61 protein-coding genes are annotated in these 56,115 nt (G+C 57.3%); 30 read left to right on the plus strand and 31 right to left on the minus strand.

The annotated features are described in order from the left end of the window. Positions 1-240 precede the first annotated feature (240 nt). On the plus strand, positions 241-396 hold the full coding sequence (locus ACWGKN_RS13800; protein ID WP_452095474.1) for a hypothetical protein: 156 nt from the start codon (positions 241-243) through the stop codon (positions 394-396). 246 nt (positions 397-642) lie between these two features. On the opposite strand, the gene leuA is transcribed toward ACWGKN_RS13800, so the two are convergent. Beyond that, positions 643-2,328 (minus strand): 2-isopropylmalate synthase, encoded by a 1,686-nt coding sequence (gene leuA, locus ACWGKN_RS13805; protein ID WP_424252761.1) that lies wholly within the window; start codon positions 2,326-2,328, stop codon positions 643-645. A gap of 556 nt (positions 2,329-2,884) precedes the next feature. Here leuA and ilvB point away from each other — a divergent pair. The 8 genes from ilvB (at position 2,885) to ACWGKN_RS13845 (ending at position 9,724) form a co-directional block, all read left to right on the plus strand. Further along, a complete protein-coding gene (ilvB, locus tag ACWGKN_RS13810) occupies positions 2,885-4,585 on the plus strand; it encodes a biosynthetic-type acetolactate synthase large subunit (RefSeq protein WP_035229760.1) in 1,701 nt (566 codons plus the stop codon). A gap of 60 nt (positions 4,586-4,645) precedes the next feature. Further along, complete coding sequence (gene ilvN / locus ACWGKN_RS13815) at positions 4,646-5,131, plus strand: acetolactate synthase small subunit (protein ID WP_035229758.1); 486 nt, start codon at positions 4,646-4,648, stop codon at positions 5,129-5,131. A gap of 165 nt (positions 5,132-5,296) precedes the next feature. Then, positions 5,297-5,941, plus strand: coding sequence for a phosphatidylserine decarboxylase family protein (locus tag ACWGKN_RS13820; RefSeq protein WP_424252760.1), 645 nt, complete (start codon positions 5,297-5,299; stop codon positions 5,939-5,941). A gap of 222 nt (positions 5,942-6,163) precedes the next feature. Beyond that, positions 6,164-7,183: an aspartate-semialdehyde dehydrogenase gene (locus tag ACWGKN_RS13825; RefSeq protein WP_452095475.1), complete on the plus strand. Its 1,020-nt coding sequence runs from the start codon at positions 6,164-6,166 to the stop codon at positions 7,181-7,183. Between the two features lie 97 nt (positions 7,184-7,280). After that, complete coding sequence (rsmD, locus tag ACWGKN_RS13830; RefSeq protein WP_424252758.1) at positions 7,281-7,901, plus strand: 16S rRNA (guanine(966)-N(2))-methyltransferase RsmD; 621 nt, start codon at positions 7,281-7,283, stop codon at positions 7,899-7,901. A gap of 43 nt (positions 7,902-7,944) precedes the next feature. Beyond that, a complete protein-coding gene (gene coaD / locus ACWGKN_RS13835; RefSeq protein ID WP_035229751.1) occupies positions 7,945-8,448 on the plus strand; it encodes a pantetheine-phosphate adenylyltransferase in 504 nt (167 codons plus the stop codon). A 146-nt stretch (positions 8,449-8,594) separates the two neighbouring features. After that, positions 8,595-8,867: a QcrA and Rieske domain-containing protein gene (locus tag ACWGKN_RS13840; RefSeq protein WP_052159963.1), complete on the plus strand. Its 273-nt coding sequence runs from the start codon at positions 8,595-8,597 to the stop codon at positions 8,865-8,867. A gap of 14 nt (positions 8,868-8,881) precedes the next feature. Then, entirely contained in the window at positions 8,882-9,724 is an 843-nt protein-coding gene (locus tag ACWGKN_RS13845; protein WP_035229748.1) for a cytochrome b N-terminal domain-containing protein, read from the plus strand. A 121-nt stretch (positions 9,725-9,845) separates the two neighbouring features. Here the strand turns inward: ACWGKN_RS13845 and ACWGKN_RS13850 are convergent, their stop codons facing one another. The 3 genes from ACWGKN_RS13850 to ACWGKN_RS13860 form a co-directional block, all read right to left on the minus strand. Next, the gene (locus tag ACWGKN_RS13850) at positions 9,846-11,894 is read right to left on the minus strand and encodes a hypothetical protein (protein WP_452095476.1); all 2,049 of its coding nucleotides are present in this window, start codon (positions 11,892-11,894) and stop codon (positions 9,846-9,848) included. 1,041 nt (positions 11,895-12,935) lie between these two features. Continuing rightward, a complete protein-coding gene (locus tag ACWGKN_RS13855) occupies positions 12,936-13,541 on the minus strand; it encodes a GTP-binding protein (RefSeq protein ID WP_035229743.1) in 606 nt (201 codons plus the stop codon). A 73-nt stretch (positions 13,542-13,614) separates the two neighbouring features. After that, complete coding sequence (locus tag ACWGKN_RS13860; RefSeq protein ID WP_035229742.1) at positions 13,615-14,013, minus strand: roadblock/LC7 domain-containing protein; 399 nt, start codon at positions 14,011-14,013, stop codon at positions 13,615-13,617. 544 nt (positions 14,014-14,557) lie between these two features. Here ACWGKN_RS13860 and ACWGKN_RS13865 point away from each other — a divergent pair. From ACWGKN_RS13865 to ACWGKN_RS13875, 3 genes are read left to right on the plus strand one after another with little or no spacing between them, the layout of a single operon-like run. Beyond that, positions 14,558-15,382: a TatD family hydrolase gene (locus ACWGKN_RS13865; protein WP_424252755.1), complete on the plus strand. Its 825-nt coding sequence runs from the start codon at positions 14,558-14,560 to the stop codon at positions 15,380-15,382. A 20-nt stretch (positions 15,383-15,402) separates the two neighbouring features. Beyond that, positions 15,403-16,098, plus strand: a complete 696-nt coding sequence (locus ACWGKN_RS13870) for a YggS family pyridoxal phosphate-dependent enzyme (RefSeq protein WP_424252754.1) — start codon at positions 15,403-15,405, stop codon at positions 16,096-16,098. Positions 16,099-16,146: 48 nt separating this feature from the next. Next, positions 16,147-17,457, plus strand: a complete 1,311-nt coding sequence (locus ACWGKN_RS13875; protein WP_035229738.1) for a UDP-glucose dehydrogenase family protein — start codon at positions 16,147-16,149, stop codon at positions 17,455-17,457. Positions 17,458-17,539: 82 nt separating this feature from the next. Here the strand turns inward: ACWGKN_RS13875 and ACWGKN_RS13880 are convergent, their stop codons facing one another. Then, a complete protein-coding gene (locus ACWGKN_RS13880; RefSeq protein WP_452095477.1) occupies positions 17,540-17,974 on the minus strand; it encodes a PxxKW family cysteine-rich protein in 435 nt (144 codons plus the stop codon). 202 nt (positions 17,975-18,176) lie between these two features. Here ACWGKN_RS13880 and ACWGKN_RS13885 point away from each other — a divergent pair, with 202 nt between their 5' ends. The 3 genes from ACWGKN_RS13885 (at position 18,177) to ACWGKN_RS13895 (ending at position 21,101) form a co-directional block, all read left to right on the plus strand. Then, a complete protein-coding gene (locus ACWGKN_RS13885) occupies positions 18,177-19,382 on the plus strand; it encodes a type II secretion system F family protein (RefSeq protein ID WP_424252752.1) in 1,206 nt (401 codons plus the stop codon). Between the two features lie 169 nt (positions 19,383-19,551). Continuing rightward, on the plus strand, positions 19,552-19,839 hold the full coding sequence (locus tag ACWGKN_RS13890) for an integration host factor subunit alpha (protein WP_035229734.1): 288 nt from the start codon (positions 19,552-19,554) through the stop codon (positions 19,837-19,839). Between the two features lie 299 nt (positions 19,840-20,138). Further along, positions 20,139-21,101 carry a ParB/RepB/Spo0J family partition protein gene (locus ACWGKN_RS13895; protein ID WP_035229730.1) on the plus strand — a complete coding sequence of 321 codons (963 nt, stop codon included), beginning with the start codon at positions 20,139-20,141 and terminating at the stop codon, positions 21,099-21,101. Here the strand turns inward: ACWGKN_RS13895 and ribD are convergent. The 21 genes from ribD to ACWGKN_RS14000 all read right to left on the minus strand — a co-directional run bounded on the left by ribD (position 21,088) and on the right by ACWGKN_RS14000 (position 38,376). After that, the gene (ribD, locus tag ACWGKN_RS13900; RefSeq protein ID WP_035229729.1) at positions 21,088-22,200 is read right to left on the minus strand and encodes a bifunctional diaminohydroxyphosphoribosylaminopyrimidine deaminase/5-amino-6-(5-phosphoribosylamino)uracil reductase RibD; all 1,113 of its coding nucleotides are present in this window, start codon (positions 22,198-22,200) and stop codon (positions 21,088-21,090) included. The two genes, ACWGKN_RS13895 and ribD, sit on opposite strands and share 14 nt — an antisense overlap. Further along, positions 22,190-22,660, minus strand: a complete 471-nt coding sequence (gene nrdR, locus ACWGKN_RS13905) for a transcriptional regulator NrdR (RefSeq protein WP_035229726.1) — start codon at positions 22,658-22,660, stop codon at positions 22,190-22,192. The genes ribD and nrdR overlap by 11 nt, the downstream gene beginning before the upstream one ends. A 415-nt stretch (positions 22,661-23,075) precedes the next feature. Then, positions 23,076-23,507 carry a ribose 5-phosphate isomerase B gene (gene rpiB / locus ACWGKN_RS13910; RefSeq protein ID WP_035229723.1) on the minus strand — a complete coding sequence of 144 codons (432 nt, stop codon included), beginning with the start codon at positions 23,505-23,507 and terminating at the stop codon, positions 23,076-23,078. 21 nt (positions 23,508-23,528) lie between these two features. Continuing rightward, entirely contained in the window at positions 23,529-24,767 is a 1,239-nt protein-coding gene (fabF, locus tag ACWGKN_RS13915) for a beta-ketoacyl-ACP synthase II (protein WP_035229721.1), read from the minus strand. Between the two features lie 62 nt (positions 24,768-24,829). Continuing rightward, positions 24,830-25,060 (minus strand): acyl carrier protein, encoded by a 231-nt coding sequence (acpP, locus tag ACWGKN_RS13920; protein WP_035229717.1) that lies wholly within the window; start codon positions 25,058-25,060, stop codon positions 24,830-24,832. 118 nt (positions 25,061-25,178) lie between these two features. Beyond that, on the minus strand, positions 25,179-25,925 hold the full coding sequence (gene fabG / locus ACWGKN_RS13925; RefSeq protein ID WP_452095478.1) for a 3-oxoacyl-[acyl-carrier-protein] reductase: 747 nt from the start codon (positions 25,923-25,925) through the stop codon (positions 25,179-25,181). After that, positions 25,922-27,115 (minus strand): electron transfer flavoprotein subunit alpha, encoded by a 1,194-nt coding sequence (locus tag ACWGKN_RS13930; protein ID WP_035229710.1) that lies wholly within the window; start codon positions 27,113-27,115, stop codon positions 25,922-25,924. Before ACWGKN_RS13930 ends, fabG begins: the two co-directional genes overlap by 4 nt. Positions 27,116-27,137: 22 nt before the next feature. Beyond that, positions 27,138-27,917: an electron transfer flavoprotein subunit beta/FixA family protein gene (locus ACWGKN_RS13935; RefSeq protein WP_035229801.1), complete on the minus strand. Its 780-nt coding sequence runs from the start codon at positions 27,915-27,917 to the stop codon at positions 27,138-27,140. A 69-nt stretch (positions 27,918-27,986) separates the two neighbouring features. Beyond that, positions 27,987-29,138, minus strand: coding sequence for an acyl-CoA dehydrogenase family protein (locus ACWGKN_RS13940; RefSeq protein WP_424252749.1), 1,152 nt, complete (start codon positions 29,136-29,138; stop codon positions 27,987-27,989). A gap of 13 nt (positions 29,139-29,151) precedes the next feature. After that, a complete protein-coding gene (locus ACWGKN_RS13945) occupies positions 29,152-30,126 on the minus strand; it encodes a beta-ketoacyl-ACP synthase III (protein ID WP_424252748.1) in 975 nt (324 codons plus the stop codon). Beyond that, on the minus strand, positions 30,126-31,145 hold the full coding sequence (gene plsX / locus ACWGKN_RS13950; protein ID WP_424252747.1) for a phosphate acyltransferase PlsX: 1,020 nt from the start codon (positions 31,143-31,145) through the stop codon (positions 30,126-30,128). Before plsX ends, ACWGKN_RS13945 begins: the two co-directional genes overlap by 1 nt. Before the next feature lie 9 nt (positions 31,146-31,154). After that, on the minus strand, positions 31,155-31,343 hold the full coding sequence (rpmF, locus tag ACWGKN_RS13955; protein WP_424252746.1) for a 50S ribosomal protein L32: 189 nt from the start codon (positions 31,341-31,343) through the stop codon (positions 31,155-31,157). 45 nt (positions 31,344-31,388) lie between these two features. Continuing rightward, positions 31,389-31,904: a YceD family protein gene (locus ACWGKN_RS13960; protein ID WP_052159960.1), complete on the minus strand. Its 516-nt coding sequence runs from the start codon at positions 31,902-31,904 to the stop codon at positions 31,389-31,391. A gap of 174 nt (positions 31,905-32,078) precedes the next feature. Beyond that, positions 32,079-32,531: a Crp/Fnr family transcriptional regulator gene (locus ACWGKN_RS13965; protein WP_052159959.1), complete on the minus strand. Its 453-nt coding sequence runs from the start codon at positions 32,529-32,531 to the stop codon at positions 32,079-32,081. Continuing rightward, positions 32,531-33,145 (minus strand): MlaC/ttg2D family ABC transporter substrate-binding protein, encoded by a 615-nt coding sequence (locus ACWGKN_RS13970; RefSeq protein ID WP_452095479.1) that lies wholly within the window; start codon positions 33,143-33,145, stop codon positions 32,531-32,533. Before ACWGKN_RS13970 ends, ACWGKN_RS13965 begins: the two co-directional genes overlap by 1 nt. A 56-nt stretch (positions 33,146-33,201) precedes the next feature. Next, the gene (locus ACWGKN_RS13975) at positions 33,202-33,993 is read right to left on the minus strand and encodes an MlaA family lipoprotein (protein WP_452095480.1); all 792 of its coding nucleotides are present in this window, start codon (positions 33,991-33,993) and stop codon (positions 33,202-33,204) included. 9 nt (positions 33,994-34,002) lie between these two features. Further along, positions 34,003-34,452, minus strand: coding sequence for an outer membrane lipid asymmetry maintenance protein MlaD (gene mlaD, locus ACWGKN_RS13980; protein WP_035229698.1), 450 nt, complete (start codon positions 34,450-34,452; stop codon positions 34,003-34,005). Further along, positions 34,449-35,234, minus strand: coding sequence for an ABC transporter ATP-binding protein (locus ACWGKN_RS13985; protein WP_035229696.1), 786 nt, complete (start codon positions 35,232-35,234; stop codon positions 34,449-34,451). Before ACWGKN_RS13985 ends, mlaD begins: the two co-directional genes overlap by 4 nt. Then, the gene (locus ACWGKN_RS13990) at positions 35,231-36,022 is read right to left on the minus strand and encodes an MlaE family ABC transporter permease (RefSeq protein WP_035229791.1); all 792 of its coding nucleotides are present in this window, start codon (positions 36,020-36,022) and stop codon (positions 35,231-35,233) included. The genes ACWGKN_RS13985 and ACWGKN_RS13990 overlap by 4 nt, the downstream gene beginning before the upstream one ends. Before the next feature lie 247 nt (positions 36,023-36,269). Next, entirely contained in the window at positions 36,270-37,334 is a 1,065-nt protein-coding gene (locus tag ACWGKN_RS13995; protein ID WP_052159956.1) for an ABC transporter permease, read from the minus strand. Further along, positions 37,321-38,376: a microcin C ABC transporter permease YejB gene (locus ACWGKN_RS14000; RefSeq protein ID WP_035229693.1), complete on the minus strand. Its 1,056-nt coding sequence runs from the start codon at positions 38,374-38,376 to the stop codon at positions 37,321-37,323. The genes ACWGKN_RS13995 and ACWGKN_RS14000 overlap by 14 nt, the downstream gene beginning before the upstream one ends. A gap of 238 nt (positions 38,377-38,614) precedes the next feature. Here ACWGKN_RS14000 and ACWGKN_RS14005 point away from each other — a divergent pair, with 238 nt between their 5' ends. After that, positions 38,615-39,733 carry a ribonuclease D gene (locus tag ACWGKN_RS14005; protein WP_424252743.1) on the plus strand — a complete coding sequence of 373 codons (1,119 nt, stop codon included), beginning with the start codon at positions 38,615-38,617 and terminating at the stop codon, positions 39,731-39,733. A 111-nt stretch (positions 39,734-39,844) separates the two neighbouring features. On the opposite strand, the gene ACWGKN_RS14010 is transcribed toward ACWGKN_RS14005, so the two are convergent. The 4 genes from ACWGKN_RS14010 to ACWGKN_RS14025 form a co-directional block, all read right to left on the minus strand. Further along, positions 39,845-40,012, minus strand: coding sequence for a hypothetical protein (locus ACWGKN_RS14010; protein WP_424252742.1), 168 nt, complete (start codon positions 40,010-40,012; stop codon positions 39,845-39,847). 145 nt (positions 40,013-40,157) lie between these two features. Continuing rightward, positions 40,158-40,622: a thioredoxin family protein gene (locus ACWGKN_RS14015; protein WP_035229691.1), complete on the minus strand. Its 465-nt coding sequence runs from the start codon at positions 40,620-40,622 to the stop codon at positions 40,158-40,160. A gap of 54 nt (positions 40,623-40,676) precedes the next feature. Then, positions 40,677-42,935: a nitric oxide reductase activation protein NorD gene (locus ACWGKN_RS14020; protein ID WP_424252741.1), complete on the minus strand. Its 2,259-nt coding sequence runs from the start codon at positions 42,933-42,935 to the stop codon at positions 40,677-40,679. Positions 42,936-42,944: 9 nt separating this feature from the next. After that, complete coding sequence (locus tag ACWGKN_RS14025) at positions 42,945-43,760, minus strand: CbbQ/NirQ/NorQ/GpvN family protein (RefSeq protein WP_035229689.1); 816 nt, start codon at positions 43,758-43,760, stop codon at positions 42,945-42,947. A gap of 364 nt (positions 43,761-44,124) precedes the next feature. On the opposite strand from ACWGKN_RS14025, the gene ACWGKN_RS14030 reads away from it, so the two are divergent. The 14 genes from ACWGKN_RS14030 (at position 44,125) to ACWGKN_RS14095 (ending at position 54,303) form a co-directional block, all read left to right on the plus strand. After that, positions 44,125-44,409, plus strand: a complete 285-nt coding sequence (locus ACWGKN_RS14030) for a hypothetical protein (RefSeq protein WP_452095481.1) — start codon at positions 44,125-44,127, stop codon at positions 44,407-44,409. Between the two features lie 273 nt (positions 44,410-44,682). Continuing rightward, the gene (gene ffh / locus ACWGKN_RS14035) at positions 44,683-46,035 is read left to right on the plus strand and encodes a signal recognition particle protein (RefSeq protein WP_424252739.1); all 1,353 of its coding nucleotides are present in this window, start codon (positions 44,683-44,685) and stop codon (positions 46,033-46,035) included. 77 nt (positions 46,036-46,112) lie between these two features. Continuing rightward, positions 46,113-46,358, plus strand: a complete 246-nt coding sequence (rpsP, locus tag ACWGKN_RS14040) for a 30S ribosomal protein S16 (protein ID WP_035229683.1) — start codon at positions 46,113-46,115, stop codon at positions 46,356-46,358. A 5-nt stretch (positions 46,359-46,363) separates the two neighbouring features. Continuing rightward, a complete protein-coding gene (locus ACWGKN_RS14045) occupies positions 46,364-46,594 on the plus strand; it encodes a KH domain-containing protein (RefSeq protein WP_035229680.1) in 231 nt (76 codons plus the stop codon). A gap of 15 nt (positions 46,595-46,609) precedes the next feature. Beyond that, the gene (gene rimM, locus ACWGKN_RS14050; protein WP_452095482.1) at positions 46,610-47,161 is read left to right on the plus strand and encodes a ribosome maturation factor RimM; all 552 of its coding nucleotides are present in this window, start codon (positions 46,610-46,612) and stop codon (positions 47,159-47,161) included. Positions 47,162-47,176: 15 nt separating this feature from the next. Continuing rightward, positions 47,177-47,947, plus strand: coding sequence for a tRNA (guanosine(37)-N1)-methyltransferase TrmD (gene trmD / locus ACWGKN_RS14055; RefSeq protein WP_424252738.1), 771 nt, complete (start codon positions 47,177-47,179; stop codon positions 47,945-47,947). Beyond that, positions 47,937-48,506, plus strand: a complete 570-nt coding sequence (locus ACWGKN_RS14060; protein WP_424252737.1) for an RNA methyltransferase — start codon at positions 47,937-47,939, stop codon at positions 48,504-48,506. Before trmD ends, ACWGKN_RS14060 begins: the two co-directional genes overlap by 11 nt. 64 nt (positions 48,507-48,570) lie before the next feature. Beyond that, positions 48,571-48,924 carry a 50S ribosomal protein L19 gene (rplS, locus tag ACWGKN_RS14065; RefSeq protein WP_035229675.1) on the plus strand — a complete coding sequence of 118 codons (354 nt, stop codon included), beginning with the start codon at positions 48,571-48,573 and terminating at the stop codon, positions 48,922-48,924. Positions 48,925-48,996: 72 nt separating this feature from the next. After that, positions 48,997-49,668, plus strand: coding sequence for a ribonuclease HII (locus ACWGKN_RS14070; RefSeq protein ID WP_052159953.1), 672 nt, complete (start codon positions 48,997-48,999; stop codon positions 49,666-49,668). Beyond that, complete coding sequence (locus tag ACWGKN_RS14075; RefSeq protein WP_035229673.1) at positions 49,658-50,038, plus strand: YraN family protein; 381 nt, start codon at positions 49,658-49,660, stop codon at positions 50,036-50,038. The genes ACWGKN_RS14070 and ACWGKN_RS14075 overlap by 11 nt, the downstream gene beginning before the upstream one ends. A 70-nt stretch (positions 50,039-50,108) precedes the next feature. Continuing rightward, a complete protein-coding gene (pdxA, locus tag ACWGKN_RS14080; RefSeq protein ID WP_452095483.1) occupies positions 50,109-51,119 on the plus strand; it encodes a 4-hydroxythreonine-4-phosphate dehydrogenase PdxA in 1,011 nt (336 codons plus the stop codon). Next, entirely contained in the window at positions 51,116-51,751 is a 636-nt protein-coding gene (gene tmk, locus ACWGKN_RS14085) for a dTMP kinase (protein ID WP_035229669.1), read from the plus strand. The genes pdxA and tmk overlap by 4 nt, the downstream gene beginning before the upstream one ends. A gap of 4 nt (positions 51,752-51,755) precedes the next feature. After that, positions 51,756-53,495 carry a tetratricopeptide repeat protein gene (locus ACWGKN_RS14090; RefSeq protein ID WP_452095484.1) on the plus strand — a complete coding sequence of 580 codons (1,740 nt, stop codon included), beginning with the start codon at positions 51,756-51,758 and terminating at the stop codon, positions 53,493-53,495. Continuing rightward, positions 53,473-54,303 (plus strand): hypothetical protein, encoded by an 831-nt coding sequence (locus ACWGKN_RS14095; RefSeq protein WP_424252733.1) that lies wholly within the window; start codon positions 53,473-53,475, stop codon positions 54,301-54,303. The genes ACWGKN_RS14090 and ACWGKN_RS14095 overlap by 23 nt, the downstream gene beginning before the upstream one ends. 331 nt (positions 54,304-54,634) lie before the next feature. Here the strand turns inward: ACWGKN_RS14095 and ACWGKN_RS14100 are convergent, their stop codons facing one another. Continuing rightward, positions 54,635-55,981, minus strand: coding sequence for an AMIN domain-containing protein (locus ACWGKN_RS14100; RefSeq protein ID WP_452095485.1), 1,347 nt, complete (start codon positions 55,979-55,981; stop codon positions 54,635-54,637). Positions 55,982-56,115: the final 134 nt, after the last annotated feature.

Genomic DNA, 56,115 nt, shown 5'->3' on the forward strand with positions numbered 1-56,115 from the left:
GCAGGATCGAATACCTGCATTATCCTCCAACTCACCACAACGACCCAGCCACACCTTTTCTATACACGTGTCGCAACAGCCAACGCCACTTCAATCTGAGCGGGATAAGCTTTTTACTCCCATCCCGGCCCACTTCAATCCACTGCCGACCGGGAAATTCGATTCTTAAAAATTACCTATGCCGTAAGCAGGAGGGCATGTAAGCCATTCGCGGATCCTGGAAGAGGAACGCTGACGGGATTGAGCGACATCAATCCGCCTCGAGCCGGAGATAATCGAGAGGTGCCGCAGGTTCGAACGGCCATGGGACGGCGGGCGGCGGCCATCAAGCGGACAATGGGGGCGATGAGGTTGTCGCCAGAGCAGAAGGAACGGGTCTGCGCCCCGTCGCCGTAGTACGTGAGCGGCAGATCCTGCGAGGCCTGGACAATGCAGCTGGATCTGCCCGGCACGGTTATACCTCGCACCACCGCAATATGGCCGCCGCTCCGACCGGTTCGACGCAGTGCCTGGACAGGGGCAGGCATGGAGGCTGATCCCCTGTCGAGGCGGATTTCAGATCGAAGCTGCAGCAGAATTGTCCAGCAAAGCGAACTATTCTATCTCAGATCCGCTCCACCGGAAGTCCCCTTTTTTCAACGATCATTTCTGGCACGACCGGTTCAATGCACTCATCACCGCCTTGATCGAGGCAACGATGATATCGGTATCGATCCCGACCCCCCAGAAGCGGTTGCCGCCGACGTCCTCGATCTCGATATAGGCCGCCGCCGTGGCGCTCTGACCGCCTCCCAATGCATGTTCATGGTAGCTGCAGAGGGTGAACTCGCCGGTCACCGATGCCTTCATCGCCGCGCAGAAGGCATCGAGCGGACCGTTACCCGAGGCCTGGAGCGTCCGCTCGATGCCATCGACCAGCAGGTTGATCTCGACATCGGCAAACGAGGCCTTGTCGACGCTGTCGAAATGCCGCTTGACCGTGTTGAATCCCTTCAGGGCGAAAGGCTGCGACACCGACAGGTAGGCCCTCTCGAAGGATTCGTAGATCTCCTGCGGCTGCAGTTCCCGTCCTACCCGTTCGGTGAGATCCTGGATGATCGCCCCGAATTCCGGATGCATCTCCTTCGGCAGCTTGAAGCCGAATTCCTTGTCCATGACATAGGCGACTCCGCCCTTGCCGGACTGGCTGTTGATCCGGATGATCGACTCGTAGGTCCGGCCGACATCGGTGGGATCGATCGTCAGATAGGGAACTTCCCACAAGCCGGTTTCCGCCTCTTCGTACATCGTCATGCCTTTGTTGATGGCATCCTGGTGCGATCCGGAGAAGGCGGTGTAGACCAGTTCGCCGGCATAGGGATGGCGCGGGTGGACCGGCAGATGGGTGACTCGCTCGTAGACCTCCACCAGCTGGTTGATGTCGTGCAGATCGAGGCCGGGATCGACCCCCTGGGTGAACATGTTGAGGGCCAGGGTGATGATATCGACGTTGCCGGTCCGCTCGCCGTTGCCGAACAGGGTGCCCTCGACGCGCTGACCGCCGGCCAGCAGCCCGAGTTCGGTGGCGGCGACAGCGCAGCCGCGATCGTTGTGGGCATGGAGGCTGAGGATGATCGCATCGCGCCGCGATATCCTGCGGCTGAACCACTCGATCTGATCGGCATAGACATTGGGACTGGCCAGTTCGACCGTAGCCGGCAGATTGATGATCACCGGTTCGTCCGGCGTCGGCCGCCAGACATCCATCACCGCCTCGCAGATCTCAAGGGCGAATTCCAGTTCGGTGCCGGTAAAGCTCTCCGGCGAATACTCGTAACGGAAACGGGTCTCCGGGTATTTCGCCTCCTCCTCCTTGATGAGCTTCGCCCCCTCGACCGCCAGGGCGATGATCTCCTTCCGGTTCATCTTGAAGACCGTCCGCCGCTGCAGGGCCGAAGTGGAATTATACAGATGGACGACGGCCTCCTTCACCCCTTTGACAGAGGCAAAGGTCTTTTCGATCAGGTGCGCCCGGGCCTGGGTCAGCACCTGGATCAGGACTCCCTCCGGTATCAGCCCCTTGTCGATCAGGATGCGGGTGAAGTCGTATTCAACCTGTGAAGCGGAGGGAAAACCGACCTCGATCTCCTTGAACCCGATATCGACCAGCAGCTTGAACATCTCCAGCTTCCTGGTCAGACTCATCGGCTGGATAAGGGCCTGGTTGCCGTCGCGCAGGTCGACGCTGCACCAGACCGGAGCCTTGGTTATGACCTGCGACGGCCAGATGCGGTCAGGCATATCGAATCGAGGAAAAGGACGGTATTTCTTCACTGCTTCCGGTTTCATTGTTTTCTCCTTGAAAAATCCCAGTACGTGGAAATAAAAAAGGCCGCGGTTGGATCAACCGCGGCCTTGAAAGTCATCGTATTGTGTTATGAGTGAACTACAATCCCTCCGACCCTGCCGCGGCGGCAACATATAGACCTTGAAGTAGAGCGAGGAGGAGGATAGGCATTTTCTTCGTGTCCCTTAACGGCTTGGAATATGGTCACAGCAACTGCTGCATCTGCAATATTCGATATATACGTGATCCAGTGATGATGTCAAGGAAGTTTTCCCGGGAAGATGGCGCTGTACTATCGAGACAAGGCGCCCTTCGGAATCGGCTGCCCAACCACCCCGATGGATTTCTGTCGATGCGTCCGGCTGCCAATTAAAAGCTGAAGGGAATCAGGTATTGAAAAATCTCCGTAAACAGACAATATTTGAAATAACAATCATTTTGATCCATATTGACATATCATTTTTTCAAATATATATTTTCTGTTTTATATATGATTCTCCTGTTTCCCAGGCCCTGCACCTCCGCCTGGCGCTCACATTCATGTAAGAGGAAGAGCTGATGGTAAAAATGACCGGTTCACAGGCAATAGTCAAATGCCTCCAGGAAGAAGGCGTCAAGACAATCTTCGGTTACCCGGGCGGGGCGGTCATAGATCTGTTCGATGCCCTGATGGACTCCGACATCACCAACGTCCTGGTCCGTCACGAGCAGGGGGCGGTGCATGCCGCCGACTCGTTCAGCCGGGTAACGGGCGAGGTCGGCGTGGCGCTCTTGACCTCCGGCCCGGGGGCGACCAACGGCGTGACCGGCATCGCCACCGCCTACTGCGATTCGATCCCGATGGTCATCCTGACCGGGCAGGTCCCCCGCTCGCTGATCGGCAACGACGCCTTTCAGGAGGTGGATATCGTCGGCATCACCCGACCCTGCACCAAACACAACTACCTCGTCAGCAACAGGGACGAGCTGGTGCCGATTCTGCGCGAGGCCTTCTACATCGCCCGGACCGGCCGTCCCGGGCCGGTACTGGTCGACCTGCCGAAGGATCTGATGGCCGGCCAGGTCACCTATCCGGAACAGAAGCCGATCCGCATGCAGAACTACCAGCCGACCTATGAGCCCCATATCGGCCAGATCGCCAAGGCCTGCAAGCAGATCCTCAAGTCGAGGAAGCCGGTGCTCTATGTCGGCGGCGGGGTCATCCTCTCCGATGGCCACAAGGCCCTTGAGGAACTCGCCGTCAATCTCAATATCCCGGTGACGATGACCCTGATGGGGCTGGGAGCCTTTCCCGGGTCACATCCGCTGTCGATGGGCATGCTCGGCATGCACGGCAGTTACACCGCCAATATGGCCGTCGCCCAGAGCGACCTGCTGATCGCCGTCGGCGCCCGGTTTGATGACCGGGTGACCGGCAAACTCGAGGAGTTCGCCTGCAACGCCAAGATCATCCACATCGATATCGACCCGACCTCGATCAGCAAGAACGTCAAGGTCGACATCCCGATCGTCGCCGACTGCCAGTACGCCTTGACCGCCATCAACAGCTGGTTCGCCAAGGAGCCCGGCATCAACATCAAGGAGGAGGCCGCCCAGCACGAGGCCTGGCTGGAGACGATCAGGGAGTGGACCGCCAAGTATCCCATGACGTACAAGGAAGAAGGCGAGCTGATCAAGCCGCAGTATGTGGTCCAGATGCTCGACAAACTGACCGGCGGCAATGCCATCATCACCACCGAAGTCGGCCAGAACCAGATGTGGACGGCCCAGTTCTTCAAGTTCAACAAGCCCCGCCATTTCGTCACTTCGGGCGGTCTCGGCACGATGGGTTTCGGCCTGCCGGCCGCCATCGGCGCCCAGATGGCCTTCCCCGACCGGCTGGTGATCGATATCGCCGGCGATGGCTCGATCCAGATGAACATCCAGGAACTGGCCACCGCCAGACAGTACAACTGCCCGGTCAAGATCGCCATCCTGAACAACAGCTATCTCGGCATGGTGCGGCAATGGCAGGAACTGTTCTATGACAAGCGCTATGCCTCGACCGTGATGGAAATCACCCCTGATTTCGTCAAGCTGGCCGAGGCCTATGGCGCGGTCGGCCTGCGTGCCACGAAGAAGAGCGAGGTCGTCCCCGTCATCGAGAAGGCCCTGGCCACCAAAAACGTCGTCATCATGGATTTCTCCATCGCCCGCGAGGAGAATGTCTACCCGATGGTGCCGGCAGGCAAGGCCACGACCGAGATGCTGCTCGTCTGATCCGGCGAATCTACGATAACCGGCAGGATTTCCATAACCCGTCACGCCTACAGGACAACAATGAAACACACCTTATCCGTTCTTCTTCAAAATAAGCCGGGAGTGCTCTCACGGGTAACCGGCCTGTTCAGCGGCAGGGGATTCAATATCGAAAGCCTCTGCGTCGCCGAAACCCTCGACCCGGGTATCTCCTGCCTGACCCTTGTCACCCGGGGCGACAACTCCATCATCGAACAGATCACCAAACAGCTGCACAAGCTGATCGATGTCATCAAGGTCACCGACATCAGCGAGAAGGAGTACGTCGAGCGGGAGATGGTGCTGATCAGGATCAAGGCCGAGGCCCAGACCCGCGCCGAGGTCCTGCGGGTGATCGATATCTTCCGGGGCAAGGTCGTCGATGTCAGTTCCAGAAGCTATGCCGTCGAAGTCACGGGTTCTGCCTCCAAGATCCAGGCGCTCATCGATCTGCTGAAGCCGATCGGCATCAAGGAGATCGTCCGCACCGGGACCATCGCCATGGCCAGGGCCTCGAAAAACAAATGATCCCTGAATCGGTTCCTTCGCCTTCATCGGCGGTGGAACCGGTTGCAGGAACGTCAATGACCCCTCACTCCGGATCTTCCGCCAGTCTTCGCAAACCGCAATCATTCAGCCGGCAATGCCGCTGACGCCAACCGGGAATTCCACCTCCCAGGAGAAACCTGTATCATGCTTGCACCCAAAGTGCCCGTTGCCCAGGAAGGCTATCCGTTTATCGGATTTTCCGCCTTCCTGACGCTGCTCTTCGCCATCCTCGGTCTGACCGGGCCGGCCCTGCTGACCCTGCTCGCCACCGCCTTCATCCTCTATTTCTTCAGGGATCCGGAACGCTTCATCCCGGAACGGGCCGATGCCCTGATGTCCCCGGCGGACGGCAAGGTCATCCTGGTCGAAGAGGTGATGGATCAGACCTTCACCGGTAGTCATGTGTACAAGATCTCGATATTCATGAACATTTTCAACGTCCATGTCAACCGGGCGCCATGCGATGGCGACGTTGACAGGATCATCTATGTGCCCGGCATGTTCTACTCCGCCGATTCCGCCCAGGGAGCGCTCCGCAATGAATACTGTGCAACGCTGCTCACCACAGGCGCCGGCAGGAAGATCGCCGTTGTCCAGGTGGCCGGTCTCATCGCCAGAAGGATCGTCTGCTGGCTTGAGCCCAAAGATCGCGTGCGGCGTGGCCAACGTATCGGCCTGATCCGTTTCGGCTCGCGTGTCGACCTCTACCTGCCGAAAGAGACCAGCATCCAGGTGGCGGTGGGACAGAAGGTCATCGCCGGCGAGACTGTCATCGGTCTGCTCCCCTGATGCCTGCCGATACATTTTTGCCTTGTATCACCGTATACTGTGTGGTTCAGTGATTTTTCAGTGATCCCGGTTTGTAAATGAAAGACCGAGACAACAGCAGCATATTGGCCGTATCGTCTGCCACTACGCATCCTGGACTTCCGGGCTTATCCACCTGGAATGCCGGTTTTTCTTCCCGTTAAACAGGTTGTTTTACCTTTCGAGGACATGGAAATGAGTGCGATGAAAAAAGAATATGCGGTCGCGGTCGCCGGGGCCACTGGAGCGGTTGGCGGCGCCATGCTGGACGTGCTGGAGAGAAAGAATTTTCCGGTCAAAGAGCTGCGGCTGCTCGCCTCCGAACGCTCCGTCGGCAAAACGCTCACCTTCCGGGGAGAGCAGCTGCCGGTTCAATTGCTGACCAAAGATGCCTTCAAGGGGATCGATATTGCCCTGTTCTCGGCCGGCGGAGACCGTTCCCTGGAATTTGCCCCGGCAGCCGCGGCTGCCGGGGCCATCGTCGTCGACAACTCCAGTGCCTTCCGGATGGACCCCGAGATCCCGCTCGTGGTACCGGAAGTGAACCCGCATGCCATCGCCCGGTATACCAAACGGGGGATCATCGCCAATCCGAACTGCTCCACCATCCAGATGCTGGTGGCCCTCAAACCGATCTACGACAAGGTCGGCATCAAGCGCATCGTCGTCTCGACCTACCAGGCGGTATCCGGCACCGGGACCAAGGCGATTCTCGAGTTGAAGAACCAGATCATGGCCTACGCGGCCGGCAATCCCCTGGAAGTGAAGGTCTATCCGCACCAGATCGCCTTCAACTGCCTGCCCCAGATCGACTCCTTCCTCGACAACGGCTACACCAAGGAAGAGATGAAGATGGTCAACGAAACCCGCAAGATCTTCGAGGATCCGTCCATCGGCGTGACCGCGACCACGGTCCGGGTCCCTGTTTTTTATGGCCATTCGGAGTCGGTCAATATCGAGACCGGATCGAAGATCACCGCCGAGGAGGTGAAACAACTCCTGGCGACCGCTCCCGGCATTAGGCTGGTCGATGAACCGCAGAAGGGCCTCTACCCCCTGGCAACCGACTGTGCCGGCAATTTCGAGACCCTCGTCGGACGCATCCGTGAAGATGAGTCCATCGCCAACGGCATCAATCTCTGGGTCGTGGCCGACAATATCCTGAAAGGAGCCGCCCTCAACGCCGTACAGATCGCGGAAAAACTGATAGCCGAATACATCTGAGCTGCCGGCGGAATCGACGATCCGGACCGGCATGCGGCGATCCGGATCGTCACGCTGACGGCGTCAGAGACTCAACCCCATCCCCATTCCAGAATCCTTGAGAATCATCAGCGGATCTGCCCGAGGCCGGAAGCTCTGTTCACCACCAGGGCGGAGCCTCGTCATCCGACCCACTTCCGATCGAGCCCGCGAGGCGCTGTTCAATATTCTCGGTCGACGCACCGAAGAGGCAGCAGTCCTCGATCTGTACGCCGGTACGGGTGCACTTGGGCTCGAGGCGTTCAGCCGCGGCGCCAAAAGGGTGCTGTTCGTCGACAACAACCGTCTCGCGCTCGACCTGATCGCCAGGAATATTCGGGCCTGCGCCGGAACGGATGAATCGACATCCAGCGCATCCCCCGCGGCCGCTCAACCGCGTTTGTCCCTGATCAATCATGATTTGCGAAGGGGTTTGCCGTTACGCCAGTATCAGCAGAAGGGGTTTTCTCTCTTTGACCTGATATTCCTCGATCCACCTTATTCACAAGGTCTCTGTCAGCGCACGCTGCAGGACCTGGATCACAGCCATGTACTGGCCGATGCTGGTCTGCTGATCGCGGAAGAACGGGAGAACGAAATGCTGGATGACAGCTTTGCAACCTTCAAACTGAGCGACAGGCGCGTTTATGGTGATACCGCCTTCTGGATATTTGAATCAAAAGAGCCCGACAATGAATAATTCCGACAACCAGACGCCCATATCCACCACACAAGGAACAGCCATGCAGAATTGCCCTAAAAGTCTCTCGCTCGCCGTCTATCCCGGCACCTTCGACCCGATCACCAACGGCCATGTGGATCTGATCAACCGCGTCCTTGATCTCTTCGATACCGTTATTGTCGCCGTTGCCATCAATCCTGCCAAGAGCCCGCTGTTCACGCTTGAACAACGGATCGGCATGATAAAAGAAGTGTTACAGGGGCATGGATCCCGGGTCAGGGTCGAATCCGTTTCCGGTCTCTTGGTGGAATACGCAGCGCAGCAGAAGGCAAGGGCCGTCATCCGCGGTCTACGCGCGGTCTCCGATTTCGACTACGAATTTCAGTTGGCCCTGATGAACAGAAAACTGGAGCGCGAAGTTGACACCGTCTTCCTGATGCCGGGCTTGCGCTGGATCTTCATCAGTTCGTCAATCATCAAGGACGCCGCCCGCCATGGCGGGGACGTCAGCGACATGGTGCCGCCCTGTGTCAACGAGATGCTGAAGACAAAGTTCGTCCGCTGACCTGATTCATGCACCGGCCACCGAGAAAATCGCGGAAGATTCTGATTACAAGGAGAATTTTTCTTGGAACTGGCATCCTCTCACTCCTGTATCCACTGTATCGGTTCATCGGTTTTCGTCTGCCTCGAAAGCCTCAACGGATCGAAGTGGCCAAGCAGATTCTGCCGGGGCAATTCCGACTTTTCCCGAATTTCATCCTCTTCGCCCGGGAAGACAGTGTCTGGGCGGTATCCCGCAAGTGCACCCACCTCGGCTGCACCCTCCATTACGTGGAAAAAGACGATCTGCTCGAATGTCCATGCCACCAGAGCCGGTTCTCCAGCGGCGGCCGGTTACTGAACGGTCCGGCCAAGGCCCCGTTGAAGACCTATCCGGTTGAAAAACGGGATGATCCCCCCTACTATATCGTTACCTTGTGAAGGGGGCGGCAGGTATGACATTGAAAGCGCTGCCGGGGCATCTCATCACTGTCAAGTGGGGTGCGTGGAGTCTGGTCTGCCTCTATATTTCCCTTGTTTCCGGGGTCCTTGTCGCCCTCCAATATGATCCCGTTGCCGCCTACTACTCGACGGCAGCGATGGATCTGCTCGTTCCCTTCGGTCAGTATTTCCGCTCTCTCCACTTTTATTCGAGCCAGTTCTTCTTCCTCCTGGCCATCATCCATCTCATTGTCGTCTACCACAGCACCGACAGCTATACGACAGCCCAGTGGAGCAGGTTGATCGCAACCCTGCCGGTCGTCCTGCTTCTGCTGTTTACAGGCTACATACTGCGCGCCGACAGCACAGGCGCCTCAGCAGGAGCGATTGCCGAGGCGATTCTTATGGATATCCCCCTCTTCGGCCCGGCAATCAACAGCGCCTTCTTCTCCATCACAGATCACGGGATGCAGCGTGTCTACGTCACCCATATCATAACCTTTGATCTTCTCTGGCTCGCCCTGGCCTGGGAACACCTGCGCCGCTACCGCATACGCATCACCGATTATCTCCCTGCGGCTGGTCTTGTCCTCCTGTTCAGTGTCTTCATTGCCGCGCCGATCGATCCGGAAAAACTCGGCGTCAGCTATATTTCAGGGCCATGGTTCTTTCTCGGCCTGCAGGAACTCCTTCGCTACCTTCCCCCGCTCATCGCCGGATTCATCTTTCCGGCCTCCTTTGTCTTCGCTCTTTTCCTGGCAAGAAAGCACCATCGTTTTTTCACATCCACGCTCGTCTTTCTCTTGATCTGGCTTCTGCTCTACCTGGTATTGAGTTTCCTCGCCCTGATGCACTAGACGACGATCTGGCACCATCTGCTTCCACAATTGACCGCCGCTCATCAAAACAAAAAGGGCTGCCCCTTTTGACAGGGCAGCCCTCGTTGAACTCCGGGAATCGTCGGCTCGACGATTATTTTCAGTTTTCCTTATCCAGCAACTCTTTCCGTAAGCTTTCCATACCACTTTGCATTTCTTGGCGGATCAATTCAACCTCACTCCTGATGAGCTCTCTGATCTGCCTCGCCAAACGCTCGTCGGAGCCTTCCGCACCGGTCACTGCAAGACGTTCGCCGGCCAGGTCATCAGCCAGGGCAGTATATGAATCGTCATCCATGCTGGCGATATTGCGTTGATCTTGCACTTCCGCCACTTCAGCTACCAGATCTTCAGCCGCGAAGATATCTTCCGAATCTAAAGCGACGGTCTCTGCAGCTGTAAAGAGATCTCTACCTGTCTCTCCCCCGCCGACAGGCTCTTCCTCAACTGCGGGTTCGATCGCAGCAGAGTCCCGCTCCTCGATTTCTTCCTCTTCAAAGGATATCTCCTCTTCCTCGAGAATCTCCCCGGCCGTGGTTCGTACCGGAACCGCAAAGGTCAATCGGCCCCCCTTGGCCACTGCCTGCCGGTCCAGCATATCCTTCTGCCATAGCAAAACCGTCGTCATCTCACTTAAAAGCCTTTCCTGGGCAGAAAACCCTTTCGGATCTTCGAGCGCCTCCCCAAGGGCATCAGTGAGCGATTGCAGTATGCTGAAGGCCTCGGCACTGGCTTCATACCGATACGTTTCAATGTGTTGTGTTGCAGTGGATATCAGTTGGAGAAACATCCTGGCTAACGGTACTGCCGCATACTCATTGCGAAGACTGTCGATATCGGCATGCATGCCTTCAAAAATTGAGTCTTCCAACTCAAGGCCCAGGGAACCGACACAGGCCCGAAGATTTGACAGAGGATCCTCCATCGCGGCAATCGGCAATTCTTCCTCAACCGTCAACTGTTCTTCTGAAAGTGCTTCGATATCGGGGACTGCAGCCATGAGCCGGCCGGAATCCAGGCTCTCCGGAACCGATTCAAACTGAAATCCCCCTTCCATGCTGCTATCCTCGAAAACATCAGCAGCGACAGGTTCCTCCAGGCCATCGAATACGGCCTCATCATCGATATCCAGGGAAGCCTCCCCGATGGCGCCACCCTTTTCTTCCTCCACCGGTTCAAAGGCGAGTTCTTCTTCGATCTCGCCCTCTTCAAGCACTTCCATCACAAACATCGAGGAAGACGGCTGTTCTATCTTGTCAACATCCTCATATTTTTCCTCTTTCCGGTCACTGGGCGACTCCTCAATAGATTCTTCCGTCAACGCAGATTCTTCGTTGCCGTTCATCGTTTGGCCTTCCCGGGCTGGTTCTTCTTCTTTCCCGAAGAAAGAGTCCGGACGATCCTCGATGTCTACTGCTGAATCGATCTCCCCTGCGATACGCTCCTCTTCGACTGAAACCCGATCTGCAGGCTCGAAAACGGCAAAACGGTCTTCACCGGTTGCCACCAACTCTGGCTCAGGTTCACCGGAGAGAGCGGGAGCCAGGTCGGCGCCGGCAAACGCCAGAGGCTCTTCCCCCGAATCATCATCATCCTCAGACTCAACGTCCACTCCAGGAAGTGTGATTCCGCTCGAAGAACCAGTGTCTGTTTCAACAGCAGAAAACGCTACTGATTCCTGCATCTCGGTCTCAACAGTTTCTTCCGGTTCTGTCTCGAAAACAGCTGCTTGTGGTATCTCCTCGTTGACGTCCAGTGCGCCGAAGAAATCATCCAACCGGCTTTCCACATCGGCGGCAAATTCGATATTCTCTTCAGGCACAACCTCGCTTCGCTCAATTCTCACCGACTCATCCAGATCAGACAAGGCCGGAGCCAGGTCGTCATCCTGGTACGGGAGCCTGTCCTGATCGGATTCACCATCCGCATCCGACTCGACGTCCACCCCCCGCATGGACTCTTCCCGGTCTAGTCCGGGACCGGCAGGTGTACCATCGGCCTGAAACATGGCGTCAAGACGGGATTCTACGACCTCCCCGCCCTCATCCGGCACATCCCTGCCTGCCTGAACCTCGAATTGATCAGCCTTTTCCTCAAATTGCGGTTCATCACTGTCGGTAAAAAACCTGTCGACCTGCCCCTCGACCATCGAAGTGGAAGAGCGGTCCAGGGCAGCGGCCTCTTCTTCTTCCTGAAACCCTCTTTCCCCCCTTCCGGCAAACCGGACAAGGCGGGTGCAATTGAGCCCCCCTCCTCTTCATCTTCGGAGAATTCTTCTTCCTCAACCTTACTCGGCTTGATTTTCGCTCCAACGATTGCCTTGAATTCATTGAATTTCTCAACTTCAGGAAGAAGAATTCTCTTTTCTTCCTCAAGGCTCATGGGCACAGTTACAATCTTTTCAAGACCGGCAACGAAGGAATGGAGGAGTTTGAATGCATCTGCGTGAGCATCGCTCTTCTTGAACCGAATATAGGCCGCCAGCGTGCCCAACCCCTGGAGAAATATCTGCTTCGGCCGGCTCCCGGCAAAGATATTCTCGAGACGATGAACCTCGTCTCGAAGTCTTTCAAGCTCAATCTCAGTGATCTCCCAATCGATACCGAGAACTAATGCCTTCAGATCGAAGAGGATGGAACCGGCATCCGGCGCAGTCACGGGAGACGGCTGCATCTCATCTGCGTACACCTCCCCCTGGGCTGTTGATGTGGCCTTTTTGTCCCCTTTACTGATCTGCTTCTTTAAAATCTCGAATTTTCGAACATCCTCAAGAAGCAATTGGCGTTTTTCTCCTTCCGTCATCAATTCGGAAGATACCATTTTCTCGAGGTTATAGTAGAACGAGAGCAGCAGTTTTATGGCATTCGGGTTGGCGTCGGCCTTCTCTTTGTAAATATATTTGCTAATTTTTTCAAGGGCTTGGATATAGACAAGATATATTTTCTCATCGGCCCAGACATCTTTCAGATCGACAAGTTCGTCATTGAATTGGTGCAGAACATCATCCGTAATCTCCCAGTCAATGGATAGAACAAGTGATTTCAATCTGACGAGGGGCGACTCATCATAGGTGGGAAACTCGAACAAATCGACGTTGTCCGTATGGAAGGAATCGTCATACTCATCAGCAACGATAGTGAGGTCATCGTCATACTGCTTTTCTGTATAGTGTTCCACCGTACCTTCTCTCTCAGAGTAGTTTTTTCTGTATTGAAACAACTGTCGAAGAAATGATTTTTTTCAAAGTTGCCGCAACATTATATCCGGTTAATGCGCTTGCCTCAAAATAAGGTACCTGTAATCTACTGTTCAAATCCTTCTGCAGTACCTCTATCGGCAGGATAGGAATGCCATGCTCCTTGAGATCGACCTTGTTGTATTGCATGACCAGTGGGATTTTGAATATGCTCTCTTTGTACGATTGAAGATTTTCGTGAAGCTGGTTCAATGAACGTATGTTCTTTTCCCGTTGTTTCTCCATCGCATCAGCCACGAAAACCAATCCGTCCACTCCGCGCAGAACGAGTTTTCTGGTGGCGTTGTATTTCACCTGACCGGGGACTGTATACAGTTGAATCTTGATGTCATATCCCTTGATCTGTCCCATATCGAACGGCAGGAAATCAAAGAACAACGTCCTGTCTCCATGCGTTTTCAGGCTGACCATCTCGGAGAGTATCTGCTTGCGATACGTGCGATTGATGTATTCGAGATTGGTCGTCTTGCCGCCTCGTCCAGGTCCGTAATAGACGATTTTGACCTGCACAACCTTATCTTTCAGATTGATAAAGCTCAAAGGACCCTCCCTCCCCAGTTGTTGCTCTGCTCATTGACCCTTGATCGTCGTACTGCGGCAAATCCGTTCACGCTTATTTCTTGTTCCAGATTTTCCTGATTTTCTCGATCACATCCACAACGTTGAGACGAAGAAATCCTAACGATATATCCTTGCCGAACATCGAAATAAGCAGCAATTCATCGTCTATCTTACTGAAATGAATATTCGAATCCTGCCCTTTATGAAAAAGTAAAGAAAATTCCTGTTCGCCAACGAGTTTGGCCATCGCATCAACCGTGGCAAAATTCCCGGCGGCCAGTGCAGCGAAGGAGTACACATCGTATTTGCTTTCACCATTATCCCTGGCAGTGATAATATTCCCTGCCATATCTATGATTATGACGCAGTCGACACCGAGTTTGATCAGCTTTTCCGTCAAGATCACATCTATCTGCTCAAGTTGCTCCTGACTGACAATCCCATAATTCATGCGGTTTTCCTCTAGGTGGTTGTTTGTCACTGGACACGATTAAATTTTAAACGATCAAGAGATATCTTGACTCAATTGATAACCTTGTATCAACTCAAAATAAAGCCCGAATATATAAATTTTAGAATCAACAACAGAGAACAGACAACAGACGCAGAATATTGTATTGCGCCTATCAGCCGGCTGCGAAAATCCTTCGCGTGTTCATCGAGAATGCCCCTTCCGGAAGTATTTCACTATACGATAGTTTGTTGATTATATGAAGAAAATTTTTTCTTTTTCTGAAAAATCAGTTTCATACCAGGTAATTATCAAATATTTCCTTTGATTTCAGGCAGAAATAGACCAATCCCCCTGAACAGCATGCCTGCCCTATCCCTGGAGACCTGCAAGGGAGAGGTCATTCCCTGATCCCCCGCATCCATCCTTTCAATCCGCAGACTCCACCGGTTGTTGGGACCGGACGATCGAGGGCAACCCTTGAGATTCTTCCTCATTGCGGGCAATTCCAATATTTGCTATGTAAGGGCTGGAGGATTTTTCAGTGAATGACCCAAGACATCTTTTCCCCGACCTGCCTGAAGATACATGCATTATCGATACACACTGCCATCTCGACATGAACGATTATGCCGGTGATCTTGACGCTGTTATCGAACGGGCACGGCAAAAGAAAGTCGAAAAAATTATCACGATCGGTATCTCTCTCGAGAGCTCAAAAAAGGCGGTGGCCCTGGCGAGAAGATATCCAGGTGTCAAGGCAGCAGTAGGGATCCATCCCCACGACCTGCCTACCTCTGTTGAAAGCACCTATGCTGATATTGTCAAACTTGTCGAGGAAAACCGGAACCATATTGTTGGTTACGGAGAAATCGGGCTTGATTACGCAAAAAAGTACTGCCCCGCGGAACAGCAACAACTGCATTTCCGTATCCAGTTGGAACTGGCCAAGACCCTCAATCTGCCGGTGATTATCCATGACCGGGACGCTCACGAGGACGTGCTGGGCATACTCGAGCGGTGCGGCCCCTTCCCCGCGGGCGGTGTCATGCATTGTTTTTCCGGTGATTACAGCATTGCACGCAGGTCGATCGAACTTGGATTTTTCCTCTCTATTCCAGGCATAATAACCTTCAAGAATGCCGGCACCCTGCGGGAAGTCGCAAGGAAAATACCTCTCACCTCCATGTTGCTTGAAACCGACGGTCCATACCTCGCGCCGCAACCCTGGAGAGGGAAACGTAACGAACCCGCATACATACTTGCCACGGCGGCCTGTATTGCCGATCTCCGCAACATTCCGCTTGAACATCTTGCCCGGGCGACTACGGCGAACGCTCTAGTCCTGTTCAATCCCGGTCTCCATTAAATGGTGAGTGCTACCTGATCATGATTGCAGACAATCTCCAGCGGATCAAGGAAACGATCAATCGCTGCGCCCTTCGTTGCCAGAGAAATCCTGAAGATATTCAACTGATCGCCGTTTCAAAAACGATTCCGGTTTCCTCAATGCGCGAAGCCCTGCAGCATGGGCAACGGACGTTCGGGGAAAATTACATTCAGGAAGCTGAACAGAAGTGGAATGAACTGGAGGGTGCCATCGAACTTCATTTCATCGGCCATCTCCAGACCAACAAGGCAAAAATTGCCGCCCGCATCTCTTCCGTCATCGAGACCGTCGACAGCCTCAGGCTCGCCGAGGCCCTCAACAAACACCTGAATGTATTGGACAGGAACCTGAAAATCCTGATTCAGGTCAATATCGGCAACGATCCGAACAAGTCGGGGACCGTGCCTGAACATGTGGAGGAGTTGTTACGACAGATTCAGCTCCTCCCAAGGATTGAAGTCATCGGCTTGATGACCATCCCCCCTCTCTCACCGGACCCGGAGGCAACCCGCCCCTGGTTCAAGGCCCTCCGCCATCTTGCCGAAAAAATGGCCGCTAAAGGATTATTCCACGATAACCGGCATGTTGCACTGTCCATGGGGATGTCGGACGACTTCAAGATTGCAATCGAGGAAGGCGCCACCATGGTTCGCATCGGCACGGCTCTATTCGGACATCGCCCCGTCAGGGCATAAATTCGACCGCAACAAATATCAGCACAAATCAGCACAACGGGAATATTTATGAAAATCACAATAATAGGAACAGGATACGTCGGACTTGTGACAGGAACATGCTTCGCCGAGTTTGGCCACCATGTCACCTGCGTCGACAAGGACGAGGATAAGATCCAAACCCTGCTTGAAGGACAGATTCCCATTTACGAGCCGGGGCTCGACACGCTGGTGCAAAAAAACACCAGGGAAAGGCGCCTGACCTTTACGACTGATATCGCCGGCGCCGTCGCCATGGCCGACGCGGTCTTCATGGCTGTCGGAACCCCAAGCAGCAGGCGAGGAGACGGGTATGCCGATCTAACCTATATATTTGAAGCTACGAAAGAAATTGCTCCTCACCTGAAAGGTTACACGGTAATCGTTGACAAGAGCACCGTTCCGGTAGGAACCGCCCGCCAGGTTGCCCGCATCATTCGTGAAGTGAATCCCGAGGCCGACTTCGATGTCGCCTCCAACCCGGAGTTTTTGCGCGAGGGAGCCGCAATTGCTGATTTCATGCATCCGGACAGGGTTGTCATCGGGATCGAATCCCTGAAGGCCGAAAACATTCTCAGAGAGATCTACAAGCCCCTGTACCTTCAGGAAACGCCGATTGTAAAAACTGACATCGAGACGGCAGAACTGACCAAGTACGCCGCCAATGCCTTTCTGGCGATCAAGATCAGTTTTATCAATGAAATCGCTCTTCTCTGCGACAGCCTGGGGGCCGATGTCGTGTCCCTCGCCAAGGGTATCGGCATGGACGGCCGGATCGGCAAGAAATTCCTGCATCCGGGACCAGGTTACGGCGGATCGTGTTTCCCCAAAGACACCCTGGCGATGATGCGCATCGCCCAGGAACATGGACAGAACCTCAGAATCGTCGAGGCCGCGGTAGAGGTCAATGCCGCCCAGAAGGCCAAGATGGTCAAAAAGATCAGGGATATGCTTGCTGGATCGGAAGCCGGCAAGACCATCGCCTTTCTCGGCCTCACCTTCAAGCCTGAAACCGATGATATGCGCGATGCGCCGGCCATCACCATCATCCCCGCACTGCTGGAAAAAGGCGCCCGCATCAAGGCACATGACCCGCAGGGAATGGTCGAGGCGCAAAAGTACCTGCCGCAAGGCATCGAATACACCCAGGATGCGTATGAGGCCTGTAAAGACGCCGACGCCGTGGTCCTCATGACCGAATGGAACCAGTACCGGGCGCTTGATCTCGACCGCCTCATGCAGGAGATGCAGGGGAGGATATTCATCGACCTCCGCAATGTGTATGAACCGCAAAAAATGAAGGACAAAGGATTTATCTACGCCGGGGTAGGACGATCATAGCCCGGGACATGCATGATAAATACAAAAGGCACCATCGGATGAACACCGGGGGTGCCTTTTGTGAAGTGGTATTATTTTAAGGCTATTTCTTCGATTTCGAAGCTCGCTTGGCAGCCTTCAGCGGGTTGACCCTGATCTTGGCAACCTTTATCTCGGGCTTGGCGTGGGTGGCAAAGTTGCAGAATCCCAGCTTCCATTTTGCCAGGGGATTGAGATAGCTCTGACAATATCGTGCACCGGCTTCTTCAACAATCCGCTCGCATCCCTCGCATTTCTCGATAATAGTTTTATGTCTGCCATCACCATAATTCACTGCAGCCAGTTTCTGCATGGTATCCTCCAGATTTTTCCGATATTTCTCATCCTGCCAGCACCACAGTCGGCAAGAACAAGCTATCAATGACGCATTGCCAAAATATAAATCTCGAACAGAGGATTTTAATGTATCCCCCTTTCGTTGGCAAGGAAAAAGATTTATTCCACAGGCTTCCTCACCGCTTAAATTTACCGTTTTCACCGAGTCACACTCTCGGCGCCGATTATCCAGATCGTATCCGATATTTTTGCTGCAGGCTCAACTTTCTGAAAAAAAAAGGATTGTTTTCAAAGTGATTGCCTTGTATTTTACAACCATGTGATATATTATGGGTTTTATTTTACGAGTCCTCTTAAACGTTTTTTCCCCTCAACTTCAGGCCCTTACACCATAGGAGGCAAAAATGCCTGTATATATTTGGAAAGGAAAGAATTCCCAGGGTGAAAAACGTAAAGGAGAGATCGAAGCGCCCGATCAGTCTGCTGTTTTGGCCCAGCTCAAACGTCTGCGGATTGTCAATCCCGTCATCAAGGAAAAACCAAAGGATCTCTTCGCTAACGTCCCGTTTTTCCAGCCTAAAGTAACAGGAAAAGATGTTGTTATCTTCACCCGTCAACTCTCAACGATGATCGATGCCGGCCTGCCTCTCGTCCAAGGCCTGGAAATCCTGGAAAAACAACAAGATAATTCAACCTTCAAGAAAATTCTCGGTACGATCCGTTCCGATGTCGAGGCAGGATCCACCCTTGCCGACTCGATGCGGAAACATCCCAAAGTCTTTGACAACCTGTTCAGCAACATGATTGAAGCCGGCGAAACCGGTGGTATTCTTGATACCATTCTTATGCGTCTTGCCGGTTTCCTGGAAAAATCAATGGCCTTGAAAAAGAAGATCAAGGGGGCCATGACCTATCCCGCGATCTGCCTGTCGATATCTCTACTCATTCTTGCTGTCATCCTGATATTTGTCATTCCGGTTTTCAGTACCATGTTCGAGAGTTTTGGCAGTACCCTGCCGCTCCCGACTTTATTTCTGGTCAACCTCAGTAACCTGGTCAAGGATTATTTTTTCGTTCTGCTCATCCTCCTGGTTCTTCTCGTTATACTATTCAAAAAGGTATATAACACCGAGAAAGGACGGCTAATTTTTGATAAATATTCGCTGAAGGCTCCGGTTTTTGGAATGCTGCTGCGAAAAGTGGCCGTTGCCAAGTTCACCCGCACCCTCAGCACCATGCTTCATGCCGGTGTCCCAATCCTTGAAGCCCTCCAGGTTGTCGCCAAGACCTCGGGCAACAAAATCGTCGAATTGGCCGTCTTCAAGGTTGCCGATTCGATCGCTGAAGGGCGACCGATTGCCGATCCGCTGGAAGAAAGCGGGGTTTTCCCCAATATGGTCGTGCAAATGATCAATGTCGGCGAGTCGGTAGGTGCCCTCGACAGCATGCTCGAAAAGATCGCTGATTTCTATGATGAAGAAGTGAACCAGGCCGTGGAAAACCTGACCGCGATGATTGAACCGTTCATGATGGTCTTTCTCGGTGGAATGATCGGCGGCATAGTTGTCGCCATGTATCTGCCGATCTTTAAGATTGGCGGACTTGTTTGATGGTGGATTGTATCGACGACGCGGTTTGTCCGCAGCGGGCTACTCAACTGTTTGAGGTTAATATATAAATATATTCCGTAATTTAATTCCCTCACATTGACATTCTGTGTTGAAGATATATGATCAGATAGAAACCAATGCAAATCATTCAGAAAATGATGGAGGCCGTATGACTCTGACAAAAGCGGATATGGTGCAGCAAGTTTACAAGAACCATGAAAACCTGACCAAGGCCCAGGCAACCGATGCTGTCGAGGCATTTCTCCGGTTATCGAAAAATTCGTTGATCGAAGGCTCCGACCTGCTGCTCAGCGGCTTTGGCAAATTCAACGTAAAAGACAAAAATGCTCGACGGGGACGCAACCCCCAGACCGGCGACGAGCTGACTCTTGATGCGCGGAGGGTCGTCACCTTCAAACCGTCGGGCATCCTCCGTGACAAGATAAACGCATCCTGAAAAAAATATTTTTACTGTTTGAATCACCTGCAGGATGAAGAAATTGTCCGTGGGCAAAAACGGAAGAGACGCGATTTCATGTCATTTCGAGCGATAGCGGGAAATATCGTACCTAGGCGCCGGAGATTTCTTCCTGCAGTCGCAACGACAGGGCAGGCAGACGCTCATTATGCATGAGGCTTGTTTGTGTGCCCTTTCTGAGATTTGTACGACCCGGGATGAGACCTCGTCCCGGGTTTTTCAGTATATACTCCTCGGCTGAATATCTTTACAGTATAGAGATACCAGCGGTACGACGAATGTCGCGTCCAGAATTTTCAATCGTCCGGCTTGATTGCATTGCTGATGCACGTCGCTGGAATATCCATCCGTTTCTCGGGGTTGAATTCCCAGTCAGTCTCAGCCAATCCATTGGGAAGACCGGCATCCTTCACCCACCCCTCCTTCTCGAACTTGCTGATGGAGGGTTCGAAATTATTGACGGCAGAAAACGATTGCAGGCGGCCAGGAAAATCCTCGCCCTGAATGAATGCCCATGCCTCGTTGTACCGCTGGCCACCCCTCCGCAGGATGTCCTCTCATTCCTTCTGGCATCCCAAGGCTGCTGCGCTCCACTCTCCCCAATGGAGACAGCTTATTTTTTAAAGATCTGCGGCGATTACCTGACCTCGGAAGAAATTGCGCAACTGTTCCTTTTCAGCCTCACCGGCAGAAACAGTATTTCGCTTTTAGCAAGATACAACCGGCTTCTGACCCTGGAATACAGTCTTCAAAATCACGTCCATCATCGATTCATCTCAGAGGTATTGGCGTTCGAGCTGTTGCGACTCAAGGCTGATGACAGGATCCAACTGGCTGATCTGTTTTCTGATTTTCAGATGGGTGGTGGCAAACAACGGCGTTTTTTTTCCTTGGCCAGAGATATCGCGATGCGAAGAGAAACAAGCATTACCGCTATTCTCGCCCTGCCGCCCCTCCAGGAAATCCTCCAGCACCGGCAGATGAATGCACCGCAGAAGGTCCAGAACCTGCTGGCCATCCTGCAGCAGATGGCGACTCCATCTGTCTATGGAGATGACCAGTCATTCAAGGTTCGCGTTTCCGCGCTGGCCCTCCCTCCCTCCTGCACCGTTGTCCACAGTCAGGCCTTTGAAACGGATGAAGTGTGTCTCTCGATCAAATTTGAAAATTTCAAGCAACTCCGGATGGCATCGGCCGCGTTGCTGGAAATGCTGAAAAACGTTGGGGTCAGCGATAAATGAGCTTGCCGGAGACCATCATGTCCTCACCGCATCGCCGGTAACTCACCTCGGTCAGCCTGTGCGCTGTATCGCGCCCCGAGCTTGTATAGCCGGTCTGAAACGGAAGCCCGTTTTCTCCAGCGAAAACCGGTGCATAAAACAGGTGGGCATAATCGTAGAGGCGCTGGTTCAGCATACTCCCATGCACCTTCGCGCCACCTTCCACCAGCAGCGAGGTGATTCCCTGCCCTCCCAGTTGACGAAGCACCTGCTGGATATCGACCCCACCACCGACATCCCGTTCCACGCGGTGGATGCAGATCCCCCTCTTTTCCAATCTGGCGCACTTTGCTGCATCAGCCTCTGCGCTGCAGAATATGAACGTCCGGGCGGTCGATTCCCCGGAAAGGACCTTTGCCTGTTCCGAGATCGAGAGTCCGGAGTCCAGAATCACCCGGTGTGCGTCCCTCCCCTTGTTCCGGCCCGGCAGTCGTGTCGTCAAGGCGGGGTCGTCGATCAGGACGGTGCCGACACCCACCAGTATGGCATCGTAGCGGTCGCGCAATCGATGAACGACGGCGGAGGTCTCGCCGCCCGTCATCCATCCGGTCTGCCGCCCATTATAGGTGATTCTGCCGTCCAGACTCATGCCGGCCTTCATCACGACCCATGGCAGGCCGGTGGTAATATGTTTTATGAATGGCCAATTCAACCGCCGGCATTGCTCCTCCAGCACCCCCGAGGTCACGGTGATGCCGCGGTCCAGCAGATAGCGGATGCCCTGCCCCTGAACCAGCGGGTTGGGATCCTCCATCCCGACCACGACCCGGGTCACCCCGCTCCTCGCCACCGCCTCGCAGCACGGCGGAGTCCTGCCGGTGTGCGAACAGGGTTCCAGCGTCACATACAGGGTTGCCCCCGCGGACTCGGTTCCGGCCGCCGCAAGGGCATGGATCTCGGCATGGGGATTTCCCGCCTTCTTGTGATAGCCTCTGCCGATCACCTGGCCATTCTTGACGATGACCGAGCCGACGCATGGATTTGGTGAGGTACGGCCGAGCCCCTTTTTCGCCTCGTTCAAGGCAAGCCGCATATAGCGCTGGTCGATCTCAGTATTCATGGCCTGACCGGGATTCAAGCAGCGTCTTCAACTCGTCCATGAACTCATTCACATCCTTGAATTGCCGATAGACGGAGGCAAAACGGACATAGGCCACTTCGTCGAGCTGCGGCAGTTCCTCCATCACCCACTCACCGATCACCTGTGACGAAACCTCCTTGGTTCCAAAATCCTGTAGCCGGTGTTCAATTTGATCGACAAACTGATCGATCCGGTCACGGCTGACCGGCCGCTTTTCGCAGGCCTTCTCCAGTCCCAGCACCATCTTCTGCCGGTCCCAGGCCTCCCGCCGCCCGTCCTTCTTGACCAGCATCGGCATCATCACCTCCAGCCGTTCATAGGTGGTGAACCGTTGATTGCAGACCAGACAGGACCTTCTTCTTCGGGTAATGGTGCTATCCTTGTTCAGCCGGGAATCTATGACCTTGTTGTCAAGATGACCGCAATATGGACACTTCATTGAATTCTCCCTGACATTACGCCACTCCTGTTCACATGCTCCGCTTGAATAACCGTATTACTTGAGCCTGTTGCAAAATAAACGGCTGCAAGCTCCATCATCTCGACGGCCGAGAGAAATCTCATTGTTCTGAAAGTTCCGAATTCTCACTATCGCTCGAAATGACCAACGTACATCACCTCATCCCTGCGAGATGCGATTGGGAGATTGGGAGGTTGTGTGGTCGTGTAATTTTGCAAAATGCTGATTGGTATACAATTGTAGCCGATATCCCTCGGACACGCTGCACGTGTTCGTACAGGAGAGGAGAGAAGGATGCAAAGGCAACTCGAGAAGAGGCAGGGCTGCCACCTTTTCAAAGCGAGGGGAAAAAAGTGGGAAAAAATGGCAGCCCCCACGGCAAATTTCGCTGCGGTCAGAAATCGCTGAACCGGGCGATACGGGATTGATGCCGTCCACCGGAAAAGGGCGTAACAAGCCAGATCTTGACAAGATCGACAGCCACACCCTCTCCTATGACTCTGGCACCAAGGCAGAGAACGTTGGCGTCATTATGTTCCCTGCTCATTCTTGCGGTATAGTCGTCGTGGCAGTTGGCGGCACGTATTTTCCGATTGCGGTTGGCGGCGATCGCCATGCCGATTCCGGTACCGCAGACGAGAATCCCTCTCTCGCAACTGCCATCATCCACCAACGCGACGACATGCTCGGCATAGTCAGGATAGTCTACGGAATCACAGGAAAAGCAACCGGTATCGGCAACGTCGTGGCCGAGATCACGCACCAGCTGGACGATCTTTTCCTTCAGATGGTATCCGCCATGATCAGCGCCAAACGCAATCTTCATTGTTCTGTCTCCCGCACGGATTTATCGAAACCGCCGGACGGCAATAACTGCGTTCGTCCCCCCAAATCCAAAGGAGTTGGAGAGGGCGGCCTCGATCTTCATCGTCCGGGCCTGTCGTGGCACATAATCAAGATCACATCCCGGGCCCGGTTCGATGAGATTTGCGGTTGGCGGGGCAATCTGATGATGGATGCTCAGGACGGTGAATACCGCCTCGATTCCTCCGGCGGCGCCGAGCATGTGCCCGGTCATCGATTTGGTCGAACTGATCGCCAGCCGCGACGCGTGATCCTTGAACACTGTCTTGATCGCCTGGGTCTCACAGCGATCATTGAGGGGGGTGGAGGTGCCGTGGGCATTGATGTAATCGAAATCTTCGGGATTCAGGCCGGAATCCTCGATCGCCTGCTGCATCGCTCGAGCCCCCCCTTCCCCGCCTTCCGGCGGCGCCGCGATGTGATAAGCGTCACTGCTCAGGCCATAGCCGCAGACCTCGGCATAGATACGGGCGCCTCGGGCCTTGGCGTGCTCGAGTTCTTCGAGAATGAGCATGCCGGCCCCTTCCGACATCACGAAGCCGTCGCGATCCTTGTCAAAGGGCCGCGATGCCTCTTCCGGGGCATCATTCCGGCTCGAAAGTGCCTTCATCGCACTGAAGCCGGCCACCCCCAACGGACAGATGACCGCCTCGGCCCCACCGGTAACGACGACATCGCACAGGCCGTATTGAATGTGCCGATACGCCTCCCCGACGGCATGGGTGCCGGCGGCACAGGCGGTCGTCAAGGCCAGGTTGGGTCCTTTTGAACCGATCTGTATCGATATATGTCCCGACGGCATGTTCGGTATCACCATGGGGATAAAGAAAGGGGTGAGCTTTTTATGCCCCTTTTCCAGGCAGACCTGGTGATATTTCTCAATGGCCGGGAGGCCGCCGATACCACAGCCGGTAATCACGCCGACCCGACCACAATTTGCCTCATTGATCTCAACCCCACTGTCCTCGACAGCCATCATGGCTGCAGCAAGACCATACTGCACAAAGAGATCGAAGTGTTTGACCGTCTTTCTGTCCAGAAAATCTTCCACGTTGAAATCCCGGACTTCGGCGGCGATCTTGACCTGAAAGTCACTCGTATCAAAACGGGTAATCAGACCTATTCCACTCTTGCCGGCACAGATATTTTTCCAGCTCTTGGCGACACCGGTTCCGAGGGGTGTCACCAGTCCGACGCCTGTAACCACAACTCTGCGCTTCACTATAGCATCTCCTTCAGTCTGTGTGCTGCCTGACAGATGGGTTTGAAATGAGCTACCGCAAGTTACTTCAGTTTTTTGACGTAATCGATCGCATCCTGAACGGTGGTGATCTTCTCGGCATCCTCATCGGGGATCTCGATATCGAATCCCTCTTCCATTGCCATGATCAGCTCCACCAGATCAAGCGAGTCGGCCCCAAGGTCATCGACAAAGGATGCGTTCGGCACGACCTTCTCTTTCTCAACACTCAGCTGCTCAACAATGATGTCGATCATTTCCTGCTCTATAGCCATTGCTTTTCTCCCTGTTGGTAATAGTCCGTCGAATTTCGGCCGCCGGCACAGTAGTCTGATCGCCGTCGAGCCTTGTAGATATCCTGGAAAACATGGATCCGGCTGGATCCATAACGTGTTACTGCATAAACATGCCGCCGTTGACATGCAGCGTCTGGCCGGTCAGATATCGTCCATCCTCACCGACCAGATAGGCGACCGCCCCCGCCACGTCCTCAGGGGTACCGAGGCTGGCCAGCGGGATCTCCTGCAGCAGTTGCTGCCTGGCTTCTTCCGGCAGAGCGTCGGTCATCTCGGTCTGGATATAACCCGGCGCGACGCTGTTGACGGTGATGTTCCGTGACGCCAATTCCCGCGCCATCGCCTTCGTCATCCCTGTCAGACCGGCCTTGGCCGCCGCGTAGTTGACCTGGCCGGCATTGCCGACGAAACCGATGACGGAGGTGATATTGACGATCCTGCCCCATCGCTGCTTCATCATGATCTTCGAAACCGCCTTGGCGCAGAGGAAGGCCCCTTTGAGGTTGGTGGCCAGCACCTGGTCCCATTCCGACTCCTTCATCCGCGCCAGCAGACCGTCACGGGTGATGCCGGCGTTATTGACCAGGATATCGACCCTCCCCGCTTCGCTGACGATATGCTTGAAGGCCTCCTGGATCTGCCCGCCGTCAGCCACATCGAAAGCGATGGTTCTCGCCGCTCCCCCGGCAGCCTCGATCAGCCGCCTGGTCTCCTCGGCGGCGGCCGGACGACTGACATAGTTGATATACACTACAGCACCCATGGCTGCAAGACGAAGCGAAATGGCCCGCCCAATTCCGCGGCTGCCGCCGGTCACGACGGCTGTTTTTCCCTGAAGGTTCATCCTCGACGATAGTCCTCAATTCGTTTGATCAGTTTGGGTACGATCTCGTAGAGATCTCCGACGATGCCGAAATCGGCCACATTGAATATCGAAGCGTGCGGGTCACGGTTGATCGCCACGATGGTCTCGGATGACTGCATTCCGGCGACATGCTGGACGGCCCCGGAGATGCCGCAGGCGATATACAGCCTGGGGGCGACGGTCTTGCCGGTCTGCCCGACCTGGTGCGGATACGGAATCCAGCCGGCGTCGACGGCAGCCCGCGAGGCCGAGACCTTGGCCCCGAGCACGTCCGCCAACTGCTGCAGCAGTTCGAACCCCTTCGGCGTATCGAGACCACGGCCGCCGGAGATGAGGATGTCCGCTTCCTGGATATTGACCCTGGCGCCCTGGCTGGCCACCGATTCGAGCACCCGGACCCGGCTGCGCAACTGGTCGGCGGGCGGGACGACATCAACGATATCCCCCTTCCGTGCCGGATCGCCGTCCAGGGCCCGCATGACCTTGGGCCGGACGGTGGCCATCTGCGGCCGGGAGGAGGGGCAGACGATCGTGGCCATGATATTGCCGCCGAACGCCGGCCGTGTCTGCATCAGCGCCCCATCTTCCTCCCGGATGTCCAGGGCCGTGCAATCGGCGGTCAGACCGGCATTGAGGCTGGTGGCCACTCCCGGCACGAACGATCTGCCGATGGCCGTGGCCCCGGCGAGGACAATTTCGGGACGGTACTGCCTGACCAGCGAGGTCAGAACAGCGGCGTAGGTATCTTCGGCGTAGGTCGCCAGTTGTCCGTGGTCGACCCGATACACCGTGTCGGCGCCATGGGCGATCAGGGTCCTGGCCGTATCGCCGGTCTCATGTCCAAACAGGACCGCGCTCAGCTTCACACCCCTCAGGTCGGCGAGCCGGCGGCCGGCACCGAGAAGCTCCAGGGAAACCGGAGCGAGATATCCCAACCGGTATTCGCAGAAGACCCAGACGCCGGACCACGCGGCAAGATCGACCTTGACGGCCTTCTCCGTCCCTTCCAGGCTCAGGGCCCCGACATCACAGCTCTCAACACATGCACCGCACAGGGTGCATGCATCCCCCACAGCCGCACATCCATCCACGATCTCGATCGCGGCGAAGGGACACTGGTCGGCACAGATGCCGCAGCCGATACAGAGGTCTTCATCAATTCTCAACATGACAGGCGTCTCCGCGGTCGACTTAGAGGTAAGGGGCGAGCTTGGCGACCAGCTGATCGATCTGCTCGTCGATGCTGCCGGTCAGGATGGCCTTCTCCCCCCGTGCCTGAGGCGGGAAGACCCGCACGACCTGGGTTGGAGAGCCGGGAAGACCGATACAGGAAGGATCGGCGCCGATATCGGTGGCGGTCATCCGCCTGATCACGGCCTTCTTCGCCTTCATCTTGCCCTTCAGCGACGGCACCCGCGGTTCATTGATATCCTTGACCACCGTCAGCAGCGCCGGCAGTTCGGTCTCGACGACGTCATAGCCGTCATCCATCATCCTCTCGACCACGATCCCGGCACCGTTCATCTCCCGGACCTTCTGGACGCAGGTAATATACGGGATTTCAAGCCGGGTGGCCAGCCCCGGTCCGACCTGGGCCGTATCGCCGTCGATCGCCTGCTTGCCGCAGAGCACCAGGTCAAAGGCGCCGAGCGTCCTGACCGTCCTCTCCAGGGTATACGAGGTCGCCCAGGTATCGGCGCCGGCAAAGGCCCGATCGCTGACCAGCACGGCGTTATCGGCGCCGCAGGAAATGGCCTGCCGCAGGACGTCTTCCGCCTGCGGCGGCCCCATGGTAACCACCGTCACCTCGCCGCCATGGACCTCGACCAGACGCACGGCCTCCTCGAGGGCGTGCTGATCGTAGGGGTTCATGATCGACTCGACCCCTTCCCGGGCCAGGGTATTGGTCACCGGGTCAAGGCGCACATCCTTGGCATCCGGCACCTGCTTGACACATACGATAATCTTCATTGAACCGACCTTGCTGAAAAACGTGCCGAGCCGCAAACCCGCCTGGCGAAAGTAACCGCAGAACCGTTATTACTGCGCATACTCCCGATTGAGCTCCTGGCCGATGACATTGCGCTGAATCTGGTTGGTTCCTTCGTAGATCTGCAGGATCTTGGCATCGCGCATCATCTTCTCCACCGGGTATTCGCACATGTATCCGTATCCGCCCATGACCTGCACCGCATCGGTGGTCACCTTCATCGCGACATCGGTGGCGAAGACCTTGCACATCGACGAGACCTTGGACATGTCCTTCGGATGGGCGTCGATATGTTTCGCCGCGTTGTAGACGAGGGACCGGGCGGCCTCGATACCGATGGCCATATCGGCGAGCATGTGCTGCACAGCCTGAAAGGCGATGATCGGTTTACCGAACTGCACCCGCTGTTTGGCATACCTGGCGGCCTCATCAAGGGCCCCCTGGGCGAGACCGACGCCGAGGGCGGCGATTCCCGGTCGTGAAGAGTCAAGGGTCTTCATCACGGTGATGAATCCGGTCCCGGCCCGCCCGATGATCCGATCCTTGGGAATGCGGCAGTCCTTGAATATGAGTTCGGTGGTCGCAGACGCCCTGATACCCATCTTCTTCTCCTTGGGTCCACACGAAAACCCGGGATCCCCCGCCTCAACGACGAACATCGATGCCCCGCGGGGTCCCTTGCTGCGATCGGTGATCGCCACGACGGTATAGATTTCGGCCTCGCCGCCGTTGGTGATCCACTGCTTCGTGCCGTTCAGCACCCAATGGTCGCCGTCGAGCACCGCCGTCGTCTGAATCCCGGAGGCATCGGAACCGGCATTGGCCTCGGTCAGGCCAAAGGCGGCAAATCTCTTGCCGGTGGCGACATCGGGCAGGTATTTCTGCTTCATCTCCTCGGAACCACTGATCAGGATCGGATATATCCCGAGGAAACTGGCGGCAAAGGCAGTCCCGACCCCGATACAGCCGCGGCCGAACTGCTCGATGGCAAGAGCGATATCGAAACACCCGCCGCCGAACCCGCCAAACTCCTCGGGCACCGGGATACCGAACAGATCGGCCTGGGCGATATCGTTCAGGATCGCCCGCGGAAACTCATGTTTTTTATCGAGTTCGGCACGATGCGGGATGATCCGCTCATCAGTGATTTGTCGGGCTATATCGACGATCATCTGCTGTTCTTCGGTCAAGAAATAGTCCATGTCACACTCCTGTTCACCACTTAATCAGGGTTGCTCCCCAGGTAAACCCTCCACCGAAGGAACATAATAAAACCAAATCATCCTGCAGGATACGCCCGGAGCGAACAGCCTCGTCAAGGGCGATAGGTATCGAGGCAGCCGATGTGTTGCCGTACTCGGATACATTGATACAAACTCGTTCTTTGTCTATTGCCAGTCTTTCCGCCAGTTTGTTGAGAATGCGGATATTCGCCTGGTGGGGGATCAGCAGCTTCACGTCGTCAAGTGCAACCCCCTCTTTGGCGAGGACTCCGTGAATGGCATCCTCCATGGCCTTGACAGCATACTTGAACACCTCACGTCCTTCCATGACTATGTGGGTTCCGGGGTGATCATCAGTGACAATCTGAGGATTGCTGCTCTTCGGCGCATACATGTACAGGAGCTTCCACAGGTGGCCGTCCGAGAGGAGTCTGGATCCCATATATCCTGATTTTCCTTCACGATACCCGACCACAGCGGCGCCAGCCCCGTCACCGAACAGAATGCAGGTATTCCGATCCGACCAGTTCAGACGGGAGGACAGGTTTTCCGCGCCGATAACGAGAATCTTCATCCCATGGTCCGCCTGGACGTATTTATACCCTAGGTCCAGGGCGAAAAGAAAACCGGAACATGCCGCGTTGATATCGTAGGCAAAGGCATTGACGGCTCCGAGATCCCTTTGCACCAGGCAGGCACTGGCTGGCATGAGGGTGTGGGAGGACATCGTCGCCACGATAATCAGACCAATTTCATCAGCAGTGACACCTGCAGCGTCAAGCGCCCGTTGTCCAGCCTCCACCGCGAGATTGTAGGTCTGTTCGTCCTGGCCGCAGACATGCCGCGTCCGGATGCCGGTCCGGGTCTGGATCCATTCGTCGGAGGTATCGACGATCTTCTCCAGGTCGTGATTGGTAACGATTTTTGCCGGTAGACACGAGCCGGTTCCCAGTATGACTACTCCCATCACGACTCCATCAGCCGATCGTTGTCATCGGCGGCCAGACTCTTCAGGATCGCGGCGTTGAGCTGGTGCTTGACCATCTTTCTCGCCTCGAGGATCGCATTCTTGATCGCCTGGTCACTCGATGCACCATGGCAGACGATACCGATACCGTTGATCCCGAGCAGGGGAGCGCCACCGTATTCGGCATAATCAACCCGCTTCTTGAAGCGGTTGAATGCGGGACGGGCCAGCAGATAGCCGATTTTGGCCGGGAGCGATTTGACGATCTCGTTTCTGAGCATCTGCATCGCCGCTTCGGCCAAGCCCTCGCTCATCTTGAGACAGATATTGCCGACAAATCCATCGCAGACGATGACATCGACATCCCCCCGAAAGACATCGCGCCCCTCGACATTACCGACAAAATTGAGCGAGCTGTTCTTCAGCAGAGCGTAGGCTTCCTTGACCAGCTGATTGCCCTTGCCCCCCTCCTCGCCGATCGTGAGCAGACCGATCCGAGGATTCTCGATATCAAAAATGCGGGAGAAGCAGGAGGCCATGACGGCAAACTGGTACAAGTGCAGAGGGCGGCAATCGACATTGGCGCCGACATCCATCAGCACGACCGGTTTTTTCAGGGTTGGGAAAAAAGAGGCGATACCCGGCCTGGAGATCCCTTCCAGACGTCCCAACACCCGTACCGCCGCCGCCATGGTGGCGCCGGAATTACCGGCACTGACGACGGCATCGGCTTCACCCCTGCGCAAAAGGTCGAAGGCCACCATGATCGAGGAGTCCTTTTTCTTGCGGACCGCCTCGACTGGATGCTCGTTCATTTCTATAACTTGGGAGGAATGAACGATCCGGATGCGTGAGGAGGCTGAATGGCCAGGGGCAAGCTTGCCGACAATCGACCCCAGCAATACTTCATCCCCGACCAGAGTGACATGAAGTTCCGCCTGCTCCACGGCAAGTAATGCCCCGGTAATCAACTCCTCGGGACCATGGTCTCCTCCCATGGCGTCCAGGGCAATATGCACGGGAAACTCCTACTCTACTTCGGCATCAAGAGTAAAGACGGTACGTCCATTGTATTTGCCGCAACTGGCGCACAGACGATGGGGTTCCTTCGGTTCACCGCACTCGGAGCAGACCGATACACCGGTTGCCTTCAGGGCATCGTGGGAACGTCTTTTGTGGGTTCGGGCATGTGAATGTCTTCTTTTTGGCAGGGCCATGGTTTCCTCCGCTTCGGCAACAAAACTACCGAATAAGTTTGATTTCTATTTTTCTTTTCTGAGCTGTTTCAGCACATTAAAAGGTGAATACCGGCCGTTGTCGGAACAACTGCATTGGCCATCCTTCAAAACGGCGCCGCAGACCGGACAGAGCCCCCTGCAACTCTCGTCGCACAGAACCTTGACGGGCAGCGCCAGGAAGACCTGTTCCCGCAGCATTTCACCAAGATCGATAACGGGTTCCTTCAATTGAACAGTGATACAATCCTCAGCACTGCATTCCATCTCGGCGAGTTCGGCACCTTGAGTTTCATCAAGGGTAAAAATATACTCGAATTCCTCCTCGACCATCGACTCGACCGGTTTTCCACATCTATCGCAGGACAGGAGAGCGGTGAATCCGAGCATCCCGTCAAGCAGGACCTTTTTTCCTTTTCTTCCCGCGGTAATCACAACCTGCGGCGATCCGACACATTCCACCTCCTCTTCCGGAAACCAACCCGCTCCGGAATAACTGAAACTCCGCGCTTCCTGAGAAATTTCAGAAAATGGCAGCTTCATCGCTCTCCTCGCAACGAATGGAAAAGCCAGGTGGAGAAAAAAGAGCGATAGTAATCAATTTCAACGCCGATGGCTAGAAAAAAAACCGGAAGATCACGTTGGCATTGCCACCACCAATGGCGCCGGTCGGCTGAAACTGATTTCCCCATCTCTTCCGGGATCTGTCGTGATTGACTACAGAACTCGTGCCAGCCGTTCGGAACCTTTCCTCAGACGCAGGTGCGATATAAAGAGAAGCCGATTGATTATCTTCCAGGCCAGCGCCGGATAACGATCCCTGAATGCATCCAGCTTTTTGCCCGGAAACGAGACAAGACGGGAATCTTCAACGGCCGCCACGGTGGCTTCATGAACCTGGCCGGCGAAGATGGCACCCTCGCCAACCGGAGCGCCGGGATCGAGCAGCGCCACGACCTGCATCTTGTCGGCAAAGCCGGTCTGCTTTCGTACCGCAAGTCTCCCGGCAACAAGCACATATACCAAGGTCGAAACCTCACCGATCCGAAAGAGCGCCTCGCCTGCCGCCAGCCTCACCTCGGCGAGTTCCGGCTGCAGGACGGCCAGGTCGTCAGAATCGAGAAAATCAAAGGCCTGCCGCACATCCTGATCAGGAACCGGTCGCTGCATTACAGGCTTCCCTTTCCCTTCTCGAAGCTTCTGTTCTTCTCCTCGATCACCTTCATCAGACCGGCAAACTTATCCGTGCGCAGGATCGACTTGAACTGTTCCCGGTAGTTGCCGACCAGGCTGACCCCCTCGATGTTGATGTCGTAGACCATCCATTTACTGTCCGTCAGATTGAGGACATAGTGGACCGGTATTTTGGCGCCCTGGTTGTCGATGGTGGTCGAGACCTGGGCCCTTTTACCCTTTACCCGCTCTTCCAGAAAATCGATCTGCTGGCCTGAATAGCTTTCCAGTTTGCCGACATAGATATTTTCCAGCAGCTTGATCATCTGACGAGTGAAAAGCTCCCGTTCTTCAGCCGAAATCTCCTGCCATGTCCTGCCGAGAATCCGCTTCGACATCTCTTCAAAATCGAAACCGACATTGATCGCCTCCATGATCTTCGACCGTCGCTCCGCACGATGGGCATCCCCCTTGAGACGTTCATCGGACAGCAGGTCGGTCAACGATTTGAGGGTCGGTTTCAACTGGGCCATCGGGCTTTCGACCGCATGCCCGACCGGACACAAAAATACTGACAGCAGGAAAAACAGCACCACGGTTCTAACTTTCATAGTTCACGTTCACCTCGTAAAAAATCGACTTCGACCCCTAAGAACACAGCGGTCGCCTATTCATTCCCCTCAGATCCGCCTCCCCTGCTGATGCGGGCATTGCGATAATCAGAGTATGCCTGGCGTATCGCCACATAGGGATCGAGAGAATATTTTTTGGTATCTGCATACACATCCGGCTCAACGCTCATCCGGTTGACAAAGGCCGTGCCGGAATAGCCGAGCCTCTCATCCGAGTTCAATCCCACATAGTTCAGCGGATTGGCGGCATAATCCCCCACCCGACCGATCGTGTCGCGGACATTGGAGGGACCGAACAAAGGCCAGTAGAGATAGATCCCGGCCCCCATCCGATACCGGCCCAGCGTCTGCCCGAAATCCGCCGAGGGGGGGTGCATGGCGAATTCGCTCGCAGCCGGGTCTCCGAAACCGTAGACCCCGAGCACCGTATTGATACCGAAACGCGAAACGACCGTCCAGGCATCATCGAACCTCCCCTGCAGCAGGGCATTGACCAGGACGACCGGGCTGGCCAGGTTGCTGACGAAATTGCCGATACAGCCACGAACATCGCGCGGCAACGCCTCGGCATAGACATTCTTGACCGGATTCAGCACCCAGATGTAGAGCTTGTCATTGAAGACAAAGACCGCACGGTTCCATGGCTCGAGCGGGTCGGCAACCCCCACCCCGTCCTGACCATCACCATTATCATAATCATCATCGGCCAGCAGGTCAGGTGCCGCATTCGCCGCCATTGCCGCGGTCGGAGCGACAGGCGACGGGCCGAGGACAAAACCCCACAGGCACAACAACGCCGGAACTGCATACAAGGTACGTAATCTCATCCCTTCCCCCTATTTGGCGCTGCCGAAGGCAAACTTGCTGATCAGCGATTCGATATCGATGGCGGATTCGGTCTCGGTCAGCAGCCCGCCTTCGGCGAGGACCTCATCGTCGCCACCCAGCGACAGTTGAATGTATTTATCGCCGACGATACCCTGGGACTTCACCGAAGCGATCGAATCGGCCGGGACCTTGACCCGTTTGTCGATGCGCAGGGTCAGGAGCGCCAGGTGATCATCGGACAGGTCGACCCCGCTCACCTCGCCGATCACCACCCCGGAGATCTGGACCGATGCCCCCTTCTTCACCCCGGATACATTATCGAACTCGGCCGTCAGGGAATATCGTCTACTGTCGCCCCATAATGACACCTCGCCAAGCCTCAGGGCCAGGTAGCCGAAGGCCAGAAGCCCCACCACCATGAACAGGCCGACCATCATTTCCAGCGTATTTTTTTTCATCGCTCCACCAGATGACTCTGATATATCTCTCCCATCGTTGTCCGGACGAATTCCCGGATATGCTCCTGCCGCGACAACTGGATATCCTCCGGACTGGCGAAGGTATCCACTTTCCCTTCGTTCAGGATGATGACCTGATCGGCAAGATTGAAGACCTTCGGGATATCGTGACTGACGATGATTGAGGAAAATCCTTCCTGGGCCTGGGTCTCGGCGAAGAGACGGTAGATATCCTGCGTCATCACCGGATCGAGTCCGGTCGTCGGCTCATCAAAAAGCATGATCTCCGGCTTGAGTTGCAGGGCCCTCGCCAGACCGACCCGCTTCCGCATCCCGCCGCTCAGTTGCGCCGGGTATTTGCCCTCGTGGCCGACAAGCCCGAGACGCTCAAGGGTCGCCCCAACCTGTTCGCCGATCTCCCGCTCGTTTTTTTTCGTCCGCTCCCGCAGCGGCAGGGAGACATTTTCATAGACCGTCAGGGAATCAAACAGGGCCGCTCCCTGAAAGAGCACACCAAATCTGGTACGCAGGTCTTCCAGGGCCTTCCCATCGATATTGGTGACATCCTGGCCATGGACAAAAATTCCGCCGGCATCGGCCCGCATCAGGCAGAGGATGAGCTTCAGGGTGACGCTCTTGCCCTGACCGCTCCCCCCGGCAATAACGGTGGTTTTGCCGCCGGGTATCGAAAAACTGACGCGATCGAGCACCGTCTGCACCCCGCCGCCGCGCTTCGGGAAGACCTTCAGCACCTCCCTGAATTCGATTGCCGGGGGATTCACAGCAGCACCGCCGTCAGCAGATAGTCGAAGACCAGAACCGTGATGGAGGACATGACGACGGCCTGGGTCGTCACCCGGCTGACACTCTCGGCCCCGAATCCGGCCCCCCTGATCTCCCAGACGAAATAGCCCCGCCCGGTGCAGATCCAGACGACCAGAAGGCCGAAGACGAAGGATTTGATCACCCCGAGCCGGATATCGTGATTGGTGACGCTGGCCTGCATGCTCTCGATATAACTGCCGGGACTGACACCCATCAGGGTCACGCCGGCGACGTATCCCCCGAAGATCCCGACGACGTCGAAGACCGCTGTCAACAGGGGGACGGAGAACAGGGCGGCCAGGAATTTCGGGCTGATGAGATAACGGAAGGGATCGATGGCCATGCAGTCGAGGGCGTCGATCTGGTCCGAAATCCGCATGATGCCGAGTTCCGCGCACATCGCCGAGCCCGCCCGCCCCGTCACCATCAGGGCGGTGAGGACCGGACCGAGTTCCATGATCAGGGAGAGGGAGACCACCGAGCCGAGCCAGCCCTCGGCCCCGAATTTGTTGAGGGAGTAATAGCCCTGCAACCCGAGGACCATGCCGGTCGTGGCGGCCGTGCAGATAATGACGGTGAGCGATCCCGCGCCGATGAAGTGCACCTGCCGGATCACCTCCCGCACGCGGAAGGGACGCCTGAATACACCGCGGAAGGCCTTCAGCAGAAAGAAGGTCATCCGGCCGAGATCCTGAAGGACATAGACCCCCGTATCTCCGAGCCGCTGTATGGGATTGTTCTGCATACGCCTCTGACCAGAAAAAAACTGCCGTACCTGAAGCAGGGAAACCATGACAAAGAATCGTTCTGTTGCTGCACCGGAAAGATCCTGACCCGGCAGACAGCATTGACAGTTCAGCCCAGTAGAATAAAAACTTGATCGACAAATGTCAATAACGATACAAATCTTAACACATTTCACTTCACTGCCATTTGAATGGCCAGGAGACGAAGAGAGGGAGAACCGGGCCGGCCGGATCCGCCTGCGACAATCAGGTCTGCCTCGGATCGAAGGTCTCACGCAGGGCCTCGCCGATGAAGATCAACAGGACCAGGGTGAGGATCAGGACCGAAAAGGCCGACAGCGACAGCCACCACGCCTCGATATTGGCCTTGCCCTGGGCCAGCAGTTCCCCGAGACTGGGAGTGGACGGGGGCACGCCCAGCCCGAGGAAATCGAGACTGGTCAGCGCCAGGATCGAGGCCGAGACCCGAAAGGGCAGGAAGGTGATGACCGGGGTCATGCCGTTGGGCAGGAGGTGCCGGTACATGATCATGAAATTGCCGACCCCGAGGGCCCGCGCCGCCTTGACATATTCCATGCTCCGCCCCTTGAGGAACTCGGCCCGGACATAATCGGAGAGCCCCATCCAGCTGAACAGCGACAGCAGGATCAGCAGTAGCAGAACGCTGGGCTGGAAGATCGAGGCGAAGATGATCAACAGGTAGAGCTCCGGCATCGCCCCCCATATCTCGATAAAGCGCTGGAAGAACAGATCGGTCCGGCCGCCGAAAAATCCCTGGACCGCCCCGGCGATTATGCCGGCGACGGTACCGATCAGGGTCAGGGTAAAACCGAAGAGGATGCTCAGCCTGAAGCCGTAGAGCAGGCGGGCCAGGACATCCCGGCCCCGGTCGTCGGTTCCCAGGTAGTTGACGGAAGTCGGCGGCGAGGGCACGGGACCGTCGATATCAAGGTTGATGGTATTGTAACTGTGCCGGTTCGGCGGGAAAAAGACCTTGCCCTCAGTCGCCTCCATCTCCTGGAGAAAATAGGGGTCGAGATAGTCGGTCTCGGTGTCGAAATCACCGCCGAAGGCCGTCTCGGGGTAGCTGACCAGCAGAGGAAAATACGGTTTGCCCTTATAAATGACCAGAAACGGGACATCGTTGCTGATAATCTCGGCAAACAGACTCATCACGAAGAGGATCGAGAACAGGATCAGGCTGTAATAGCCCCGCCGGTTGCGGCGGAACCGGTGCCAACGCCGGCGGCCCAGACTCTGCCTGCCCGGTTTACCGCCCTTCCGGCTGGCGGTCGGCTCAGGTGTCGACATGTCTGAAACTGATGCGGGGATCGACGAGGACATAGCTGAGATCCGAGAGCAGGCGCGAGATCAGGCCGATCAGGGTAAAGAAATAGAGGGTGCCGAGAACCACCGGATAATCCCGGTTCAGCACCGACTGGTAGGCGAGCAGGCCCATGCCGTCGAGCGAGAAGATCGTCTCGATCAGCAGGCTGCCGGTAAAGAACGAGGCGATGAAGTAGCCGGGAAAACCGGTGATGATCGGGATGATCGCGTTGCGGAAGACATGTTTGTACAGCACCTGGTTCTCACTCAGCCCCTTGGCCCTGGCGGTCAGGACATACTGTTTGCGGATCTCCTCGAGAAACGAGTTCTTGGTCAGCAGCGTCATCACCGCGAGGCTGCCGACGGCGCTGGCGGTGATCGGCAGCACCATGTGCCAGAGGTAGTCGAGGATCTTCATGACCAGGCTCATCTCCGCCCAGTTGTCCGAGACCAGGCCGCGCAGCGGGAACAGGCTCCAGAAGCTGCCACCGCCGAACAGGACGATCATGACGATGCCGAGGACAAACCCGGGAATGGCGTATCCAACCAGGATAATGGTGCTGGTAACGACGTCGAAGCGCGAACCGTCCCGCACCGCCTTGGCGATACCCAAGGGGATGCAGACACCGTAGACGATGACGAAGCTCCAGAGACCGAGGGACATCGATATCGGCAGCCGGGCGATGACCAGGTCGGCGACCCGTTCATGATAATAGTAGGAGGTGCCGAAATCGAAGAGCAGATAATTCTTCATCATCAGCAGGAACCGTTCCGCCGGCGGCTTGTCGAAACCGTAGAGCTGCTGGAGTTTGACCATCCGCTCCTGGTCCAGTCCCGATCCGCCGCGATACAGCGACGACGTGACCGCGACCGCCGCTTCCCCGCCTTTGCCGTGCCCTTCCATCTCGGCGATCAGCTTTTCGACCGGCCCCCCCGGAACGAACTGCGTGACGACGAAGGTCACCAGCATCACCCCGAACAGGGTGGGGATCATCAGTGCTATTCTCTTGATTATGTAGACAATCATCTTCTCAATATGCGGATCGGTCGCTCGGTGATACCATCGGTTGGCTAATCATACGAAAAATATCGCCGACGAACATCTTAAAAGAAGAATATTTCTTGTGTTTTGTGGAACAGTATGTCTTTGTAGTTCGGGAAGTGGCTGAAATACCGGGTTCTCGCGTCAATCGTCCTGATCACCAGGAAGCCCGGGGCCTTTTTTTTTGAAGGATGGCAAAAAGTATAGAATAAAGCAAGTTATTATGATTACGACCAAAGAACAGCTCATTCACCTGATCGCCCGGGCCAGGAAGTCCGACGCAGTCGCCCTGGACACCGAATTTGTCTGGGAACGGACCTATTACCCGCAGCTGGGCCTGATCCAGATCGCGCTCTCTGACGAAGACTGCCACCTCATCGATCCCTGCGCCCTTTCCGATCTTGCGCCGCTCGGCGATCTGCTGTGCGACCGCAGCGTCATCAAGATATTCCATGACGCCCCTCAGGATCTGGCTATCCTCAACCGGGCCACCGGCGCTACGCCGCAGAATATCTTCGACACCCGGCTCGCCGCCGGCTTCGCCAACCTGTCGGCCAACCTCTCCCTCGCCAACCTGGTCAAGGAACTGCTCGACATCGATCTGCCCAAGACCGAGACCCGGACCAACTGGCTCAAACGGCCGCTCGATGACAAGCAGGTCGACTATGCCCTCGACGACGTCCGGTATCTGCGGGCTCTGCGGATCCTCCTGCTCAACCGGGTCATCGGCCCGACCATCAAGATGTGGTTGCAGGAGGAACTCAATCTGCTCAACAATCCGAATTCGTACATGGGTTCGTTCGAGAATAATTCACGCTACCTGAAGATCAGGGGGGCCGGCACGCTCAACCGGCAGGCCCTGGCCATCCTGAAGGAACTGGCGAACTGGCGGGACCAGGAGGCACGGTCCGTCAACCGTCCGCGGAGCCACGTGATCCCCGACTCGGCGTTGCTGCTGATCGCCCAGAAACATCCGGATTCGATCGAATCCTTGAAGGAAAAAGGTTTGCTATCGAGCAAGGCCCTCAACCTGTACGGTGTGACCATCGTCAATCTGGTCGGCCAGGTACTTCAAGCGGATCCATCGACCTATCCGTCTCTGCATCAGGCCCCTCGCCTGACCGCCCGGGAAAAGGAGTCGCTTGAAAAGCTCAACAGCCTGATCAACCTCAAGTGCGAGATCCAGGGGATCGATCCGGTACTCGTCGGCAACAGTTCGGAACTGAAGACCCTCGTCAAGATCCTGCATCACCGGAATGTCGAGGCCCCCCGCCAGCTTCGCCAGACCGAGGGGTGGCGCAAGCTCTTTCTCGAAGATTTCTTCCAGAATCAGAAACGATAGCATATTCAGACGGTCTCCGGATCTGATCGATTGGAATAAAAAAAAAGCTCGCCGGCGCATCCAGTCCGAATGCGCCGGCGAGCTTTTCCATACTCTGCTTTTCTTTGGAATCTACCACCTGTCGGTGCCGATAAAATCGTTCATATCAGCGCAGGTGGCACGCTCGTTCGCCGAGAGCAATTCAATATCCTTACGGTCGAAATTATCATCGGCGACACAGACGTATTCATGACCTTCCTTATCATTGACCCATACCAGGGTTGAAAAATCACCTTTCATATCGCACCTCAACATTAGAGTTTCAGTCGTTTCGAGTTGCATGACGGGGCTGGCCCCGATACAACAACGGTAAGCTCGATCCGGTCGAAATCAATGGCGGGACCCGCGGGCCGTGCAACCTCGCCCGCGGCTACAGCCACCGGCCCTACCGACCGGACTGGACGCCGGCAGCCAGCCGGCCGAGTTTTTCAGCCAGGAGCGACTCGGGAGGGGCGCCGACCACCTGGTCGAGCACCTGGCCGTGGCGGAAAAACAGCAGGGTCGGCACACCCCTGATCCCGTATCGCAAGGCACTGTTGGGATGCAGGCGGGTATTGAGTTTGGCGACCACGACTTTGCCGAAGAATCTGCGGGTCATCGCCTCGATGACCGGCGCCAGTCCCCGACAGGGGCCGCAATCGGGGGAGTAGAAATCCACCATCACCGGCAACCGGCTCCCGGCCAGAAATGACTGGAGGTCCTGGTCACCGAGCTCGATCGGGACGACCTGGGCCGCCAGATCGATCACCTCCCCGCACCTGCCGCACCGCGGTCCTTCATGCTGCCGCTTCTCCGGAATCCTGTTCTTCGTCCCGCACCTGCCGCATCCCACGATCACTGCCGTTTCCACGCCTCACCTCCACCTTTCGTTCGCTGGATCATCCCTGCTCGCCTCGCCTGCCGCTCAACTGGTCAGCAACCGGTAAAACTCCGTCATCCTCAGAGGCAATTTCTCTATGTTATTCACAAAAATATAATTACCGCGACCGTACATATGGGCCAGGTAGTCATGGGCCGTCTGATCAACCGTGATGCAGAAGGAATGAATGCCGCCGCCCCTCGCCTCGACCAGGGCCTTGCGGGTATCCTCGATGGCATAGACATCGACATAGCCGTCATAGTCCTCCGGCTTGCCGTCGGACAGCGTGATCAGCAGGCGGAGACGGGCATCGGTCGCCTGGAGCATCCGGGTCAGATGGCGGATTGGCGGCCCCATGCGGGTATATTCCCGGGGGCCGATGGCGCCGATGCGCCGCCGCACCTCCTCGTCATAGGCCTCGTCGAGGTGCTTGACATGGAACAGCTCACAGCGCGACCGCCGCATCCCGGAAAAACCGTAGATGCCGTAGCGGTCGCCCGACACCTCCATCACTTCACAGAGCAGGACCACGGTTTCCTTGATCAGTCGGCCGACCCAGCCCTCGGTCGAATTCGACATGTCGACGAGAAAGAGCGCCGCGATGTCGCGCTGGTCTCTGACCAGCCGGATAAACAGGCGATCCGAGGGGGCGAAACCGGCCTGCCGGTCGCCCAGGGCATCGACCATCGCATCGAAATCGATATCGTCGCCGTACCGTCTTCTCTTGACGAAGCGATGGGTGGTCCGCAGCATTTCGAACTGCCGCCGCACCCGGGCGATGAGTCCCCGGTATTTCTGCAGGGTCAACGGCACAAAGCTGGTCATGACCGGCGGCAGTTCCTTTTCCGCGAGCACGCACCAGTCCTTGCGATAGCCGGCGCGGCGGTAATCCCATTCGTCATAGATGAACGAGGCTGCGGGCGGCAGGGCCAGCCCGCCCGTTTCCGCACCGGCGGCAAGATTTCGACCCCGCCCCGCCATCCCGGCCGCAGCCTCGATGTAGCTGTCAGGGACCTCGCCGAGATCGGCCTCGATCCGCTGCATCACCGCCGTAAGTTCGGGCGGCAGTTCCATCTCGGCCGACAGCGATATCCCCGGCGTCACCTCCTTCTCCCGGGCCCGATTGCCGGCCTTGGCGGTCAGGACGATGCTGTCCGCCCGGCCCGCCCCGCCAGTCCCTTCCTCCTCGGCCTGGCCCCGGATTTGACTCTCCTCCAGCCATCCAGCCAGCCTGGAGATGAACAGTTCCCGGTCTTCCTCCCTCGTCTGTTCGATCCGCTTACGGGCGGCACTGAAATCGGGGTCGCCCAGCAGCAAGATCAGCACCTGATCGCCGCCGGCCTTGTTGTCGGCAAAACGGTCGTAAAAATCGGGAAACCGGGAGAGCCCGCCACTCTCTCCAAGTCTTGACAATTGGTGGTCCCCAAACTGAGGCACCGGATCGGATGGCAACAGGGTCGATCGCAGCAGCTCGCGGACCTGGTCCCCCCTCCGCCCGCACCGTCCCGCAGGAATCTCGAGCAGTTGCCGGCAGAGCGGCTGCACCGCCCGGACCAGCCCCGGCAGCCGACGACGGACCAGACCGAAAATGCGGGGCAATTGATACAGGAGCAAGAGCCGGCCGGCCAGGACCGGAGACGGGAAACAGGCAAGATAGTCGTCGATCCGCCCATTCCCGGGCCCGGTCCCGTATCTGGTCGCCACGACGGCGAAGTCCTGATCACGGGGCTGCAGATGGAAAATCCCTTCGGCGATACAGGCCCACTGGAGGATGATGGTAAACCGCAGGAACAGGAGATTGTCGACCCGCTCCGGAAACGGACGCTGCCGCCCCGGAAGATAGATCGTCCGCGTATCGGTCCACAGCCTGCCCCGCCCATCGGCCGCCAGGTCCAGGGCCAGGCCGGACACCCCGCGCAGATACGGCACCATCGCGCCCCTGATCTCGTCGACGGCAACACCGGCATTGCCGTGCAACGGCTCGAGGAAATTTTTCTCGATATCGCCCATGAAGTCCCTGGCTGCCCGCAGCCCGGCCTCTTCGTAACGGGCGAGGATCTGCCGCACCCATTCGGCCAGGAGTTCCGGCGGCCAGTGGGATGCCCCCTTCACCCCCTCGCCCAGGAAGGAAAAGCAGAGACTGTGACTGATCGGCCAGATGGTCGGCACATGGGCAAGCAGGGCACGGCGGTAGTCGGCTGGAATTTCGGCCAGCAACTCCATCGCCTCTTCCACTTCCCAGTCATTGGGATGGGATGGAAACACCAACTGATAGAAGTTCTGCTTCTGTTCGCCGAGGTCCATCGCCACCACCTAGAAGATCGACTGCACCATCTCTTCCATCGCCTCCAGCAGTTCAGGATCATCGGTCAGGCTCTCGATGATACCGGCCCGGCAGGCGCTGCGGATGTCAAGCCCCTGGCGCAACAGCTGGGCGGCCTGGATCAGCAGGCGGGTCGAGGCCCCTTCGGCCAGTCCCGAGTCCTTGAGACTCCTCGTCATGCCGGCCAGCCGCACCAGGCGAGCGGCGAGGGGCTCCTCGATCTTCCCTTCGGTCATGACGATACGGCCTTCGAGATCGGGCCGCGGGTAGGAAAAGGACAGTGAGACGAAACGCTGCCGGGTCGAAGGCTTGAGGTCTTTGAGGACACTCTGGTATCCCGGATTGTAGGACACCGCCAGCATGAACTCGGGCGGCGCTGCATAGATCATGCCGAGTTTTTCCACCGGCAATTCCCGCCGGTCATCGGCCAGGGGATGGATCACCACGGTGGTATCCTTGCGGGCCTCGACGATCTCGTCGAGGTAACAGATCGCCCCATGACGGACCGCCAGGGTCAGCGGCCCGTCGAGCCACACCGCCTCCATCCCCTTGACCAGATAGCGGCCGATGAGGTCCGAGGTCGAAAGATCGTCATGACAGGAGACGGTGATCAGGGGGCGGTTCAGCCGCCAGGCGATGTAGCGCATGAACCGGGTCTTGCCGCAGCCGGTCGGCCCCTTGAGCAGGAGCGGCAATCGTTCCCTGGACGCGGCCAGGGCGAGTTCGATCTCGTTTCCCTGGGGCAGATAGAACGGCTCGACAAGAACCCTGTGCTCTTCGATGCGTTGCTGGTTGGAGGTATCCATATTTGCATATTGATAATTTTTGTCATATAGGAACTGCTTTCAATAATGATATGCATCAATCGCCGGACGACAAGGACGATGCGCGACCGAGATCAGCCGCCTTGCCGATCATGTCCGCTGGAGCGTTGGGGGGCAAGGCGTGAGGCGTGCCTCTGCTGCAATCGGCGAGTTGTGGATATCAGCGGGGAATCTCTGCACCGGTCATGGCACGGAATCAACGATAGTTGACCAGACCGGACAAATCGTGTAAGCATTTCAGCTTTCGAAAACCGGATCATCGGCACCTCTCTTCAATTGACATGATCAATTGATTGCCAGGGTTGTCCTCCATCCCGGCATGTCCAAACCCATCCGATCAGGACCAATGAATTTTTTTGAAAAGATGTATTCGATTGTGGCGATCGTATTCGAGATCGGCCTGGTTGTTTTTTTCCTGCTGCAGCCTCAATACCAGCGTCTGTCGATCCTGCTGCCGGCCTGCACCATCGGCCTGATTGTCAATATCATCCTGCTTTTCCTCATTTTTCGGGATATCTTCCAGCGCCCCTTCGACAACCCGAATACAAGGTATTTGTGGCTGGCCATCATCCTGTTGTTCTGGCCCGCCGGCCTCATCTACCTGCTGCGCCACGGCTTCAAACCGCGATAACCTGGTCGCCCCGATTCCTCTGCCGGTTTACCGGCCGATCTCGGTTCCGCTATCGACTTTTTCCGCCGCCAATCGTTACCTCCTTGACATCTCCCGGCATACACAGTATTTTTCTTCTCTTTTGATCTTTCAGAATAATTGCCCTGCCGCCAATCCTTCCTGCCGATAGCGGCGCGGAGGGCATTGGTTCTGTTGTCATGAATAACCGGCGACGCAGGCATACTACGTATATTGCTCATCTTTCCGCTTTGATACGGAACAGAAACAACAGCTATGTTTGAAAACCTGACAGACAGGCTCGAGGGTGTCTTTCGAAAGCTCCGCGGCCACGGCACCCTGACTGAAGACAACATCCAGGAGGCGATGCGCGAGGTGCGCATGGCCCTTCTCGAGGCGGATGTCCACTTCAAGGTGGCCCGGGATTTCGTTGCCGGTGTCACCGAAAAGGCGATCGGCCGGGAGGTCTCGAAGAGCCTCTCGCCCGGTCAGCAGGTCATCAAGATCGTCCACGAGGAACTGGTCGCTCTCCTCGGCGGCAACACCGATCCGCTCCGCCTCGATGGCCGTCAGCCGGTCACCATCATGATGGCCGGCCTCCAGGGCTCCGGCAAGACGACGACCTCGGGGAAGCTGGCGGCGATGCTCAAGAACAAGGGGCGCAGGCCGTACCTGGTGCCGGCCGACATCTACCGTCCGGCCGCCATCGAACAGCTGCAGGTACTCGGCGACCGGCTGGGCGTGCCGGTCCACCCGTCGACCACCGACACCAGGCCGGTCGACATCTGCCGCCAGGCCATGGCCGCCGCCGCGGAGAAGAATTACGACACGGTGATCTTCGACACCGCCGGCCGACTGCATATCGACGAATCGCTGATGAGCGAACTGAAGGAGATCCAGGGAGCGGTCCAGCTCTCCGAGATCCTGTTCGTCGCCGATGCGATGACCGGCCAGGACGCCGTCACCGTCGCCGAAAAGTTCAATCAGGACCTGGCGATCACCGGCGTCGTTCTGACCAAGATGGAAGGCGACGCCCGCGGCGGCGCCGCCCTGTCGATCAAGAGCGTCACCGGCAAGCCGATCAAATTCGTCGGCATGGGCGAGGGACTCGAGGCCCTCGAGGTCTTCCACCCCGACCGCACCGCCTCGCGAATCCTCGGCATGGGTGACGTCCTCACCCTGATCGAAAAGGCCGAGGCGGTCGTCGACAGGAAGGCGGCCGACAAGCTCGCCAAGAAACTGCAGAAGAGCGAGTTCTCGCTCGAGGATTTTCTCGATCAGATCCAGCAGATCAAGAAGATGGGGTCGCTCGAGCAGATTCTCGACATGGTGCCGGGCATCAACAAGCTGCGGCAGCTCAAGGATGCCCCGCGCCCCAACGAGAAAGAGCTGTTCAAGACCGAGGCGATCATCCGCTCGATGACCAGCGAGGAACGGCGGAATTACAAGATCATCAACACCAGCCGGCGGGAGCGGATCGCCAGAGGTTCCGGCACCGCCTTGGCCGATGTCAACCGGGTGCTCAAGAGCTACTCGGAGATGCTGAAGATGATGAAGAAGATGCGCGGCAAACCCGGTGCCCTCACCGGCATGAAACGCCGCAAGTTACCAAAAGGACTCAGAAGATAATTCCTGACCTGGACTTTTTCGTCCAGGCTCTCGACATGGGGATAAGCCCCTTCAACATACCGGAGGAACAACCTGGAATGGCAGTTCGTATTCGTTTAACCCGACTTGGCAGGAAGAAAAAGGCATTCTATCGCATCATCGTTGCTGACAGCGAAAGCAAGCGTGACGGCAAGTTCCTCGACATCGTCGGTACCTATGACCCGCTGAAGGACCCGGCCGCGATCACCATCGATCAGGCGAAGTTGCAGGAATGGCTGGGCAAGGGCGCACAGCCCACGACCACCGTCAAGAGCCTGATCAGCAAGGCCGCAGTCAGCAAATAACGCTCATGGAAGACCTTCTCGCCCATATCGCCAGATCACTGGTCGACAATGCCGACGCGGTACAGGTGAAGCGCAGCGATGACAACGACACCGTCATCATCGAACTGACAGTCGCGCCCGACGACCTCGGCAAGGTGATCGGCAAACAGGGGCGGACGGCACGGGCGATGCGTTCGCTGCTGGCTGCACTGGCGGCCAAGGAAAACAAGCGGTCGAGGCTGGAAATCGTCGAGTGAGCCGAGTTTGACCAGATGATCCCGCACCTTTTGTATGCCGAGAAGGACTATGTCCTGATCGGTGAAATCATCAAGGTCCATGGACTCCACGGCGAATTGAAGATGTACTCCTACTCGGGTCAGCCTGAAAATATCAGACGCTACAAGCGCCTGGCGTTGTTGGGGCCTGCCGGGAATGGACCGGAGATCTTCACCCTCCTCGCAATTCGAGTCCAGGGAGGCGCGGCGATCATCCGGCTCGAGGGCATCGTTGATCGCCGCCGGGCCGAATCGTGCGTCGGGCGGGCCGTTCTCGTCCCGCGCGAGGATCTGCCGCCCCTGGACGACAACGAGTTCTACTGGCGGGAGATCGAGGGATGCACGGTGGTCTGCACGAACGGCCGGAATCTCGGAACCGTCACCGAACTCTTTTCCAACGGCGCCCAGGATATCATGGTCGTCAGCGATGGCGAAGAGGAACGCCTGATCCCCATGGTCGGCGATATCGTGGTCGCCATCCGTGAGGATACGATCGTCATCGACCCGCCACCCGGACTCCTCGAGATCAACCGGGCGAGTGGCGAGTGACCTCCGGGGCCGAACATGCTGTTTGACGTCCTGACCATCTTTCCCGATCTGTTCGTCTCGCCGCTCGAGGAAGGAATCCTCAGGAAGGCGAGGCAGGAAGGGAAGATCCGGATCGAGCTGACCGATATCCGGGATTTTGCCGAAGACCGGCACGCCACCACCGACGACCGTCCATTCGGCGGCGGCGAGGGAATGGTGATGAAACCCGACCCTCTGGCGGCGGCCGTGGAAAAGGTTCGCGCCGGCGGCAATACCGGCAAGGTCATCCTGTTGACGCCCCAGGGCCGGCAATATACGCAGGACATCGCCCGCGAGCTGACGGCAGAGAAAAGCCTGATCCTTGTCTGCGGCCGCTACGAAGGGGTGGACGAGCGCTTCCGGGCCGCGTTCTGCGATGATGAGATCTCCATCGGCGATTACATCCTCACCGGTGGCGAACTGGCGGCGATGGTGCTGATCGATTCGGTGACCCGGCTGCTGCCGGGGGTGCTGGGCTGTCCGGACAGCGCCGACAAGGACACCTTCAGCCGCAGGCTGCTGAAACACCCGCAGTACACCCGTCCCCGTGATTTCCGAGGGATCGAGGTTCCCGAGGTGCTGATGAACGGGAACCATGCGGCGATCGGAGCGTACCGGTTCATCGAGGCGGTCCGGAGGACCCTGGCCCGCCGACCGGACCTGCTGATCCAGGAAGAATTCACGCCTGAGGAACACCGGCTGTTGAAGAAACATGGCCTGCTCGAGGCGATATCGACCGTAAAGGCGGGCAGGCCTGATGGTTGCTGAGACGCCGGCGCCCGTCAGCATCGCCCTAGTGCACTTCCCGGTGCGCAACAAAAGGGGGGAGACGATCGGTTCTGCCGTGACAAATCTCGATGTCCATGATATAGCCAGGGCTGCACGCACATACGGGGTGCACCGGTACTATATCACCACCCCCTATGTCGACCAGCAGGGGTTTGTCGGAGACATCATCGGCCACTGGCGTGAGGGCTACGGGGCGACCTACAACCCGGCGCGCAAAGAGGCCCTGGAGATTGTCCGGGTGGTCGACGGTCTGCAGGAGGCCATCGGTGAACTGACCGCGGCTTACGGTCAGCGGCCGCTGCTCGTCGGCACCAGCGCCCAGCCGCAGGACAGGACCATCGCCTTTGCCGAACTGGGACGGATGATGACGGCGGGCCAACCGGTGCTGCTGATCTTCGGTACCGCCCATGGCCTGGCCCCGGAGATTATGGCGACGATGGATGCAGTTCTGCCGCCGCTGAAAGGCGGGACGGGATACAATCACCTTTCGGTCCGGTCGGCAGTGGCGATCATTCTCGACCGCCTGCTCGGCCGATGAACTGAAAGAAACAACGAAGAGGATCGCAGATCCATACATATATCTCAACCTAACAGAATACGATATGAGCACAATAATCGAACGAATCAATGAGGAACAGATGCGCCAGGATCTTCCGGTATTTCGCCCCGGAGATACCGTCGCCGTCCATATCCGCATCGTTGAAGGCAACAAGGAGCGGATTCAGATATTCCAGGGCGTCGTCTCGAAGCGCAGTCGTGGAACTATCGACGCAACGTTCACGGTCCGCAAGGTGTCGCACGGAGTCGGTGTCGAAAAGACCTTCGCCCTGCATAATCCGCGTCTCGAAAAAATCGAGCTCGTCACCCAGGGCCGGGTCCGGCGTTCACGCCTGTACTACCTGCGCAGCAGACGAGGCAAGGCCGCCCGTATCCGTGAGCGTGGTCTCACCAAGTAGCATTGCCGTGTGTTTGACAGCGACATCGCGACAGGGGTTCCTCCCCGTCGCCGATGTCACCGGTCTCCCTGCATGCTGAGCGGTCGCGACATCATCCCGGCCTGTGCAGGTGATGGCAGCATCGCCAGCGACACCTTCCACCACGAACGCCTGCTGCAAACCCAAGGCTACAACCGGGTTGCCGGGGCGGACGAGGCTGGGCGAGGCCCATTGGCCGGCCCGGTCGTAGCCGCTTGCGTGATCCTTCCCGCCCATTGCGACTACACCGTCTTTCGCGATTCCAAGACCCTTTCCCCCACCCGTCGCGCCGAACTCCGCCGGCAACTCGCCGCCATCGGCGCCCACATCGGCGTCGGTATCGTCTCCGCTCAGACCATCGATGCCATCAATATCCTCAGGGCCTCTCTGGAGGCGATGAAACTGGCGTATGAAGATCTGGCCAGGCGGCACCACCATGCCCCCGATTTCATCCTCGTCGACGGCAGGTTCACCATCCCCGCCGCCATTCCCCAGGAGGCCCTGATCAAGGGTGACTCCAGAAGCGCCTCGATTGCCGCCGCCTCGATCGTCGCCAAGGTGCAGCGGGATGCGATAATGGATGAGCTGCATCTCCACTTTCCGGATTACGGCTTTTCGCGCCACAAAGGCTACCCGACGCGCGAGCATCGCACGGCCATCGTCCGCCACGGACCATGTCCGGAACATCGGCGGACCTTCCGGGGGGTGCGGGAATTTGTCCGATAAGCGCATCGCCTTCGGCAAAAAAGGCGAGGATCTGGCCGCAGCCCATCTTACCCGCCTGGGATACCAGATCCTGGCCCGCAACTATCGGCAGCGGCGGGGCGAGATCGATATCATCGCCAGGGACGGCGACTGCACCGTCTTCATCGAGGTCAAGAGCCGTGTGGCCGGGGGCAGGTATTCCCCCGGCGAGGCGGTCACGGTGAGAAAAAGGATGCAGATCGCCCGGGTGGCCCAGATGTACCTTGCCGCCCACCGGCTGCTCGACAGGCCGGCCCGTTTCGATGTCATCGCCGTGCTGATCGATGGTGACGGCGGATATCGGATCGATCATATCCCGAATGCCTTCGATCTCCCCGATTCCTGCTTCTAACTCCCATTTCCCGCTTTTTTACCGGTGGATATCCGAAGCCTTTGACTAATCCACATTTACGGTTACAGTGATGCGTATGTCGATCGTTGGTATCACAATGGGCTGTCCGGCAGGGATCGGGCCGGAAATCATCCTCCGGCATGCCCTTCGGACTGATTCCTCAACCTCCCCCACTCCGGTCATCCTTGGAGATCTCGGGGTGTTGGCCAGGTGTGCGGCTGAACTGTCGCTGGACGTCGCCCTCAGCCCCTGGCTGCCTGGGACTCCGCTGCCGGTCGGGGCCCTGCCGGTCATCGAACTGTCACGCCTGCCGGCCCGGGACCTGCGCTGGGGAACCCCGACCATCGCTACCGCGACGGCGATGGCCGGCTACATCGAAGAGGGGGTGCGGCTGACGCGGGCGGGAATTCTGGACGCGATCGCTACCTGTCCGATCTCCAAGGCGGCGCTGCAGGCGGCAGGTTACTCCTACCCCGGCCACACCGAGATGCTCGCCGCGCTGACCGGGACTCCGGAAGTGGCGATGATGCTGGCCGGCACCAGATTGCGGGTCACCCTCGTCACCATTCACTGCCCCCTCGGCGAGGTCCCCGCCCGGTTGACCACCGCGGCGGTCCTGCGGCTCATCCGGATGACGCAGGGATCGCTGCGGCGGGACTTCGCCCTGCCGCAACCGCGGATCGCCGTCGCCGGCCTCAACCCCCATGCCGGCGAGAACGGCCTGTTCGGCGACGAGGAAGGCACCATCATCCAGCCCGCCGTCCAGCAGGCTCGACTCGACGGCATCCGGGTCGAGGGGCCGTTTCCACCCGATACCGTTTTCTTCAAGGCCGCCTCCGGCCTCTACGACGCCGTCGTCTGCATGTACCACGACCAGGGGTTGATCCCGTTCAAACTGCTCCATTTCAGCGACGGCGTCAACGTCACGCTCGGACTCCCCCTCGTCCGCACCTCCGTCGACCACGGCACGGCCTACGACATCGCCGGCAGGGGCGTCGCCGACGCCTCGAGCCTCACCGCCGCCGTCGACCTGGCCGCCGCAATCAGCGCCAACAGAACACGCTTTGACCAGAGACCATGAACCGGACCAACCACCCTCCTGCCAGAGGTCGGCTGATCGTCTTCGAAGGCATCGACGGAACCGGCAAATCGACCCAGATCCGGCTCGTCGCCGATGCCCTCAGGCAGCGCGGTTATCCGGTCGTCACTACCCGCGAACCGACCGATGGTCCATACGGTCTGAAGATCCGGGCCCTCTACGCCAATCGTGGAGAATGTTCGCAGGGGGAGGAACTCGAGCTCTTCATCGCCGATCGCCGCCACCATGTCGACGAGCTGTTGCAGCCGGCCCTGGAGACCGGCCGCATCATCCTCTGTGACCGGTATTATCTCTCCACCGCCGCCTACCAGGGAGCAAACGGGATGGACGTCGACACCATTCTCGCCCGCAACCGCTTCGCCCCGGTACCGGATCTCGCCATCCTGTTCGAGGCCCCGGTTGCCCTCGGCATCGAACGGATCACGGCGAGCCGGGGAGAGCACCTGAACGATTTCGAGAAGGCCGAAGGCCTGACCCGGGTGGCCGCGATCTTCGCCGCTCTCGATCTACCCTATATCCGGCGCATCAACGCCGCGCTGCCGATCGAAACGGTGCGGGATGAAATCCTGTCCTTGATCCTGCCGCTGCTTCCAACCCCCTCTTCCGCCGACTGACCAGATGAACCGCATCCACCCGACACTCTTTCTGGCGTGCATCCTGTTTCTCGGTTCCTGCGCCGCCCCATCGCCGCCGCAACCGCCGCCGTCGCCGGCTCCATCGACCTCGCCGGCGCCGGCAGCAGTCAAGCAGGCGGAGAAGGCGGATCTCGGCTGTTCCTATTTCTATTTCCTCTGGGGCAGCAACGCCGAATACTATCAACGGTTCGATGAAGCCCTCGAGGCCTATGACAAGGCCGTCATCTGCGACCCGGATGCCGATTATGTGCTGAAGAAGATCCCGCTGGTGTTGATCAAACAGGGAGAAAATACCAAAGCGGTGGAATGGCTGCAGCAGGCGATCAAGGAACGGCCGAAGGACAGCGACCTGTACCTCCTGCTGGCTCATCTCAAAATCCAGGACCACAACCAGGCCGAGGCCATCCGCCTCTACCACGAAGCACTGAGGCACGACCCAGGCAACATCGCCGTCCTCCTCCGCCTGGGAATCCTGTATACCGAGCAGAAAAAATTCCGGGAGGCGGAGATCATTTTCCGCAATCTGATTCACGCGGACGAACGTCTTTTCCTCGGCCATGTCTACCTCGCCCGGCTGCTGGTCCAGATCCGTGACTTCACCGGCGCCGGCCAGGAATTCGAGCGGGCCCTGGAACTCAACTGGTCACCCGAACTGGCCTATGAAATGGCTGAATTCTATACCAAGCATGAACGCTACGACAAGGCGATCAAACTCTACAACTCGATCATCGAGACCGATGATACCGATGAACGGGCCGTTCTCGGCCTGGTCCAGACCATGCTGCTGATGGGAAAAAACCAGGAGGCGATTGATGAGCTCACCCGACTCCGCGACCTCAGCGGCACCCCGGAACGCATCGATCTGATCATCGCCCGCATCCTCCTGCGGACCGACCGCATGGCCGAAGCCAAGCAGCTGCTGATCGAGGTCGCCGATGAACACGACTCATCCGAGGCCCGATATACCCTGGCCTTGATCGCCGTTCAGGATAACGACAACGATGCCGCCATCGGCTACCTTGAGAAAATTGGTCCGGAAGATACCGAATTCGAAGAGGCCGTCTACCTGCACGTCCGGATCCTGCGGGAGAGCGGGCGGCTCGACGAGGCGCTGTCCCTGCTCCGAAAGGCGGTGGCCGACAGCAACCTGCGGCGGCCGCTGTTTTACGCCCTCCTCGCCTCGCTCCATGAAGAAAAAGGCGAAATCGACAGCGCCCTCCAGAGCCTTCAGGACGGGATCGACCTTTTCCCCGATGATGAGCAGCTCCTCTTTGAATCGGCGATCCTGGTCGACAAGAAAGGGCAGCAGGACGAGGCGATCACGATCATGGAACGGGTGCTCGAACTGTACCCGGATCATCCTGAGGCCCTGAATTACATCGGCTATGTCTGGGCCGACAGAAACATCAATCTGGACCGGGCGCTCAAGTACATCGAGAAGGCGGTCGAACTGAAACCGGATAACGGCTATATCCTCGACAGTCTCGGCTGGGTGTACTACCGGCTGGGCCGCCTGAACGAAGCGAGGACTTGGCTGGAGAAGGCGGTGAAACTCGCCCCCGAAGACCCGAACATCTTTGATCATCTGGGTGATGTCTATACGTCGCTGCAGATGACAGACAAGGCCGGAGAAGCGTATCGCAAGGCTATCGAACTTTTCGAAGAAGAGGGAAAAAAAGCTGCTGTAAGGAAAAAGCTGCATGATCTCGACAGGAAAAACTGACAATCCAGCCGCCCGACTCTTCCTCTCCCTGGTGCTCCTCCTCTTCCTGGCCGGAGGCTGCGCCAAAAAACCCTGGCAGGAGGACCTCGGCCCGGACCGGGGCAAGGCGGTCGAACAGGTCTTCCGCCGCATGCAGCAGCGGGATGCCGCCTGTCTCCCCTGTCTCGACGGCAACGCCGTCATGTCGATGAAAAACCATCTCGAGACCAGGTCGCTGAGCGGCTACATCCAGACCATGCTGCCCGACTCGATCAAGTTCATCGCCTCCAACCCGCTCGGCCAGCCGCTGTTCGCCGTGACCACCGACGGACTTGACTTTACGACCCTGAATACCTCGAAGAGGACGGCGATGTCCGGCAGGCTCGCATCCTACGCCCTGCTTCATGATATCCCGCCGGCCTTTTTTTCCGGGTCATGGGGAGAGTGGCTGACCGGCCGGATCGACCAGGGGCGGCAGGAATCACTGTCCTTCCGCGCCGACGGCGAAGGACGAGGGACATGGGTCTCCTTCAGCACCACGCTCGGGGGCAATGAAACGACGACCCACCTGCTCGTCGACATCGATCAGTCCCTGCTGCTGACCCGGATTCTCGAAGACGGGAAGGGCCGGATCCTGGCCGAAATCACTTATGGCGAATGGGAGGAGGTCGGCGGCTGCCGGCAACCGGCACAGATCACGATGCGCCAGCTGGCCTTCGGGGGTGAGATCAGCCTCGGACTCACCGATCTGCAGGCGAATGAAACCTGTCGGGAGCGCGATTTCGTGCTCCCGATCCCGGCAGGTTTTACCCGGCGGTTGCTGCCGTAGGCCGTTGGATTAAAATTGCCGTAACGGTGGGGAGAGTCGTTACGGCCTCTCAGGCCGGTAACGAAATGGACGAACAGGAGCCTCTTTGCACAAAGAACAGATGCGGGATCTGTCATTTCGACCGGAGGAAGCTGTCATTTCGACCGGAGGAAGCTGTCATTTCGACCGGAGGGAGAAATCTCCTCGTCTTGAAAACCGAGATTTTTCGCTATCGCTCGACATGACAACATAATGTATCTCGTGCATTCGGGATGCGAGTGAGACGTACTGTGTGATTTTGTCGTTTTGCACAAGGCTCACAGGTAACGGTTATTTCGTAACGGGCCCTGATTTATTTGCCGCCGTGGTCCGCCGTCGTGGCGGCACCTTCCTCGTCGAGGGCGTTGACGATCAGGACAAAGAGGTTGTCCTCCTTGAAAAAGACCTGCCGGAGATCGTAGTCACGGCCGGCGGTCAGTTCGAGGACCACCTTGATCTTCTTCGGATCGCGGTCGACGGTGGTGACGATCTTCTGCACATAGGCCCCCCTGGCCTCGATGACCGGCTCGATGCCACCCTGCTGGGCCATGCCGATAAAATCGCAGACGACCTGGGGCTTGTCCGATTCCACCGCCGATACGGTCGGGGGGAAGAAGCCGTTGAGGCGAAAGAAGATCATCTCGCCCTTGCTCGAACTGTTCTCGTAGGTAATTTCCTGCAGGAGAGGGTCCGGCAGGGTGGACGGCTCCCCGGACTTTCCGGAGGAAGGGGCTTGCTGCGCCGGATTGGTGCGTGGCGGAGCAGGTGCTTTTGCCTGGGGCTGCGCTCGCGGTGCAGCCTGGACGGCAGCCTTTTCCGGAACCGCCGGGGCAGGCGCTGCCTGTTGCGGTGCCGGCGGCGCAACACCGGCAGTTGTATCAGCCGGCTTGCCATCTTTCCGGGCGGGCTGCGCCGGCGGTGGCGGTGCAGCGGATTTCACCGCCGCCTTCTCTACCGTGGTCTCTTTCGCAACTGCGGCGGCGACCGGAGGCGATTGCACCACCGGCTCAGCCATCTTCTCAGCCGGTTTTTCCGTATCGGCCTCGACCGCGGCCGCCGGTGTTTTCGGTGCCGGGACCGCAGATGCGGCAACTTCAGCGGCTGGCGGAGGCACCGCGAGTGAAATTTCCTTTTGCTCCTTGACCGGATGCAGCACTTTCTTGGCGCCGGTGATAACTATCTGTTTTGACTCGGTCGCATCGATTTTTGCAACCGCAACTTCAGCTGTTCTGGCCCCTTCCGTCGGCACCAGAACGATATTGAGGATGTTTTCTTCTTTGTTAAATTCCCGGCTATATGTATATTTCCGGCCCGGTTCGAGATCAAGCACCACCCGCACCTTTTTGTCAGGCGATTGGTGCGCGCCGACACGGATGCCCTTGACCAGCGTCCCTTCTGCCTTGAGCACCGGCTTTACCAGGCCGGCGTATCCGGCCCCGGGAAAATCACAGATCAGCCGGGGATTATCGCCCTTGAGGGCAAAGACTTTGGGCGCGTGAGTTCCGACAAGCTTGATCCGGATTCTCTCCTGCTGATCATCGTCCCGGTGGAAGGTAACCGAGGAAACCGACGTCGGTGCCTGGGCTGATGCCTCCGGAAACACGAGAAAAAGTGAAACCAGGCCAACAATACACACCACGAAATACAGTGCCAGTTTCATCGTCCATACCCTGTGTAGTGAAGCATAACTTGCTCTTTTTGTACGATTATTTGCTCGACATCTGACTGCTTACCTCACTTTTGGCAAAAATGTCAACCACTTTTAACAATTCAGCGGCGCCGCTGCCGGACCGC

Source organism: Desulfoprunum sp., from assembly GCF_053613775.1.

Coding starts and splice junctions, on each gene's coding strand:
- ACWGKN_RS13975 (WP_452095480.1), bottom strand. CDS start 33,993: ATGAGATTACGTACCTTGTATGCAGTTCCGGCGTTGTTGTGCCTGTGG.
- rpmF (WP_424252746.1), bottom strand. CDS start 31,343: ATGGCCCTGCCAAAAAGAAGACATTCACATGCCCGAACCCACAAAAGA.
- ffh (WP_424252739.1), top strand. CDS start 44,683: ATGTTTGAAAACCTGACAGACAGGCTCGAGGGTGTCTTTCGAAAGCTC.
- ACWGKN_RS13885 (WP_424252752.1), top strand. CDS start 18,177: ATGCCTGTATATATTTGGAAAGGAAAGAATTCCCAGGGTGAAAAACGT.
- ACWGKN_RS13935 (WP_035229801.1), bottom strand. CDS start 27,917: ATGAAGATTATCGTATGTGTCAAGCAGGTGCCGGATGCCAAGGATGTG.
- ACWGKN_RS14025 (WP_035229689.1), bottom strand. CDS start 43,760: ATGGATACCTCCAACCAGCAACGCATCGAAGAGCACAGGGTTCTTGTC.
- ACWGKN_RS13890 (WP_035229734.1), top strand. CDS start 19,552: ATGACTCTGACAAAAGCGGATATGGTGCAGCAAGTTTACAAGAACCAT.
- ACWGKN_RS13895 (WP_035229730.1), top strand. CDS start 20,139: ATGTCGCGTCCAGAATTTTCAATCGTCCGGCTTGATTGCATTGCTGAT.
- ACWGKN_RS14070 (WP_052159953.1), top strand. CDS start 48,997: ATGCTGAGCGGTCGCGACATCATCCCGGCCTGTGCAGGTGATGGCAGC.
- ACWGKN_RS13845 (WP_035229748.1), top strand. CDS start 8,882: ATGACATTGAAAGCGCTGCCGGGGCATCTCATCACTGTCAAGTGGGGT.
- ACWGKN_RS14000 (WP_035229693.1), bottom strand. CDS start 38,376: ATGATTGTCTACATAATCAAGAGAATAGCACTGATGATCCCCACCCTG.
- rplS (WP_035229675.1), top strand. CDS start 48,571: ATGAGCACAATAATCGAACGAATCAATGAGGAACAGATGCGCCAGGAT.
- leuA (WP_424252761.1), bottom strand. CDS start 2,328: ATGAAACCGGAAGCAGTGAAGAAATACCGTCCTTTTCCTCGATTCGAT.
- ACWGKN_RS14030 (WP_452095481.1), top strand. CDS start 44,125: ATGAATTTTTTTGAAAAGATGTATTCGATTGTGGCGATCGTATTCGAG.
- ilvB (WP_035229760.1), top strand. CDS start 2,885: ATGGTAAAAATGACCGGTTCACAGGCAATAGTCAAATGCCTCCAGGAA.
- ACWGKN_RS13850 (WP_452095476.1), bottom strand. CDS start 11,894: ATGGTCGAGGGGCAGGTCGACAGGTTTTTTACCGACAGTGATGAACCG.
- ACWGKN_RS13960 (WP_052159960.1), bottom strand. CDS start 31,904: ATGAAGCTGCCATTTTCTGAAATTTCTCAGGAAGCGCGGAGTTTCAGT.
- fabG (WP_452095478.1), bottom strand. CDS start 25,925: ATGAACCTTCAGGGAAAAACAGCCGTCGTGACCGGCGGCAGCCGCGGA.
- ACWGKN_RS14095 (WP_424252733.1), top strand. CDS start 53,473: ATGATCTCGACAGGAAAAACTGACAATCCAGCCGCCCGACTCTTCCTC.
- ACWGKN_RS14100 (WP_452095485.1), bottom strand. CDS start 55,981: ATGAAACTGGCACTGTATTTCGTGGTGTGTATTGTTGGCCTGGTTTCA.
- ACWGKN_RS13945 (WP_424252748.1), bottom strand. CDS start 30,126: ATGGGAGTAGTCATACTGGGAACCGGCTCGTGTCTACCGGCAAAAATC.
- acpP (WP_035229717.1), bottom strand. CDS start 25,060: ATGGCTATAGAGCAGGAAATGATCGACATCATTGTTGAGCAGCTGAGT.
- rpiB (WP_035229723.1), bottom strand. CDS start 23,507: ATGAAGATTGCGTTTGGCGCTGATCATGGCGGATACCATCTGAAGGAA.
- ACWGKN_RS13970 (WP_452095479.1), bottom strand. CDS start 33,145: ATGAAAGTTAGAACCGTGGTGCTGTTTTTCCTGCTGTCAGTATTTTTG.
- ACWGKN_RS13930 (WP_035229710.1), bottom strand. CDS start 27,115: ATGTTGAGAATTGATGAAGACCTCTGTATCGGCTGCGGCATCTGTGCC.
- ACWGKN_RS14090 (WP_452095484.1), top strand. CDS start 51,756: ATGAACCGCATCCACCCGACACTCTTTCTGGCGTGCATCCTGTTTCTC.
- trmD (WP_424252738.1), top strand. CDS start 47,177: ATGCTGTTTGACGTCCTGACCATCTTTCCCGATCTGTTCGTCTCGCCG.
- nrdR (WP_035229726.1), bottom strand. CDS start 22,660: ATGAAGTGTCCATATTGCGGTCATCTTGACAACAAGGTCATAGATTCC.
- ACWGKN_RS14005 (WP_424252743.1), top strand. CDS start 38,615: ATGATTACGACCAAAGAACAGCTCATTCACCTGATCGCCCGGGCCAGG.
- ACWGKN_RS14020 (WP_424252741.1), bottom strand. CDS start 42,935: ATGGACCTCGGCGAACAGAAGCAGAACTTCTATCAGTTGGTGTTTCCA.
- rimM (WP_452095482.1), top strand. CDS start 46,610: ATGATCCCGCACCTTTTGTATGCCGAGAAGGACTATGTCCTGATCGGT.
- ACWGKN_RS13820 (WP_424252760.1), top strand. CDS start 5,297: ATGCTTGCACCCAAAGTGCCCGTTGCCCAGGAAGGCTATCCGTTTATC.
- ACWGKN_RS14045 (WP_035229680.1), top strand. CDS start 46,364: ATGGAAGACCTTCTCGCCCATATCGCCAGATCACTGGTCGACAATGCC.
- ACWGKN_RS13965 (WP_052159959.1), bottom strand. CDS start 32,531: ATGCAGCGACCGGTTCCTGATCAGGATGTGCGGCAGGCCTTTGATTTT.
- ilvN (WP_035229758.1), top strand. CDS start 4,646: ATGAAACACACCTTATCCGTTCTTCTTCAAAATAAGCCGGGAGTGCTC.
- ribD (WP_035229729.1), bottom strand. CDS start 22,200: ATGAATACTGAGATCGACCAGCGCTATATGCGGCTTGCCTTGAACGAG.
- ACWGKN_RS13990 (WP_035229791.1), bottom strand. CDS start 36,022: ATGCAGAACAATCCCATACAGCGGCTCGGAGATACGGGGGTCTATGTC.
- pdxA (WP_452095483.1), top strand. CDS start 50,109: ATGCGTATGTCGATCGTTGGTATCACAATGGGCTGTCCGGCAGGGATC.
- ACWGKN_RS13860 (WP_035229742.1), bottom strand. CDS start 14,013: ATGAATTATGGGATTGTCAGTCAGGAGCAACTTGAGCAGATAGATGTG.
- ACWGKN_RS13825 (WP_452095475.1), top strand. CDS start 6,164: ATGAAAAAAGAATATGCGGTCGCGGTCGCCGGGGCCACTGGAGCGGTT.
- ACWGKN_RS13875 (WP_035229738.1), top strand. CDS start 16,147: ATGAAAATCACAATAATAGGAACAGGATACGTCGGACTTGTGACAGGA.
- mlaD (WP_035229698.1), bottom strand. CDS start 34,452: ATGAAAAAAAATACGCTGGAAATGATGGTCGGCCTGTTCATGGTGGTG.
- ACWGKN_RS13870 (WP_424252754.1), top strand. CDS start 15,403: ATGATTGCAGACAATCTCCAGCGGATCAAGGAAACGATCAATCGCTGC.
- ACWGKN_RS13995 (WP_052159956.1), bottom strand. CDS start 37,334: ATGTCGACACCTGAGCCGACCGCCAGCCGGAAGGGCGGTAAACCGGGC.
- coaD (WP_035229751.1), top strand. CDS start 7,945: ATGCAGAATTGCCCTAAAAGTCTCTCGCTCGCCGTCTATCCCGGCACC.
- rpsP (WP_035229683.1), top strand. CDS start 46,113: ATGGCAGTTCGTATTCGTTTAACCCGACTTGGCAGGAAGAAAAAGGCA.
- tmk (WP_035229669.1), top strand. CDS start 51,116: ATGAACCGGACCAACCACCCTCCTGCCAGAGGTCGGCTGATCGTCTTC.
- ACWGKN_RS14010 (WP_424252742.1), bottom strand. CDS start 40,012: ATGAAAGGTGATTTTTCAACCCTGGTATGGGTCAATGATAAGGAAGGT.
- ACWGKN_RS14060 (WP_424252737.1), top strand. CDS start 47,937: ATGGTTGCTGAGACGCCGGCGCCCGTCAGCATCGCCCTAGTGCACTTC.
- ACWGKN_RS13940 (WP_424252749.1), bottom strand. CDS start 29,138: ATGGACTATTTCTTGACCGAAGAACAGCAGATGATCGTCGATATAGCC.